Below are 49,166 nucleotides of genomic sequence, written 5' to 3' on the forward strand. Positions count from 1 at the left end.
TTCAAAGCCGTGAATCATGCTGTTCCCGCGAAATCAATGCATCCTGAGCCTAGGGTCCAATTTTTAGACCCCCTACAATGGCGCGACATAGAGGCGAAGCCTATCTGCAAGTCGTGTTACTGGTATGTTACGAAATTCGCTAAGCCACTGATAAACAGCGTGTTATGGCGGAGGCTCAGGGATTCGAACCCTGGGGACGCTCTCACGCCCAACGGTTTTCAAGACCGCCGCATTCGACCACTCTGCCAAACCTCCGGTCCGACCGACCTAGCGTGCCTTGCGCGATTCTAGAACAGGCTTTCCGGGAAAATCCGCCGATCACGGCTTTGAAGGCTTTTCTTGATCACAGCCACCCGTTACGATCCGGCGAAAACCGGGATGGCCCGGTTCGCCTCCGCTGCGCCCGAGCCGCCCTTTCCGGGCACGAAGGCAGACGCCCTCCGGGCCCTTGCGGCGGTGATCGAACGGCCTCCGGCATATCGAAGGGACATCCGGCGACGGGACACCGGCAAGGCGCGACAGACGCCACCGGCCAGGCGGACGACACAGGCGGGACGACAGGGGGCACCTATGAGCAAGGCCAATGCAGCGCGGCCGATGGCCGCGGGTTGGAAAACCGGCAGCATAAATCGTGGCAGCACGAATAATGACAGCATGAAACCGGCGAAAGCGGGCGAGACATCGCGTGCAAGCCGGGGCATGGGCTGGGCAAGCCTTGCGGCCCTGCTCGGCACGGTTGCCCTGAGCGCCTGCAGCGACGCGCAGATGCCCGGTTTCCTCAAGTCCGAGGGCAGCGCCGGCACCGAAGCCTCTGGCACATCCGCCACCATCGAGCGTGACATCGAGGCACCCGAGGTCTTTCAGACCACCGAGGCGGGCCTTTGGGACGGTCGCCCCTCGCTGGGCGGTGTCTGGGTCGCGCATCCCGATGTCACCGAGCCCGAGCGAGTGATCATCCGCAACGAAAAGAACGGCCAGTTCGTCATCGGGGCGCTGTTCCGCCGTGAACGCATGAGCCCCGGCCCGCGCCTGCAGGTGTCGTCCGACGCCGCCGCCGCCATCGGCATGCTGGCGGGCGAGCCGGTGAACCTCAACGTCGTGGCGCTGCGCCGCGAAGAAGGCCCCGCCCAGCCCGAGGAAGGCACCGGCCCCGCCGGCGTCGAAGCGAGCACGCTGTCGGAAACGCCCGAGGTCGAGGAAGCCACGCTTGATCCGGTGACCGCCGGCGCAGCCGCAGCCATCGAGGCTGCACCCGCCTCCGCGCCTGCCGCCGCCCCTGCCGCCGCTGCCGCTCCGACCGAGGCCGCGAGCCCGGCGCCCGCGCCCGCACCCGCGCCCAAGCCCGCCTCCTCGCTGTCGCGCCCCTATGTGCAGATCGGCATCTTCAGCGTCGAGCAGAACGCCGAGAACACCGCGACCGCGATGCGTCAGGCGGGCATGGTGCCGACGGTCAAGAAGCAGAGCAGCTCGGGCAAGACCTTCTGGCGCGTGCTGGTTGGCCCGGCGCAGGACAAGGCCGAGCTTGATGCGCTGCTGACCAAGATCAAGGGCACCGGTTTCTCGGATGCCTACGCCGTGAAGAACTGACCAGACGATCCGACGACCAGACCGGAGCCAAAGCACAGGAGCCGCCCATGCGCCGCCCGACGAGCCCCCTTTCGAGCCTTTCCCTGCGTCGCCTGCTGGCCGGGGCCGCCACGGCGGCGCTGCTCGCCACCAGCGCGCAGGCGTTTGACACCAGCGCCCGCACCGCCTTTGTGCTGGATTACACCACCGGCACCGTGCTGATGGCCAAGGATGCGGACAAATCGGTGCCTCCGGCTTCGATGTCCAAACTGATGACGCTCTATATGGCCTTCGAGGCGATCCGTGACGGGCGGCTCAAACTCGACGAGACCCTGCCGGTGTCGTCGCACGCCATGTCCTATGGCGGCTCGACCATGTTCCTCGACACCACCGACCGGGTGAAGGTCGAGGATCTGCTGCGCGGCATCATAGTGCTGTCGGGCAATGACGCCTGCGCGGTGATCGCCGAGGCGCTCTCGCCCAATGGCACCGAGGCCGGTTTCGCCGATCTGATGACCCGCCGCGCGCAACAACTGGGCATGACCAGCTCGCATTTCGCCAACGCCTCTGGCTGGCCCGCCGACGGTCACGTCATGTCGATGCGCGATCTGGTGCTGCTGGCGCGGCACATCATCGAGGACTTCCCCGAATTCTATCCGATCTTCGCAGAGCGGCGTTTTGAATTCGATGGCCGCGCGCCGCAGAACGTGCACAACCGCAACCCGCTGCTGCGCCTCGACATCGGCGCCGATGGCCTCAAGACCGGCCACACGCAAGAAGCGGGCTATGGCCTTGTCGGCTCGGCCAAACAGGGCGACCGCCGGGTGATCTTCGCCATTGCCGGGCTCGACAGCGAGCGCGCCCGCGCCGAAGAGAGCGAGTCGATCGTCAACTGGGCCTTTCGCCAGTTCGCCGAGCGCAAACTGATCGAGAAGGGCAAGGAAGTGGCCCGCGCCGACGTGTTCCTTGGCGCGCAGGAAAGCGTCGGGCTGGTGGCGCGTGACGACATCGAAATGCTGATCCCCGTAACCCCGGGCACCGAGCTTGGGGCCGAGGTGGTCTATACCGGCCCGCTGCAGGCGCCGATCACCGCTGGCCAGCAGCTGGCCGAGCTGATCATCACGCCCGAAGGTCTGCCCGAGCACCGGGTGCCGCTGTTTGCTGCCGAAGACGTGCCCTCGGGCGGCTTCGTCAAACGCATGATGGTGGTCGGCACCAATCTGATCGGGCGCCTGCAGGCCCCCGCCACCACCTCGGAGGCGATGTGACCGGCAGCAATGGTGCCGAGGCCGCAAGGTCCGGCCTCTTCATCAGCTTCGAGGGCATCGACGGCTCGGGCAAATCCACGCAGGCGCGGCTTTTACATGCCGCGCTTCTTGGTGCTGGCCGCGAGGCGGTTCTCACCCGCGAGCCCGGCGGCTCGCCCGGCGCCGAAGAGATCCGCGCGCTGGTGCTGCAGGGTGATCCCGACCGTTGGTCCGCAGAGACCGAGCTGCTGCTCTTCACCGCCGCGCGCCGCGATCATCTGGAGCGTCTGATCCGCCCTGCCCTAGCGGCGGGCAAGCTGGTGATCTGCGACCGTTTCGCCGACAGCAGCCGCATGTATCAGGGCCTGTCGCGCGGCGACCTGCGCAGCAAGGTGGACGCGCTGCACGAGCTGATGATCGGCACCGAGCCCGATCTCACCTTCCTGATCGATATGGATCCCGCCGCCGGGCTCGCCCGCGCCAAGGCCCGCGCCACCGAAGAAGAACGCTTCGAGGATTTCGGCGTCGAACTGCAGGAGCGTATGCGCGCAGGCTATCTGGCATTGGCCAAAGAGTTTCCCGAGCGCTTCATCGTCATCGACGGCAACCGGGCGCAGGAGGATGTTGCCGCCGACATCCGCGCGCGGCTTGAGCCTTATCTCTCCGCATGAGCGCCGAGGAGGATATCCCCGAGGCGGATCGCGTCGAGGGCGCGCCGCACCCGCGCGAGACCTTCCGCCTGTTCGGGCAGGATCGCGCTCAGGCGGATTTTCTGACCGCGTTCACCTCGGGCCGGCTGCACCATGGCTGGCTGATCACCGGGCCGCGCGGGCTTGGCAAGGCGACGCTGGCATGGACCATCGCGCGCTTTCTGCTGGCGACTCCCGAGCAGGAGGAGGACGGGCTCTTCGGCGCGCCGCCACCGCCGCGTGATCTGCTGATCGACCCAGAGCATCCTGTGGCGCACCGCGTCCACGCGCTGTCGGAGCCGCGTCTGCACCTGCTGCGCCGCAGCTGGGACAGCAAGACCAAGAAGCTGCGCAGCATCATCACCGTCGAAGAGGTGCGCGCGCTGAAGCGCTTCTTCTCACTTTCCTCCGCCGATGGCGGGCGCCGGGTGGTGATCATCGACAGCGCCGACGAGATGAACCCCAACGCCGCCAACGCAATCCTCAAGCTGCTGGAAGAGCCGCCGGCCAATACGGTGCTGCTGATGATCAGCCACCAGCCTTCGCGCCTGCTGCCGACGATCCGCTCGCGCTGCCGCGAGCTGCGGCTGGCGCCGCTGGGGCCCGAGGATATGGCCCGCGCGCTCGAACAGGCCGGGGCGCAGGTGGCGCCGCAGGAAGCCGAGGCGCTGGCCGAACTGTCAGCGGGCTCGGTGGGCGAGGCGCTGCGGCTGCTGAACCTCGACGGGCTGAAGCTCTATTCCGATCTGGTGTCGCTGGCGGGCACCCTGCCCCGGCTCGACCGCCCGCGCGCCATCGCGCTTGGCGAAAGCACCGCGGGCAAGGGCCGCGAAGCGCGGCTCGATCTGATGCTGACGCTGACCGACCGGCTGATGGCGCGGCTCGCCCGTGTCGGTGTCACCGGGATGCCGCCGCGCGCCGAGGCGGCGCCGAATGAGGCCGAGGTGCTCCGGCGCCTCGCCCCGCACCCGGGCGCCGGGCGGGCCTGGGCGCAGCTGGCGCAGGACGCCGGAGAGCGCGCCCGCCACGCCCGCGCGGTGAACGTCGACCCGGCGGCGCTGGTGCTCGATCTGCTGCTGCAGATGCGCAAGGCAGGCTGAAAGGCCAAGATAGAATGGCGGTTATAGAGGGGGCGCTGCCCCCGCCGCGGCTGCGCCGCGCCTCCCCTGGCGTATTTTCAAAGAGAAGAAGGGGCGGTTTGGCGCCGCCCCGCGCTTAGGACCGCGGCGGGACCGCAGCGGGACCGGGGGTCAGACTTGGCCCGCGTCGATCAGATCCTGCGCCAGTTTGGCGTAGGCCTGCGCCATCACGCCCTCGCCCAGTGCCACCGGCGCGCCGCTGTCGCCCGCCAGGCGGGTGTCGAGGTCGATGGGCAGCTGCGCCAGCACCGGCAGATTGAACCGCGCCGCTTCCGCGGCGACGCCACCCTGCCCGAAGATATGGCTCTCGCGCCCGCAGTCGGGGCAGACGAAGACCGACATATTCTCGATCATCCCCAGCACCGGCACATTGAGCGTGGCAAACGCATCGAGCGCCTTCTTCGCGTCGATCAGCGCCACATCCTGCGGGGTGGAGACGACGATGGCGCCATCCACTTCGGACTTCTGCCCCAGCGAGAGCTGCACATCCCCGGTGCCCGGCGGCAGGTCGATGAGCAGCACATCGAGCGCCCCCCACTCCACCTGCATCAGCATCTGCTGCAGCGCGCCCATCAGCATCGGGCCGCGCCAGACCACCGCCTTGTCCTCGGGCAGCATCACGCCGATCGACATGAGCGTGACGCCATGCGCCTCGAGCGGGATGATCGTCTTGCCATCGGGCGAGGCCGGGCGTTTGCTGACGCCGAACATGCGCGGCTGCGACGGGCCGTGGATGTCCGCATCCAGCAGGCCGACCTTCTTGCCCGCGCGCGCCAGCGCCACGGCGAGGTTCGACGAGACGGTGGATTTGCCCACGCCGCCCTTGCCCGAGCCGATGGCGATCAGCTTCTTCACCCCCGGTGGCGCCATGCGCCCCTCTTGCGGTTTGGCGTGGCCACCCATCTTCAGCGAGGGCGCTTTCGGTGCCTGCGTCGGGGCCGAGAGCACCACCGCCGCCGAGACCGCGCCCGGCAATTGCGCCACCTGCGCCTCGACCACCGCGCGGAAGCCTTCCATCTGGCGGGCGATCTCGGCGTTTGGCGCTTCGATGACAAAGCGCACATGGCCGCCTTCGACGCTGAGCGCTCGAATCATGTCGCGCGATACGAGGTTGCCGCCACCGGGCAGATCGAAGCTTTTGAGCAACGCCATGGTAGCGTCGGACAATTGGGTCATAGTTACTTCCTTTCCCTCAGCGCATGGCGACCTTTCGTCATCTTGCGCTCCGCGCAAGGCGCGTCCATTTCTCGCCTAATTTCTATGCACTCACCCGCGAAGATGCGCATTACAAAGTGATTTTCACCATGCATTTTGCGCATAGCGGCATTGAACCGGGGCGGGATTGTGCAGCCGCAGCAATTGGCACATCTATTGGGGCAAGAAACGACAGACGCAACCATTCAGCCAGACGGGCACAGACGCACATGGCATTCGCAACCGACACCACCCGCATTGAAGGCCGCACCGGCGGTCTCCTCGACACGCTCCGCACCGCCCTCGCTCGCCGCCGCCTGTACAAGCAGACCTTCAGCGAGCTGGCGTCGCTGAGCAACCGTGAACTGAGCGATCTCGGGCTGCACCGCTCGATGATCCGCCGGATCGCGTATCAGGCCGCCTACGAGGCGTAAGAATTCGAACACGTCCCGGCTCTCTCCTCCTCCCTGAGCCGGTTCGTTACGGCGGTGACCTCTCTCCTCCTCCCTGAGGTCACCGCCACAAAGATACGGGATACCGGGCCATAGCCCGGCCCCAGACATCGACAGCCCCTCTCCTCCTCCCTGGGGCATCGATACAGCGGCGATCTCTCTCCTCCTCCCTGAGATCGCCGCACCAGTTTCCGGGCCTCAGTGCCCAACCTATTCGGAGCCCCTCTCCTCCTCCCTGGGGCAACGATGCAGCGGCGGTCTCTCTCCTCCTCCCTGAGATCGCCGCACCAGTTTCCGGGCCTCAGCGCCCAACCTATTCGGAGCCCCTCTCCTCCTCCCTGGGGCAACGATGCAGCGGCGGTCTCTCTCCTCCTCCCTGAGACCGCCGCACCTCATAAAGGGCCGCATGCGGTCCAGAAGCTTCGGAGTCCCTCTCCTCCTCCCTGGGACTTTGATGCAGCGGCGATCTCTCTCCTCCTCCCTGAGATCGTCGCACCCCATAGGACCCTTGCGGGTCCGCTCAGATCGGAAGCCCTTCTTCTCCTCCTCCTCGGGCTTTCGTGACACGGAAACGGCGGTCTCTCTCCTCCTCCCTGAGACCGCCGTTTTTCTTTTTTTCAGCTGTAAATTTTGCGCTGCATCCGGAACAGCTTGCACGCCCTCCCAGCAGATTTCGCAGCCGGTTTAACAAAGCTGTAACCCCCCGCTTCAATCTCGATCCAAAGACGGGGTCAAAGACCCGAGGCCATTGAGCCAGGCAGATACCGCAGCACACGGGGGCGCAGCATGGACAGGCATATCGTGATCGCAGGACAGGGACGCTCGGGCAGCACCCTGTTCTACAACATGCTGCGCAATACGCTGCAGGGCTACGGGATGTTCGACCGCGAGGTGCCGGCCGCCAGCGTGATCCACCTGCCCGGCAATCAATGCACCAAGCGCCCCTTCGACATCTTCGATCTGCCAAAGCTGTTTCAGGCCAATCAGGGCCGCAAGCGGATCGACCTGATCTGCATGCTGCGCGATCCGCGCGACATCCTGACCAGCCGCCACCGCTCGGTCCCGGATGATTACTTCGTCGCTGCGGACAACTGCTGGTTCGTTCCCGAAGGACGCGTGCCCGCCTTCACCGCGCCCGGCTTTCTGCCGGTGCATGAGGCCTCTATGCGCGTCAGCGGATCGGGCCTTTTCCCGCAGGGCATCTTCTTTTTGAAATACGAAGATCTCGTGCGCGATCCCGAGGCCGTGCAGCAGATGCTGGCCGAGGGTTTGGGGCTGAGCTTCGAGGGGCGTTTCAGCGATTTTCACAAGGCCGAGATTCCCCAGCGCCTTCAGCGCGCGCTCAACGGCGTGCGCGAGGTCGATACCGAACGCCAGCGCAAATGGGCCAAGCCCGAGCATCGCGCCCGTATCATCGACCAGTTCACCCGCTTTCCGGTGCTGCACGATGTGCTGAAGCAGCTTGGGTATGAAGAGGATCAGGGCTGGTTCGAGGACCTGCAGCGCGAGGGGCAGCAGGAGGGCGTGGCCGTTAAGGCCGCCGTGCCCGCAGCCAAGCCCGCTCCCGCCGCAGCCGCGACAGAGACAACGCAAAGCGCGCTGCCGGTGACTGGCTCGATCCTCGATCATCCGGCGATCCCCGTGCTTTACGAGGACGCGACGCTGAAGCTCAGTGGCATCGAGGGCAGCGGGCCGCAGTGCCTTGTGACCTTCGTGGGCGTTGGCCATGGGCTTGGCGGCATCGACCAGCAGAGCGAGGAGTTCCGCAAGCTCTCCTCCGGTGGTTGGGGTTCGCAGCTTTTCGTCTTCGACAAGACCCGCAGCTGGGGAAACGCGCTCGACCCCGAGCTTCTGGCCCGGCTCACCGCGCCGCATCGCGCAGGACGCAAGGTGTCGACGCTGGGGCTGAGCATGGGCGGCTTTCTGGCCGCGCAGATGTCGCGCCCCCTGGGGGCCGCGCGCTGTATCGCGCTGGCGCCGCAATATTCGGTCCACCCCGAGATTGCGCCGTTCGACACCCGCTGGACCCGCTATTCCGAGCAGATCAGCACGTGGCGCCAACCGTCCTTGATGGGAAGCTTCGACGGCGCTTGCCGCTACGAGCTGATCTTCCCCGATCTTCCGGTCGAATTGGCCCATGCCGAGCGTTTCCCGAAAGCGCCGAACATACGCCGCTTCACCGTGCCGTCGGACAACCACAACGTCGCCGCGACCCTCAAGGCCCGCGGACAGCTCTACCCGCTCCTCGAGGCGCTGCTGCGCGAGGACGAGGCCGGCGCGCTGCCTGACTTCTGCACCCCCGGTGCGGCGGCGTGGCATGTGGCCCCCGAGGTCGCCGCCGCCGCCGGCTGAGGGCGCACCCGCACACCCTGCGCTTCCCCCGCGAAGGCACGGCCAAGGCCACTCGGGGCCACTCAAGGCCACGGGGCGCTTTCCCTTTCCCAAGGCTTTGGGTAGGAGGGTCGGGACAACAGCACAAGCAGGCATGGGAACGCAGCCATGGCGATGGAAAAGACCTTCAACGCGGCCGAGGCCGAGGCGCGCATCTACGACGCATGGGAAAGCAGCGGAGCCTTCAAGGCCGGGGCCAACGCCTCGCGCGACGAAAGCTTCAGCATCATGATCCCGCCGCCCAATGTGACCGGCTCGCTGCACATGGGCCACGCGTTCAACAACACGCTGCAGGACATCCTCGTGCGCTGGCACCGGATGCGCGGCTTCGACACGCTCTGGCAGCCGGGGCAGGACCACGCGGGCATCGCCACGCAGATGGTCGTCGAGCGCGAACTGGCCAAGGACAAGAACAACGCCACCCGCCGCGAGATGGGCCGCGAGGCCTTCCTCGAGAAGGTCTGGGAGTGGAAGCAGCAGTCCGGCGGCACGATCATCAATCAGCTCAAGCGCCTCGGCGCCTCCTGCGACTGGTCGCGCAACGCCTTCACCATGTCCGGTGCCGAGGGCGCTCCGGCGGGTGAAGACGGCAACTTCCATGATGCGGTGATCAAGGTCTTCGTCGACATGTACGAAAAGGGCCTGATCTACCGCGGCAAGCGACTGGTGAACTGGGACCCGCATTTCGAGACCGCGATTTCCGACCTCGAGGTCGAGAACATCGAAGTGCCCGGCCACATGTGGCACTTCAAATACCCGCTGGCGGGCGGCGAGACCTACACCTACGTCGAGAAGGACGAGGACGGGAACGTGCTCTTCACCGAAGAGCGCGACTATATCTCCATCGCCACCACCCGCCCCGAGACCATGCTCGGCGACGGCGCGGTCGCGGTGCACCCCTCGGACGCGCGCTACGCGCCCATCGTCGGCAAGCTCTGCGAGATCCCCGTGGGCCCGAAAGAGCACCGCCGCCTGATCCCGATCATCGTGGATGAATATCCCGATCCGACCTTCGGCTCGGGCGCGGTGAAGATCACCGGCGCGCATGACTTCAACGACTACGGCGTGGCCAAGCGCGGCGGCATCCCCTGCTATCGCCTGATGGACACCCGCGCGACCATGCGCGAGGACGGCCACCCCTACGCCGAAGCCGCCGAGATCGCCCAGCAGGTCGCCCGCGGCGAGCTGACGCTCGACGAGCATGAGGTCGACAAGCTCAACCTCGTGCCCGACCACCTGCGCGGCCTCGACCGTTTCGCCGCCCGCGAGGCGGTGATTGCCGAGATCACCGAAGAAGGTCTCGCAGTGATGACCGAGGCCACCGACCCGCGCCTCGGCGCGGCTGCGGCCAAGGCACCGCCTGCCCCCGAAGAAGGCGGCGAGGCGCTGGACGAGCCCGAGCAATGGGTGCCGCTGGTCGAGGCCAAGCCGATCATGCAGCCCTTCGGCGACCGCTCGAAGGTGGTGATCGAGCCGATGCTCACCGACCAGTGGTTCGTCGACACCGCGCAAATCGTCGGCCCGGCGCTCGACGCCGTGCGCGAGGGCCGCGTGCGGATCATGCCCGAGAGCGGCGAGAAGACCTATTACCACTGGCTGGAAAACATCGAGCCCTGGTGCATCTCGCGCCAGCTGTGGTGGGGCCACCAGATCCCGGTCTGGCACACGCCGGGCATGGGCGACGAATGGCGCTCGTTCTGCGCCGCCTCGGAAGATGAGGCGATCGAGCAGATGAAGGCGGTCTTCGGCGATGATGCCGAGTTCCTGATCGTCGAGGATGCCGCCGCCGCCGAGGATCACCTCGCCGCGCTGCTGCAGCAGGGCACCGATTTCACCGGTGTCGACCAGCGCCGCCGCCCGCAGGCGATCCCGGTGTTCCGCGATCCCGACGTTCTGGACACTTGGTTCTCGTCGGGCCTGTGGCCGATCGGCACGCTCGGCTGGCCCGAGCAGACGCCCGAGCTGCAGAAATACTTCCCGACCTCGGTGCTGGTCACCGGTCAGGACATCCTGTTCTTCTGGGTCGCCCGGATGATGATGATGCAGCTCGCCGTGGTCAATGAGATCCCCTTCCACGACGTCTACCTGCACGGGCTCGTGCGCGACGCCAAGGGCAAGAAGATGTCCAAGTCGCTCGGCAATGTGGTCGACCCGCTGGAGATCATCGACGAGTTCGGCGCCGACGCGCTGCGCTTCACCAATGCTGCCATGGCCTCGCTGGGCGGCGTGCTGAAGCTCGACAAGCAGCGCATCGCCGGCTACCGCAACTTCGGCACCAAACTGTGGAACGCCGCCTCCTACGCGCAGATGAACGGCGTGTTCGAGCTGGCCCACAGCGATGCCGTGCCCGAGACCACCCTGCCGCTCAACCGCTGGATCAAGGGCGAGATCGCCAAGACCCGCGAAACGGTGGACGCCGCCTTGGCCGAATACCGGTTCAACGACGCGGCGCAGGCGCTCTATGCCTTCGTCTGGGGCACCTTCTGCGACTGGTATCTCGAGTTCACCAAGCCGGTCTTCCAGGGCGAAGACGAGGCCGCCAAGGCCGAAACCCGCGCCACCTACGCCTGGGCCTTCGACCAGTGCCTGATCCTGCTGCACCCGATCATGCCCTTCATCACCGAAGAGCTCTGGGCGCAGCGCGACCGGCCGAAGATGCTGATCCACGCCGACTGGCCCGCGTATAGCGCCGCCGAGATGGTCGACGCGCAGGCCGACGCCGAGCTCAACTGGGTGATCCGGATGATCGAGGCGATCCGCTCGGCGCGCGCGCAGATGCATGTGCCCGCCGGTCTTTACGTGCCCTGCGTGGTCAAGGGCATGACACCCGACGCCAAGGCCGCCTATGAGACCAATGAGGCCTTCGTGAAGCGCTACGCGCGCATCGAAGGGCTGACCGAAGTGGAGGAGATGCCCAAGGGCACCGCGGCGCTGGCGCTCAGCGGCGGCACCTTCGGTCTTCCTCTGGCCGGGATCATCGACGTGGCCGAAGAAAAGGCCCGCCTCGAGAAGGCGCTGCAGAAGCTCGGCAAGGAACTGGGGGGTCTGCGCGGCCGTCTGAAGAACCCCAAGTTCGCCGAAAGCGCGCCGGAAGAGGTGGTGCAGGAAACCCGCGACAACCTCGCCGCCCGCGAAGAGGAAGAGGCCAAGCTGAAAGAAGCCATGGCGCGCCTCGCCGAACTGGGCTGAACTCAGGCGACACGACGACAAGCAGGCCCGTCCGGTATCCCCGGGCGGGCCTTTCCTTTGGCGCGACGCCCTGCCCCGGCGCATCGCGCGTGGCCACGGTCCGCCGTGCGTATTTGGAAAGAGAAGAAGGACCTAGCTGCGCACGAGAAGACGGGCAAAGGCGCCGGGCCCCTGCTTCTTCTCTTTAAAAATACGCAAAATCCGGCGGCGCCAAACGCGCCTCAGCCGATCAGCAGCGTCCGCGCAGCCGCCCGCGCCTCTGGGGTGACCGTGTCGCCAGAAAGCATCCGGGCGATCTCATCCTCGCGCTCATCCGCCGCCAGAGCGGTGACCGACGACAGGGTGATGTCATTCTCCACCCGCTTGGCCACGCGCCAGTGATGCGCGCCAAGCGCGGCGACTTGCGGCGAATGGGTGACGACAAGCACCTGCCCCTCGGCGGCGAGCGCCGCGAGACGCCGCCCCACCGCATCGGCGGTGGCGCCGCCAACCCCGCGGTCGATCTCGTCAAAGATCATCGTCACGTCGCCGCCCTGCTCTTGCGACAGGCAGACTTTTAGCGCCAGCAGGAACCGCGACAGCTCGCCGCCAGAGGCGATCTTGTTGAGCGGGCCGGAGGGCGCGCCGGGGTTGGTGGCGACGGTGAAGGCCACAGCGTCGCGGCCCTCGGGGCCTTCGGGGGCGCGGGTGACCTCGGTCCGGAACACCGCGCGTTCCATCTTCAGCGGTGCCAGTTCCGTGGCCACGGCCTTGTCGAGCCGCGCGGCGGCGGCGCTGCGCGCCTCGCTCAGCGCGGTGGCGGCGGCGTCATAGGCGTTTTCCGTCCGGCGAACTTCGGCGTTCAGCGCGTCCAGTTCCTCGGCGGAATGGTCGAGCGCCGAGAGCCGCGCCGAGAGCGTCTCGCGCAGGCCGGCAAGCTCGTCCGGCAGCACCTGATGCTTGCGCGCGAGCCCGCGGATGGCAAAGAGCCGCTCTTCGGTATCCTCCAGCGTGCGCGGGTCGAATTCCAGCGCGTCGAGCGTGCTGGCCACCTCGCCCGAGGCCTCGTCAAGCTCGGCCATGGCGCGGGTCAGCGCGGCGATCGCGCCGTCGAGCCGCCCCTCGGCACCTTCCGAGGCACCCTCCAGCCAGCGCAGCGCATCGGACATGGCGCCCTCGGCACCCTCATAGCCAAGCGCCTGACTGGCGCGGGAAATATCGGCCCGCACCCGCTCGGCGCCCTGCATCATGCGGCGGCGGCTGTCGAGCTCGGCCTCTTCGCCGACCTCCGGGGCCAGCTTGTCCAACTCTTCGGTGGCGTGGCGCAGGAAATCCTCCTCGGCGCGCACCGCCTTGAGCGCGGTCTCGGCATCGCTCAGCGCCTTGCGCGCGGTCCGCTGCGCGATCCATGCGGCGCGGGCGGCCCCAAGTTCAGCGCCGATACCGGCATAGCTGTCGAGAATATCGCGGTGGCCCGACGGATTGAGCAGCCCGCGGTCATCATGCTGGCCGTGCAGTTCGACCAGCGTCTCGGACAGGCGCCGCAGCACCTCGCCGCTGGCACGGCGGTCGTTGACCCAGCCGGTCTTGCGTCCGTCGGCGGTGTTGACCCGGCGCAGGATCAGCTCGCCCGAGACCGGCAGACCGGCCTCTTCCAGAACGGCGCGCGCGGCATGGCCCTCGGCCAGTTCGAAAACCGCCGTCACCTCGCCCTGCTGTGCCCCTGCCCGCACCAGTTCGGCCCGCCCGCGCCAGCCCAGCACAAAGCCAAGGCTGTCGAGCAGGATCGACTTGCCCGCGCCGGTTTCGCCGGTCAGCACGTTGAGCCCCGGCTGGAAGCTCAGGTCCAGCCGGTCGATGATGAGCAGATCGCGGATTTCAAGCGCTCGGAGCATCCATTCAGACGGGCGCGCCGTCCTCCCTAGGGGCTAGCAGCCCCAAAGCCAAAGCCTCAGAGCCACTGCCCTTTGACCATCTGACGATAGACCTGTGCCAGCCAGCTGTCGCCCGCCGCTTCCAGTTCCAGCCCGCGCCCGGTGAGCAGCTTGTAGCTGTCCTCGTACCACGGCGTGCCGCGGTAGTTATAGCCGAGGATCGCGCCGGCGCTCTGGGCTTCTTGCGTCAGCCCCAGCGACAGATAGGCCTCGACCAGCCGGTGCAGCGCCTCGGCGGTATGGGTGGTGGTCTGGAAATCCTCGACCACGACGCGGAAACGGCTGATCGCGGCGCCATAGTTCTCACGCTTGAGATAGTAGCGCCCGATCTCCATTTCCTTCGCCGCGAGGTGGTCGAAGGCAAGGTCGAACTTGAGGATCGAGGAGCGCGCGTATTCCGTATCGGGATAGCGTTCGATCACCGTGCGCAGCGACTGCAGCGCCTGGAACGTCAGCCCCTGGTCGCGGCCCACTTCCTCGATCTGGTCGTAATAGGAGAGCGCCAGCAGATACTGCGCATAGGCGGCATCTTCGTCGCTGGGATAGAAGTCGATGTAGCGCTGCGCCGAAGAGCGCGAGTTCTCATAGTCCTTCGCCCGGTGATAGGCATAGGCCTGCATGATCAGGGCGCGCTTGGCCCAGTCCGAATAAGGATAGAGACGCTCGATTTCACCGAAATAATAGGCCGCGCGCTCTGCGTCGCTGCGGTCCATTTCGTATTCGCCACGCTCGAAGATCTGTTCGGCGGTGAAGTTCTCCATCGGGACGCCGCCCGGACCCATTCCGGGCTGTTCCTGGGCCGAACATCCGGCCAGGAGAATCGCGGAAAAAGCCGCTCCGATCACCGCATTTCGCGATCTGCCGCCTGCCATGCCCGACTTACCTCACATTCATTGCAGAGCCCGCTTCGGGGCCATGGCACGGTCCTAGCACAGAAAAATCCGGGGCAAAACGCCTTAACGCCGATTTGAGCACGGCGCCGCCGTCAGGCAACCGCGGGGATTTCGTCGCGCTCGACACCGGCACCGGGCAGGCGCGCAGCCATGCGCGAGTCGCAGACCGTCATGCGGAATGCGTCGGGCGTGGCGAAGAGCGCGTGCAGCAGTTTGTTGGTGATTGCGTGCCCCGCCTTGAAGCCGGTGTAATGGCCAAGGATCGGCGCGCCCGCGGTGTAAAGATCACCAAGCGCGTCCAGCATTTTGTGGCGCACGGCCTCGTCGGCGTGGCGCAGGCCACCCGGCGACAGGATCTTGTCGCCATCGACGACAACCGCGTTCTCATAGGTGCCGCCGAGTGCCTTGCCATTGGCCTGCATCGCCTCGACGTCGGACTGACGGCAGAAGGTACGGCTGTCGCAGAGCTCGCGCACGAAAGAGCCGTTGGCGAGGTTGATCACCTTGTCCTGCGTGCCGATCGCCGCATCGGCGAAATCGATGTGAAACTCCATCGTGGTGCCCTGCGCCGGGGACAGGCGGGCCCAGCCGGCAGCGGTCTGCACTTCGACGGGGGTCAGGATTTCGATGGCACGGACAGGGGCACGCAGTTCGCGCACGCCGCGGGCGAGAATCTCGCGGACGAAGGGCGCGGCGGACCCGTCGAGGATCGGCACTTCGGGGCCGTCGATCTCTATCAGCGCGTTGTGGATGCCGCAGCCAGCCAGCGCCGCCATCACATGCTCGATGGTCGAGACGGAGACACCGGCGCGGTTCTTGATCAGGGTGCAGAGCGGCGAGATCTCGACCGCGTCATAGCGGGCCGGAACGAGCGCGTCGCCCAGAAGGATGTCGGTGCGTTTGAACCAGATGCCGTGCTCGGCAGAAGCCGGGCGAATGGTCATCCGGACAGGCGCGCCGGAATGAAGGCCCACGCCCTGGAAGCTCACTGCACTGCGGATCGTCGTTTGCACTTTGGTCACCTTTGGTTGGAGCGCCCCTCCCCACTGGCGCGCGCCTTTGTTGCCAAGGGAGATACTCACCGGCGCTCACGTTCTCAAATCAAGTATTGCAACGAAGTGAAACATGCGGGTTTCCTAATGCGCGGATGCACGCCCAGCTGTGGATATGTTTCGGCAACCCACTGATTTAAAATCAAAAAGCCCTCTCTTGCGAGAGGGCTTTTCGACGTGCCTTGCCTTAAAATGTCAGCCCGCGCGAGGGGGCGCGGGCTGAATTTATCAGTTTGCCTGGCGCCGCAGGAAGGCCGGGATTTCAATCCGGTCCTGCTCGGGGGCTTCTTCGGGCGCCGGAGCGGGGGCCGGACGCTGCGCCTGCATCGGCGGCTGGCGGCGGGCCTGCGGTTGCGGCTGGGGCGCAGCCGGTGCGGCGGCTTTGGGTGCGCCCTGCTGCGGCTGCTGCTCGTGACCGTGGCCGGTCATCCGGTTGATCAGCGAGTTGATCCCAAAGCGGGGACGCTCGGGCTCGGCGGCGCGCTGCGGAGCCTGCTGAGGCTGCTGCGGACGCGCCGGAGCGGCGGGCTGGCCCGGACGGTTGTTGCGGGCGGCTGCGGCGTGCAGGCGCTTCATCGTGTCTGCCGAAGGCTGGCCGGGCTGCGGTGCGCGCGGCGCGACGAAGCTCTCGGGTGCGGCTTCCAGCGTGCTGGGCTGCGGCTGAGGTTGCGCGGCCTGCGGACGGTAAGCGGGCGGCGGCAGACCGTCATCGGTCTCGACCACATCCTCTTCCTGATAGGTCTGCTGCGCGGCGGGCATCTCACCGAAGAGCGAGGGCTCGTCTTCTTCGTACTGCTGCGCCTGCGGAGCGGTCGGAGCGGCCTGTGCCACCATTGCGGCGGGCTGCTGCGCTGCGGGCTGAACCGGAGCCGGTGCGGCCTCTGCTGCCGGGGCCTGCTCTTCGGAGTTGGCCAGCGGCTGCGCGAGGGTGCGGCGCGGCACGGGGATATCGTGCTGCACAGCCGAGGCGTCGATGCCGGTGGCGACGACGGAGACGCGCATGCGGCCTTCCATCGTGTCATCCAGCGTCGATCCGACGATGATGTTGGCGTCTGCGTCCACTTCCTCGCGGATGCGGTTGGCCGCTTCGTCGAGTTCGAACAGGGTGAGGTCGTGGCCACCGGTGATGTTGATGAGCACGCCCTTGGCGCCCTTGAGGCTGATCTCGTCGAGCAGCGGGTTGGCGATTGCCTTCTCGGCGGCCTGGATCGAGCGATCTTCGCCGTCGGCCTCGCCGGTGCCCATCATCGCCTTGCCCATCTCGTCCATCACGGCGCGAACGTCGGCGAAGTCGAGGTTGATCAGGCCCGGACGGACCATCAGGTCGGTCACACCCTTCACGCCCTGATAGAGCACATCATCCGCAAGGCTGAAGGCCTCGGTGAAGGTGGTCTTCTCGTTGGCGAGACGGAACAGGTTCTGGTTGGGGATGATGATCAGCGTGTCGACCATCTTCTGCAGCGTCTCGACGCCCTCTTCCGCCTGACGCATGCGCTTGGCGCCTTCGAACTGGAAGGGCTTGGTCACGACGCCGACGGTCAGCACACCCAGCTCACGCGCGGCCTGCGCGATGATCGGCGCTGCGCCGGTGCCGGTGCCGCCGCCCATGCCGGCGGTGATGAAGCACATATGCGCGCCTGCGAGGTGATCGACGATCTGCTCGATGCTCTCTTCGGCTGCGGCCGAGCCGACCGAGGGGCGTGCGCCCGCGCCGAGGCCTTCGGTCACTTTCACACCGAGTTGGACCTTGGCGGTCGCCATGCTCTGCTGCAGCGCCTGAGCGTCGGTGTTGGCAACCACGAAGTCCACGCCTTCGAGTTGCTTGGTGATCATGTTGTTGACTGCGTTGCCACCGGCTCCGCCGACGCCGAATACGGTGATCCGGGGCTTCAGCTCTTCCTGACCGGGCATCGAGAGATTGAGTGCCATGTGATGTTCCGCCTGTCGTTTATGACTTGGTTCGCGCCTGTCCTGCGCCTTGGGGATAATTCTTACCCAGATCCTAGGGCTGGGTCACGTAAAAAACACAGATCTACCACGAAATATGGCTATAGGATTGACTATGCGCGCGAGATTTCGCCCAACGCACTAAATTTTGCAGAAAACACCAGCGACAACACAAAACGTGGAAAGGCGCCGCAGGCACCGGGGCCAGCAACGGCGAATCTTTTATATCGATTGCGGGAAGCCTGCTCGACGTCCCCTGCCCGCATCTTCCGTGCGGATCATGTCTTCAAATTAGCATCGGCCCGAATTGGCGTCACCGGGAATATTGCGTGAACACCGCAAGAAAACCGCAATCTCGCGAGGGTTTGAGCGGCCCGCGAGCCGCCCTGCCCCCACTCTCTTACCAGTTCTCGCGGAACCACTTCACCGCACGCATCAGCGAACGGGCCGGGTAACGCTCGACCGGGATCTCGAAGTCCCACCATTCGTCCTGCGGATGCGCAGCAAAGAGGCACATCCCCACCGCCGAGGCAAAGCCCGGCCCGGTGGCGGCCTGCGGCAGCCCGTGCACACGCATCGGGCGGCCCAGCCGGACCTGACTGCCGAGGATGCGGCTCGCCAGCCCATCAAGGCCGGGAATCTGGCTCGCAGCGCCGGTCAGCACAATCTGCTGGCTGGGCAGATGCTCGAAGCCCGCCGCATCGAGGCAGGCACGCACTTCTTCGAGGATCTCCTCGACGCGCGGGCGCATGATGCCGATCAGTTCGGCGCGGCTCACCTGCCGCCGGTCATGGTGCCAATCGCCGGTATCGCCCGAGATCTCGATCATCTCGCGATCATCCATCCCGGTGGCATGTACGCCGCCGTAGAAGGTCTTGATCCGCTCGGCCATGGCCATGGGGATCTGCAGCCCCATGGAGATGTCGCCGGTGACGTGATCGCCGCCCATGGGCACCGCATCGCCGTAGATCATGTGCTTCTTCATGAAGATCGACACGCCGGTGGCGCCGCCCCCCATGTCGATACAGGCCGCACCCAGTTCCTGTTCGTCCTCCACCAGTGCCGCCACGCCCGACACATAGGCCGAGCTGGCGATGCCCGCGAGTTCCAGATCGCAGCGTTTGACGCAATGGGCGAGGTTCTGGATCGCCTGCGCGTTGACCGTCAGCATGTGCATGTCGCAGGTCAGTTCGCGGCCGATCTGCCCGCGCGGATCGCTCAGCCCCGAGCGATGGTCCAGCGCGAAGTTCACCGGCTGCGCGTGCATCACCTCGCGGCCATGCCCAACCTCGGGCACGTCGCAGGCCGAGAGCACCCGCGCCACGTCCTGCTCGGTCACCGTGCTGCCATCAACGCTCACATGGCCGTCGAGCCCGTAGCTGCGCGGCTCGGCACCCGAGAAACAGGCGATCACGTGGTCGACCCGGATGCCCGCCATCTTCTGCGCCGCCTGCACCGCGGTGCGGATCGCCCGCTCGGTCTCGTTCATCGCCGCGATCTCGCCGAAGCGCACCCCGCGCGAGCGGGTGGTGGCTGCGCCGATCACCCGGAACCCGGCCTGCCCCGCCAGCGAGCCGACGCCGCTGTCTTCGCCCTGATCGCTGCCGTCGAACCGCAGCACAAGGCAGGCGATCTTCGAGCTGCCCACGTCCAGAACCGCCACCACGCCGCGCTGCATCGCTGCCTTGCGCATGTTGCGCATCGCGCGCTGGGACTCGTATAGCTCGAACATTATCGTTTTTCCCCAGTCTCGATGGACTTGATCCGCCAGTATTCTTCCGCCGCGCTATGGTTCAGCCGCAGCGTCGGACGCTGCGCGAGGCGCAGATCGACCGCCGCGATATCGCGCGACAGCATGTCCACGGCGCCGTCCATCGCCATGGCCCTTTCGAGCGCCTGAACGGCGCCTTCTTCGGGCAGCAGAACGCGCTGCCCTTTATCCAAAACAAGATCCCAGCGCCGCAGCCCGACCCGTTCGAGGCCGCGCAGCCGCCCGGCCAGCGGCGCGGCGGCGGCAAAGAGGTCCAGCGCCTCGGGCACATGCGCTTCGGCGCCCGTGCCCGCAATCACCGGAAGATCGGCATGGCTCGCACGGCGCCCAGCAGGTCCGACCAGCGCGCCGCCCTCGTCGAGCAGTTCCAGCCCGCGCAGCCCGCGCCATAGCACCACCGGCACACGCTCGACCACATTCACCTCGAGCACTCCGCCCTGCGTGATCCGCAGGCTCGCGGATTTCACCGCGTCGAGGCCGGTGATGATCTCGCGCATCTGATCGAGGTCGAGATCGAAGGAGCTGAGCGGGAAGTCGAGCGACAGAATTTCGCGCACATCCGCCGCAACGCCGTCGCTTGCCCCGTCGATCGCCATGAGGTTCACGCGGAACTCGGGCCGCGCCTCGATCTGGTCGCGCACCGACATGATGGCTCCGACGAAGGCTTCGCGGTTGCTGTCGACAGAGAAATACGCCGCCGCCCCGCCAACGCCGATCAGGAACGGCATGCCGATGTGCAGCGTGAAGCGAAAGAGCGGCGTCAGCATCAACCGCTCGAGCCGGTACTTCAGCCGCGACGGCGCCGGATCCGAACGGTGCACCTGCTGCGGGCGAGACTTCTGCGGGCGCGGCATCCGCGCGGGGGCGGCCCCTACCTGTCGCATGAGGCGTCCTCCACCATCCAGCGGCAGAGCGCGCCGAAGGACATGCCTGACGCCTGCGCCTGCTCGGGCGCCAGCGAGGTGGGCGTCATGCCCGGCTGGGTGTTGGTCTCGAGTAGCACCAGCCCATCTAGGCCCCGGCTCTCGTCCCAGCGGAAATCGGTGCGGCTGAGACCACGGCAGCCAAGCGCCTTATGCGCACGCACCGCATAATCAAGGCAGGCATCAAAGATCTCCTGCGGCACGTCGGCGGGCACCTCGTGGCGCGAGCCGCCTGCTTTGTACTTGGCGTCGTAGTCGTACCAGCCGTCGGTGATGATGTCGGTGACGGTCAGCGCCTGATCGCCCAGCACCGTGGTGGTCAGCTCGCGGCCCGGCGCATAGGTCTCGACCATCACCGTCTGCGGCATTTCTTCGGAAAGCTGCGGCGGCGTATTGGCCCCGTCCATCACCAGATAGACGCCGACCGAGCTGCCCTCGTTGTAGGGCTTCACCACATAGGGCGGCGCCATCACGTGGCGGGCGCAGACCTCGGCCTTATCCGCCAGCACGCTTTCGACCACCGGCAGACCGGCGGCGCGATAGACCTGCTTGGAGCGTTCCTTGTCCATCGCCAGCGCGGAAGACAGCACACCAGAGTGCGTATAGGGGATGCGGAGCCACTCCAGCATGCCCTGCACGCATCCATCCTCGCCCCAGCGACCGTGAAGTGCGTTGAAGACGACGTCGGGAGACAGATCCTTCAGCCGCGCGGCCAGATCAGGCCCCGCGTCGATCTCGATCACGTCAAATCCCTCGTCCCGCAAAGCGGCGGCGCATTCCTGACCGGAACTCAGCGACACCTCGCGTTCAGCCGAGGGTCCGCCCATCAATACCGCCACTTTGGGAGCTGCCCTGCTCGACATCCCCAAAACTGCCTCGTTGTGCGGGGCTTTTGCGCCCCGTCATGTGTGTCGCCGGGGTTCGCCCCGGTCGAGCATCTCGCGCACCGCTCAATTCGGCCCGCGAGTCGGATTCACCACGGCGTGCGACCCTGTATTTCCGGGGAAGACTGCCGCCTCGTTCGATGCATCCCGCCTGCCTTATATGGATGGGCTTTGCGCCGATCCGGGAACGGGTGCCGGGGCGTTAGCCGCCCTCGTTTTCCAGCGGATCGCCGACCCGCATGATTTCCCACTGTAGCTGCAAACCACTGTGTTGGAAAACCCTTTTTCGAACTTCCTCACCCAGACCTTCAAGATCCGCGGCGCTTGCCTCGCCGGTGTTCACAAGGAAGTTGGAATGCATGGGGCTCATCTGCGCCCCGCCCCGCGTCGCCCCGCGCATCCCGGCGTCGTCGATCACCTTCCACGCCTTGAGATCATGGGTGTCATCGGCCTTGCCGGTGGAACTGAAGCCTGCCGGATTGCGGAAGGTCGAGCCAGCGGTGCGGTCCTTGGTGGGCTGGGTCTCGTCGCGCTTTTTGAGCTGCGCCTCCATCCGCGCCATCAGCTCATCGGGCACGCCTGCGGCGCCCTCAAACACCGCTTCGACCACAACCGCGCCCTCGGGCAGCTGCGACTGACGGTATTCCAGCCGCAGTTCGGCGGCGGGAATCGTCACCAGCGTGCCGTCGCGCAGCACCGCTTTGATCTCCACCAGATGGTCGGCCACATAGGTGCCGTAGCAGCCCGCGTTCATCCGCACCGCGCCGCCGATCGAGCCGGGGATGGTGCGCAGGAAGGTCAGATCGACGCCCGCCGCTGCCGCGCGCTTGGCCACCTGCGCATCCAGCGCAGCCGCGCCGGAGGTGACGCGCGTGCCCTCGATCTCGGTGCCGTTGAAGCCACGTCCGAGCCGGATCACCACGCCGCGCAGGCCGCCGTCGCGCACGATGAGGTTCGAGCCGACGCCCATCGGGAACACCGGCACATCCGCAGGCAGCGCCGCAAGGAACTGCTGCAGGTCCTCCAGATCGGCAGGCTGGAACAGAACCTCGGCAGGCCCGCCGACGCGCAGCCAAGTGAGTTCGGACAGCGGGCGGCCTGTCGTCAGGCGACCGCGAACGGGGGGAAGCTGATCAATCATGCGCAGCGTTCTGACCTGTTCCGCCGCAAGGGTAAAGAGCCCGTGCTGTTCAGGCGATACGCCCGCGCAACCAGCGCCAGAGATAGAGCACCGGCCAGCGCAGCACGCTGGCCCCGGCAAGCAGCACCAGAAGCGCCACCCACACCCCGTTCTGCCACCACACCCAGCCCAGCAGCGGCAGCCCAAGCGCGATCAGCGCATAGGCGCGGGTCCAGTGGTTGTCGCGCGAGGGGATCATCGCCAGCACATTGGCCAGCACCAGCCAGAGGCAGGCAAGAAAGAGCGATGGGGTCATGCGGCACCTCCGGCAGCTCGGGCCAGAGTGGCGCAGGTTCCGGTGGGTCGCAAGCCACCCGCGAGGTTGAGCGACCGCCCGGACTCAAGGCGAAGCCACCGGGCGAGCGCTGGCCCGTCCCGGCGGCCTTCGGCCTTTGCTCCGGGCAGCGAAGTGCTCACCTCAGACCAGTATCCCCATCAGGAACCGCCGCACCGGCCATGCCACCAGCAGCCCTCCGCCAGTGCTGGCGATAAGCGCCGCGCTGCCCGAAGGGTCATGGTGGATCTGCAGCACCAGCAGCCCGAAGAACGCCAGCGCAAAGAAAAAGACGAGGCGGCGCAGGATCCCCAGCACCGCCACCGCCGCCAGCAGGACGATCACGCCCGCGATGGCCCAGAGCAACGTCACGGGCGCGCCCTGCTCATTTTTCCAGCCGTGCCGGAAGGTTGTTGGCCCATGCCGAGATCGTGCCCGCGCCGAGGCAGACCACCATGTCGCCCGGACGCGCCTGCTCGCGCACCAGCCGCTCGAGGTCGTCCTCGCTAATGATTGCGCGCGCATGCCGGTGGCCGTGGCGGATCAGTCCGGCGACCAGATCATCGCGGGTCGCGCCCTCGATCGGGTCCTCGCCCGCGCCATAGACCTCGGCGATGGCCACCACGTCAGCCTCATTGAAGCAGGTGCAGAAATCGTCGAACAACGAGTGCAAGCGCGAGTAGCGGTGCGGCTGGTGTACGGCGATGACCCGGCCCTCCGAGGCCTGCCGCGCGGCTTTCAGCACCGCGGCGATCTCCACCGGGTGGTGGCCGTAATCGTCGATGATCGTCACACCGTTCACTTCGCCGACGCGGGTGAAGCGGCGGTTCACACCGCCGAAGCCCGCCAGCGCGGCCCGGATCTCATCGGCGGTCATGCCCAGATGGCGGGCGATGGCCACAGCCGACAGCGCGTTCGAGACGTTGTGATCGCCCGGCATCGGCAGGGTGCAGCCCTCGATCACCATGTCCTCGACCTGGAAGGCGACATCGAAATGCGCCACGCCCTTTTCATAGCGCAGGTTGATCGCCCGCACGTCGGCCTGCGCGTTGAAGCCATAGGTGGTCACGCGGCGGTCGCTCACCCGGCCCACCAGCGCCTGCACCTCGGGGTGGTCGGTGCAGCACACGGCGAGGCCATAGAAGGGAATGTTCGACACGAATTGGTAAAAACCGTCGCGCAGCTTCTCGATCGAGCCCCAGTGCTCCATATGCTCGGGGTCGATGTTGGTGACGATGGCGATGGTCGCGGGCAGACGGTTGAAGGTGCCGTCGCTCTCGTCGGCCTCGACCACCATCCATTCGCCCAGCCCCACGCGCGCGTTTGAGCCATAGGCGTGGATGATGCCGCCGTTGATCACCGTCGGGTCGAGCCCGCCCGCGTCGAGCAGCGTGGCGACCATGGTCGTGGTCGTGGTCTTGCCGTGGGTGCCGGCAACCGCGATGTTGGATTTGAGGCGCATCAGCTCGGCCAGCATCTCGGCCCGGCGCACCACCGGCAGGCCGCGCCGCCGCGCCTCGTCAAGCTCGGGGTTGCCCGGCTTGATCGCCGAAGAGATCACCACCACCTCGGCGTTTTCAAGGTTCTCGGCGCGCTGACCTTCGAAGATCACGGCGCCCAGATTGACCAGCCGCTCGGTGATCTTGCTGCACTTGAGGTCGGAGCCCTGCACCGCGTAGCCGTGGTTGAGCAGCACCTCGGCGATGCCGGACATGCCGATGCCGCCAATGCCGACGAAATGGATCGGGCCAACGTCGCCCGGAAGTTTGGTTGCAGGGCTCATGGCCACGCCTCCTTCGGGAAGTCTTTCATCTTTCATCTTGGCCCGGCCTCCTGCTGTCCCGCCTGTTCTTGGTATTGTTCTTCTTCATAATGCTCGGACTCGTCGGTTGTTCCGAAACCGGCAAGTTCTTCAACCATCTGCGCAAGACCAAGCGCCGCATCCGGATGCGAGACCGACAGCGCCGCTCGGGCCATCTGCGCCGCGCCCTCGCCATTGGCCAGCACCGCCGCCATCGCCTCGGTCATTGCCTCGACCGAGAGCTTGCTTTCCGGGATCCGGATCGCCGCACCGGCGTCCACCAGCCCCTGCGCGTTGACCGTCTGGTGATCGCCCGCCGCCACCGCGTAGGGGATCAGGATCGAGGGCCGCCCGATCACCGAGATATCCGCCACCGACGAGGCGCCCGAGCGCGAGATCACCAGCTGCGCCTCGGACATGCGCGTCGGAACATCGGTGAAGAAGGGCTGCACATCGGCGTCGATGCCGTGTTCGTAATAGAATTTGGCGACGCGTTCGCCGTCTTCGTCGCGCGCCTGATGGCTGACACGGAGGTGCCGCAGGATCTCCATCGGCAGCCGCTCGATTGCCGGGGGCACCACATCCGACAGGATGCGCGCGCCCTGCGAGCCGCCAATCACCAGCAGCGACATCGGGTAATCGCCCGGCGGGATGTAGCCCGCCGCCGCCCGCTCGCGCACGGCGCTGCGCACCGGGTTGCCGACGGGAATCCCCTCGACCCCTTCGGGCAGCTTGGTCGGCCATGTGCCGCAGGCCACCGCGTTGACCTTCTTGGCGAAGATCTCGTTCACCCGGCCGAGCACGCCGTTCTGTTCATGGATCATCGAGGGCAGCTTCAGCAGCCGCGCCGCGCCGAGCGCCGGGATCGACGGGTAACCGCCAAAGCCCACCACCACATTGGGGCGGTCACGGCGGAACCGGCGCGCCATCGACAGGATGCCCCGGCCGACCTTCAGCGGCACGGTGATCTTCGACATCATCCCGCCGCGCGCGAAAGTGGCCGAACTGACCTCTTCGATTTCCGTGGAATGGGGGAAGCCGCCGGTGTAGCGCGCGCCGCGCGCGTCGGTCGAGAGCTTCACCCGCCAGCCACGCCGCAGCATGATCTCGGCCAGCGCCTGCGCGGGGAACATATGCCCGCCCGTGCCGCCGGCCGCGATGACCAGAAGGGGGCGCCTGCTTTGTTCCGCCATATGCTCGACCTCTCTGCGGGGTCTGACGCCCCGCTGCCTCTGCTTCACCACCGCACTTGACCGATACTCTGACTCGGGCGCGGCACCACGATTTCGCGCCCGTTTATCGCAGCGGGCCGCGGCGGGAAAGCACCGCAGCCCGCGCTATGGCTCAGCGCATGCGCGCACGCAGGATCTCGCCGATCTCGCCCTGCGGACGCGAGCGGGTGAAGGCCAGCAGCATGCCCACGGCGATGCCGCCCGCGATCAGCGACGAGCCGCCGTAGCTGACGAAGGGCAGCGTCATGCCCTTGGCGGGCAGCAAGCGCACCGCAACGCCCATGTTGATCATCGCCTGCACGCCGAAGATGGCGGCAAGCCCGGTCCCGGCGAGCCGGATGAAGGGGTCGCGCTCACGCATCAGCCGGGTCATCGAGCGCACCACCACGGTGGCGTAAAGCGCGATGATCACCATCACCAGCACCAGCCCGTATTCCTCGGCTGCAACCGCGATGATGAAGTCGGTATGCGCATCGGGCAGCGACCATTTCACCTGCCCCTCGCCCACGCCGACGCCGAAAAACCCGCCCTCGCGAATGGCGTTGGTGGCATAGCCAAGCTGGGTGTTGGGATCGACATCCGGCGTCAGGAAGCCGTCGATACGGCGCGCGAAGTGCTCGGAGTTGTTATAGGCGAAGGTGCCGCCCAGCACCACCAGCCCGGCAAGGCAGACCAGCAGGAACATCGGCGCGCCGCCGACGAACCACATCACGCCCCAGGAAAAGAGGATGAGGCAGGCCTGACCGAAATCGGGCTGCAATGCCAAGGTGATGACGATGGCGCACATCAGGCCGAAGGACCACAGCTTGCCCGGAGGCCCGCCGATCTCTTGGCTTGCGGCCATCAGCCATGCGGCGACGATCACGAAGGCGGGTTTGAGGAATTCCGACGGCTGCACGCTGGCAAAGCCCAGCGAGTACCAGCGCACCGCGCCCTTGCCGAAGTCGGTACCGAGGAACGGCAGCGCCAGCAGCGAGGCGAAGGCGAAGAGAAAGCCGATCACCGCCGCGCGGCGCACCATCACCGGCGTCATCATCGAGGTGAGGAACATCGCCGTCAGCGCCAGCCCGCCAAAGAGCGCCTGCCGCTGCACGTAATGGAAGGGCGCAAAGCCGTTGCGCTCGGCCAGCGGCGGCGAGGCCGCAAGGCCCAGCAGGATGCCGACCCCGAAAAGCATAAGAATGCAGGACAGCGACCATCTGTCCACCGTCCGCCACCATTTGGGCAGGACAGGTTCGCCATCGCGCACGGAGACCGCGCCGTAGACCATTTCCGTCATGGGAATACCGCTCAATTTGCCTGATCGTCCGGGTTTTCCCGGATCTTGAGCGCGAGGCTAGCACCTGCCGTGCCGTTTGGGAAGTACGCGGCGGCCCTCCTGTGCTCTGCATCGGCCCCCTGCCCGCTCTTGCAGCGCGGCGCGATCCGGTGTTTCAGGGCGGCATGGAGATCAACACGCTCATTCTCGGCGCCGGCGCGGCTGGCATGATGTGTGCCGCCCACGCCGGGCCGGGCACGCTGGTCATTGATCACGCGCGCGCACCGGGCGAGAAGATCCGCATCTCGGGCGGCGGGCGCTGCAATTTCACCAACCTCGGCACCGAGCCCTCGCGTTTCCTGTCGCAGAACCCGCATTTCTGCAAATCCGCACTGGCACGCTACAGCCAGTGGGATTTCATCGAACTGGTTTCGCGCCACGGCATCGCATGGCATGAAAAGACCCTTGGGCAGCTTTTCTGTGACGGCAAGGCGACGCAGATCGTCGCCATGCTGCTGCGCGAGATGGAGGCCGCGGGCGCAGAGCTGTGGCTGCAGACCTCCCTGCGGGACCTGACCTTTGGCGATGGCCTCTACACCGCCCGCGTCGAGCGCGAGGGGCGTGAGACGGTGATCCGGGCAAGGAACCTCGTGGTGGCCACCGGTGGGCGGTCGATCCCCAAGATGGGCGCCACGGGGCTCGCCTATGACATTGCCCGCCAATTCGGGCACGCGCTGATCGCGCCCCGCCCCGGCCTCGTGCCGCTGACCTTCCCCGAAGGACGCTTCGCCGATCTCGCCGGGGTCGCGCTGCCTGCGCGGGTCACGGCGGGCGGCACCAGCTTTGACGAGGCGCTGCTTTTTACCCACCGCGGTCTGTCGGGGCCGTCGATCCTGCAGGCGTCGAGCTATTGGCACGAGGGCGAGGAGATCACCGTCAATCTCTCCCCTGCCCTCGATCCCGCCGCGCATCTGCGAGCCGCGCGCAAGGGCGCGGGCAAACGCGCGCTGACCACCGAATTGCGGCAGATCCTGCCCGAGCGGCTGGTTGGCCATCTTGCGGATCACCTCGATCTTTCGGGCAATCTCGCCGATCTTTCCGACAAGCGCGCCGCGGCGCTGGCCGAGGCGCTACAGGCATGGGTTCTGCGCCCCTCAGGTTCGGAAGGCTGGCGCACCGCCGAGGTCACGCTGGGTGGGGTCGATACCGATGGGCTGAACAGCAAGACCATGGCATCCAAGACCGTTCCGGGCCTGCATTTCATCGGCGAGGCGGTGGACGTCACCGGCTGGCTCGGAGGTTACAACTTCCAATGGGCCTGGGCTTCGGGCGCCGCTGCCGGGCAATCCATCGCCGCTGGCTGACGCCGGGTCTTGAATTCGTCATCGCGCCGTTACATTTTGTCATCCGATCTTCACATTGGACGACACCATGGCTTTCGCGGACCATCCCACGCTCTATCCCACAAACTGGCTGCGTGATCTGCACGCGCAGGTGCCGCGCAAGTTTGTCCGCGACCTGATGAACCGCTGGCGCTATGGCGCCGAGGCACCGATGTCGGACGAGCTGATCCACGTCGATCCGATGACCGTCAACCACCTCTACACCGGCTCGCCGAAGATGCGCCGCCGCCAGAGCGGCATGGTCGTGCCCGGCGACTGGGATCTCAAGCGCCGCCCGGTCGAGGATCACATCAAGCTGATCAGCTGCCGCATGCATTTCGAGGGCGGCACGCCGTGGCGCGACACGCCGCTGTTCCAGAAGCTGCTCGACGAGATCAATCAGGGCGGCGTGCCGGATGAATGCGCCACCGAAGAGGACCTCGTGGCGCGCTACGAGCGGCTCGATCAGGTGTTCGAGGAAACCCGCCGCCGGGGCCGCCTGCTGGCGCGCACCGAACTGCCGGAATACTTCCGGCGCGAACATGGCGGCATCCTGGTGCACGTGGGGCGCGACGGCACGCTGCTGCGCGCCAGCGGCGGCGCGCACCGTTTTGCCATCTCGCGCATCCTGCGCCTGCCGAAGATCCCCGCGCAGCTTGGCGTGGTGCACCCGCAGGCGCTGGCCGACGGGCTGCTGCGCCAGATGCGCCAGCCCTAAGCGGCCCGCGCCAGGCGGGACGTCAGGGCCCAGGCTCAGGCAAAGCCTCAGAGCGCGGCGCGTACCCGTGCGGCGAAATCCTCGCCGCGCTTTTCGAAACTGTCGTATTGGTCGAAGCTGGCTGCCGCAGGTGCCAGCAGCACCACATCGCCGGGCTGCGCCTCGGCACGGGCGCGGGCCACGGCGGTCGCCATATCGGTGCAGATCTCGGCGTCGATCCCCGGCAGACCCAGCGCGAAATTTGCCGCCTCGCGACCGATGACATAGGCTTTGGTCACATGGGCCAGCCCCGGCGCCAGCCCCGAAAGACCGCCCTCTTTCATCAGCCCGCCGCAGATCCAGCGGATGTTCTGGAACGCCAGCAGCGCCTTGACCGCTGCGTCGACGTTGGTCGCCTTGCTGTCGTTGACATAGGTGACCCCGCCCGCCTCGGCGACGATCTGGCTGCGATGCGGCAGCCCCTCGAAACTGTGGAAGGCCGCCTCGACCTGCCGCGGCGCCACGCCGAGCGCGCGGACGGCGGCATAGGCCGCGCAAGCGTTCTGGTGGTTGTGCGCCCCCGGCAGCCCCTTCACCGTGCGCAAATCGATCGAGGCCACCTGACGGCCCTTGCGCCACTCGGTGAGGAACCCTTTGCGGGCATAGACCACCCAGCCCGGCCCCGAGAGCTTGGACCCAGACGAGACCCGGATCACCCGGTCGTCGGTCGGTCCCTCGGAAAGCTGGTTGGCCAGATACTGGCCCTCGGCCTCGTCGACACCGATCACGCAGCGATCCGGGCCACCTTCGGCGAAGAGTCGGCGCTTGGCGGCGAAATAGCCGCCCATGCCGCCGTGGCGGTCAAGATGGTCGGGCGAGAGATTGGTGAACACCGCCACATCCGGCGTCAGCGCGCGGGCAAGGTCGGTCTGATAGCTCGACAGTTCCAGCACCACCACGCCGCCATCGCCCGGCGGGTCGATGTCCAGAACGCCGCGCCCGATGTTGCCCGCCAGTTGGCTCTCGCGCCCGGCGCTTTGCAGGATGTGGTGGATCAGCGCCGAGGTGGTGGACTTGCCGTTCGAGCCGGTGACCGCGATCACCCGCGGCGGGCTGTCGTACATGTCCCAGTCCGAGCCCGCGGCCGAGAGCGAGCGGAAGAACAGCCCGATGTCATTGTCGACCGGCACGCCTGCCGCCCATGCGGCGGCGATCACCGGATTGGGCTCGGGGTAAAGATGCGGAATGCCGGGCGAGACCACCAGCCAGTCGACACCGTCGAACCCGCCCTGGCGTGCCAGATCGCGGCTCTCGAAACCTTCCGCCTCGGCGGTTTCGCGCGCGGTGGCATTGTCGTCCCAGACCAGCACCGAAGCGCCGCCTTCGCGCAGCGCGCGCGCCGCCGACAGGCCCGAACGCCCCAGACCCAGCACCACAACGCAGCGCTCCTCGAAGCCAGATACCGGAATCATGCCATTGTCCCCATGCCTGCAAATGCTCGTGCCTCACGGCTAGCGCATCGGCGCGGCGCGCACCAGAGCAGGCGGTGCGGGACACATCTCTTGCCAGAGATTTGCAACGTCCTTCAAAGGACGTTGCCCCTGCCCCGCCTCAGCGCAGCTTCAGCGTCGCCAGCCCGATCAGCGCGAGGATCAGCGAGATGATCCAGAAGCGGATGACGATCTGCGGCTCGGCCCAGCCCTTCTTCTCGTAGTGGTGGTGGATCGGCGCCATCAGGAACACCCGCTTGCCGGTGCGCTTGAAGTAAAGCACCTGAATGATCACCGAGAGCGCCTCGACCACGAAAAGACCGCCGACGATGGCCAGCACGATCTCGTGCTTGGTGGCCACGGCGATGGCGCCAAGCCCGCCGCCCAGAGCCAGCGAGCCGGTGTCGCCCATGAAGACCGCTGCGGGCGGCGCGTTGTACCACAGAAAGCCAAGCCCGCCGCCGATCAGCGCGGCGGTGAAGATCAGGATCTCGCCGGTGCCGGGCACATAGTGCACGTCGAGATATTCGGTGAAGTCGGTCCGGCCCACCGCATAGGCGATGATGCCCAGCGTGCCGCCCGCGATCATCACCGGCATGATGGCAAGCCCGTCGAGACCGTCGGTCAGGTTCACCGCATTGGCGGCCCCGACGATGACGATCATCGCGAAGGGCACGAACAGCCAGCCAAGATCGAGCAGCGCGTTTTTGAACACCGGGAAGGCCAACTGGCCGGTCAGATCCGCCGGATGCAGCCATGCCGCCCAGGCCGCCGCCACCGCCGCGATGCCAAAGCCGATGGCCAGCCGCACCTTGCCCGACACACCATCGGTGTTCTGCTTTTTCACCTTGGCATAATCGTCGGCAAAGCCGATCGCGGCGTAGCCCATGGTGACGAAAAGCACCATCCAGACAAAGCCGTTGTCGAGCCGCGCCCAAAGCAGCGTCGCGGTCAGCAGCGCGCCGACGATCAGCAGCCCGCCCATGGTCGGCGTGCCCGCTTTGACGAAATGCCCCTCGGGCCCGTCGGTGCGGATCGGCTGGCCCTTGCCCTGCCGCTTGCGCAGCACGTCGATCAGCGGCCGACCAAAGAGGAACCCGAAGATCAGCGCGGTCAGAAACGCCCCGCCCGCCCGGAAAGTGATGTAGCGGAAGAGGTTGAAGACATCGCCGCCGTCACTCAATCCAGTCAGCCAATAGAGCATGAGCCCCGGTCCTTCTTGTCAGCTAGTGGCGGGCGCATGACCCATTTTGCGGATCGCGTCAACCACGCGCGCCAGCGCCATCGAGAGCGAGCCCTTCACCAGCACGACATCGCCGGCGTCGAGATCATGGCGCACCCGCTCGGCCATGGCGGTGCTGGTCTCGGCCCAATGGCCGCGCTTGTGCTCGGGCAGCGCCAGCCAAAGATCGCGCATCAGCGGCCCGACGCAATGCACGAGGTCGATACAGCCCATCGACGGATGTTCCGCCAAAGCGCGGTGCAACTCATGCTCCTGCGTGCCCAGTTCTTTCATGTCGCCGAGATAGGCGATGCGCCGCCCATGTGCGACGCGCCCCACGCCATCCTTGGGCTTTGCGCCCGCCAGCACCTCCAGCGAGGCGCCCAGCGAGGCGGGGTTGGCGTTATAGGCGTCGTCGATCAGTTCCAGCGTCAGCTGCGTCTCCACCGGGTCGAGGGTGATCACCTCGCGCAGGCCCCGTCCCGCGCCAGCCTCCCACTGCCCCAGCGCGGTGACCGCCAGCGCCCGGTCGAGCCCCATGGCATGCACCACCGCCAGAACGCCCATGCCGTTGACCGCGAAATGCCGCCCCGGCACGCCGACCTTGTAAAGCACATGGGTGCGCCACGCGCGGCCCTGCGCCACGGTGGTGGCATCGCCCACGGTGACCTCTTCGACGCGGTGATGATTGCCCGCCGCCTCGCCGAAGGTGATCACATGCGCGGCTCTTGCCTCGGCCAGCTCCACCAGCAACGGCGAGACCTCGAGATCGCCGTTGACCACGGCGCTGCCGCCGGGCTCCAGCCCCTCGAAGATCGCCGCCTTCTCGCGCGCGATGCCCTCGAGGTTCTCAAAGGCAGCCAGATGGGCGGGCGCAACGATGGTGATCATCGCCACATGCGGCCGTGCCATGCGGCTCAGCGGCGCGATCTCGCCGGGGTGGTTCATGCCGATCTCGATCACGGCAAAATCCACGTCCTTCGGCATCCGCGCCAGCGTCAGCGGCACACCCCAATGGTTGTTGTAGCTCTTCTCGGCGGCATGGACCGTGCCCTGCGCGCCCAGCACGGTGCGCAGCATCTCCTTGGTCGAGGTCTTGCCCACCGAGCCGGTCACCGCCACCACCTGCGCCCGGGTCCGAGCCCGCGCGGCGCACCCCAGAGCCTCCAGCCCCGGCAGCACGTCGTCGACGATCAGCAGCGGCGCATCCGCAGGCACACCCTCGGGGATGCGGCTGACGAGCGCGGCCCCCGCGCCTTTCTCCAGCGCCTGCGCCACGAAGTCATGGGCGTCGCGCGCCGCGGTCAGGGCGACAAAGAGATCGCCCTTCTCCAGCGTGCGGGTGTCGATCGAAACGCCGTTGACGCTCCAGTTGCCAATGGCCCGCCCGCCGGTTGCGGCGGCGGCCTCTTCAGCCGTCCAAAGCGTCACAGCCCTCTCCCGTCCAGCGCGTTCACCGCCACGCTTGCCTGTTCCACATCGTCGAAAGGATAGATCGTGTCGCCGACGATCTGCCCGGTCTCATGGCCCTTGCCGAGGATCATCAGCGCGTCCCCCGGCCCCAGCGCATCGACGCCGCGCAGGATCGCCTCGGCGCGGTCGCCGACCTCCAGCGCGCCCGGCGCACCGTCCAGCACCTCGGCGCGGATCGCCGCCGGGTCCTCGCTGCGCGGGTTGTCGTCCGAGACGATCACCATGTCGGCGAACTCATGCGCCGCCGCGCCCATCAGCGGGCGTTTGCCCGGATCGCGGTCGCCGCCCGCGCCGACGATGGCAACAAGCCGCCCCATCACATGCGGACGCAGCGCCTGCAGCGCGGTCGAGACCGCGTCGGGCGTATGGGCGAAATCCACATAGACCGCCGCGCCATTGTCGCGCGTCGCGGCAAGCTGCATGCGCCCGCGCACGGTCTCCAGCCGTTCCAGCGCCGGAAACACCCGCTCGGCCTCGGCACCGCAGGCCAGCGCCAGACCGGCGGCCAGCGCCGCGTTCTGCCCCTGAAAGCCGCCGATGAGCCCCAGCCGCAGCTGCTGCACCGCGCCGCGCCAGTCGAGCCGCAGGTCCTGCCCGGTGGCATGGAACCGCTGGCCGAGGATGCGCAGATCGCAGCCCTCCGCCGCGCCCACGGAAATGACCTCCTGCCCGCGCGCGCGGGCGATGGCCATCATGTCGACGCCGCGCGGGTCGTCGATATTGATCACCGCAATGCCGTCATCCGGCAGAACCCGCGCGAAAAGCCCCGCTTTCGCGGCAAAATACTCTTCGAAATCCGCGTGGTAATCGAGATGGTCCTGGGTGAAATTGGTGAACCCCGCCGCCGCCAGTTGCACCCCGTCGAGGCGGCGCTGATCGAGCCCGTGGCTCGAGGCCTCCATGGCGCAATGGTCGACCCCCGCCGCCGCCGCTTCGGACAAGGCGCGATGCAGGGTGATCGGCTCGGGCGTGGTGTGCTTGAGCGGCGCCTGCCAGTCGCCCTCGACGCCGGTGGTGCCAAGATTGATGGCGCGATAGCCGAGGTCCTGCCAGATGTGGCGCAGGAAGGTCGCGACCGAGGTCTTGCCATTGGTGCCGGTTACGGCGGCCATCACCTGCGGCTGCGCGCCGAACCACAGCGCCGCAGCGTAGGAGAGCGCCTGCCGCGGATCGGCGGCGATCACCAGCGCGGCATCGCTTTCGGCCAGCGCCGTGGCGGCCAGCGCCGCGCCTTCGGCATCGGTGAGAATGGCGGCGGCGCCCTGCGCCAGAGCGGTGGGAATGAACGTCGCGCCGTGCACCTTGGTGCCCGGCAATGCGGCAAACAGATGCCCCGGCTGCACGTCCCGGCTGTCGACCGAGACCCCCGTCACCTCTGCATCGCGACCGCCGCGTGCGGTCAGCCCCAGCTCGCCGAGGCTCTTGCCTCCCTCAGAGACGGTGCTCATGACGGCCCTTTCATCGTTCTTAAAATACGCATGGCCAGAACCCGGCCAGAGGCGCGCGGCCCGGTCAGTTCCGAACCAGCGTCACCTCCTCCTCTTCTGGCACATCGTATTCCGGACGCAAGCCCAGAAGCGGCGCGATCCTGCCGATCATCTCGGCGGCCACCGGCACAGCGGTCCAGCCTGCCGAGCGGCGCGGACGGCTGCCCGAGGTCTCGACCGGCTCGTCGAGCGTCACCACCAGCGCGTATTTGGGATCGTCGGCGGGGAAGATCGAGCTGAAGGTGGCAATCACCTTGTCCTTGTAATACCCGCCGCCGCGCTCCTTGGGTTTGTCGGCGGTGCCGGTCTTGCCCGCGACCTTGTAGCCCGGCACATCGGCAAAGCTGGCGGTGCCCTCGGTCACCACGAGGCGCAGCATATGCGCGGCCTCATTGGCGACCTTCTCGGACATCACCTGCGGGCCATAGTGCGGCCCATCCTGCTTGAGCAGCGTCGGGCTGATCTTATGACCACCGTTGGCGATGGCGGCATAACCCGCCGCGAGGTGCAGCGGCGAGGCCGAGAGACCGTGACCATAAGAGATCGTCACCGTGCTCAGTTCGGTCCAGCGCGCCGGCAGCAGCGGTTTGCCGCCCGACGCTTCGGTCAGCTCAACGCCGGTGGGCTCGAAGAACCCCATACGCTTCAGGAAGTCCTGCTGCCGCTCGGGGCCGATCGCCAGCGCGATCTTGCCGGTGCCGCGGTTGGAACTGTGCTGAATGATGCCTTCGACGGTCTGCTTGCCGTAGTTGTGGCCCTCGAACTCACCGATGCGGAAACCGCTGACCTTCATCGGCGGCGAGGTGTCGATCACCGTGTCGGGCTTCACCAGCCCCAGATCGAGCGCCTGCGCGGCGGCAAAAATTTTGAACGTCGAGCCTAGCTCGTAGACGCCCTGCACCGCGTGGTTGAACAGCGGACTGTCGGCGGGGCTGCCCGACACCGGCGGGCGCGGACGGTCGTTGGGGTCGAAATCGGGCAGCGAAGCCATGGCGATGATCTCGCCGGTGTGTACGTCGAGCAGTACCGAGGCCGCGCCCTTGGCGTTCATCAGCTTCATGCCCGAGGACAGCACCCGCTCGGTCGCCGCCTGCACCGTCAGATCAATCGACAGCTCCAGCGGCGCGCCGCCGCGGGCCGGATCGCGCAGCTCGTCATCAAAAAAGCGCTCGATCCCCGCGGTGCCGATCACCTCGGCCGAAGCCACGCCCTCACGGCCAAAGCTGGCACCGCCAAGGATGTGCGAGGCCAGCTTGCCATTGGGATAAAGCCGCATCTCGCGCGGGCCGAACAAAAGGCCCGGCTCGCCGATGTCATGCACCGCCTGCATCTGCTCGGGGCTGATTTTCTTCTTCACCCACATGAACTTGCGCTTGCCATTGGTGAAATCCTTCACCAGCCGCTCGTGGTTCAGATCGGGGAAGATCTTCATCAGCTCATCGGCGGCGCGCAGCGGCTCGATCATCTGATGCGGGTGGGCGTAGAGCGAGTGGGTTTCCATATTGGTCGCCAGCACCCGGCCCTGCCGGTCGACGATATCGGCGCGCGAGGCAATGATCGACGAGCCCGGAAGCTGCGCCCGCGGCTCTTCGGCCTCGGATTGCGCCAGCATCCCCATGCGCAGGCCGATCACCACGAAGGCGCAGAAGAACACCAGCCCGAGCACCAGAAGACGGCCCTCGGCACGCACGCGCGCCTTGTCGCGCATCTGCTCGTGGCGGATCCGCAGGTTCTCGCGCTCGATCGCATCCGGGTTCTCGCCGCGACGCCGCGCATCCAGAACGCGGGCCAGAGGCCGAAGCGGGATGCGCCCGTTCATCGCGAGGCCCCCGAGGCGGCGCCTGCGCTGGTCACGTCCACAAGGTCGTTGAACACCAGCGCGCGGTTGTCGGGGTAGTTCACCTGATCAATGCGCCCGAACTGCTCGGGGCGCATCGGAAGCAGGCCCAGCCGCTCAAAGTTCAGCTCGGCAAGGTCGCGCAGCCGGTCGGGACGGTTGAGATAGGCCCATTCGGCACGCAGGATCGACAGCCGCGCACGGGCGTCACCGATGTCGCGCTGCAGCTGGCGCACGTTGTCCAGCGAGGCCTGCGTCTTGTAGTTCTCGTGATAGGCCCAGAAGGCCAGACCGATCACCGCCATGAAGGTGGTCACATAGAGAAGCGTGCGCATCAGCTCTTTCCTCTCAACTGGGGCATGGAGAGCACCCCAGACTCGATATCTCCGGCAGCGGCCTCGGTCCGCCGCCCCACCCGCAGCCGCGCCGAACGCGAGCGCGGGTTGGCCGCAAGCTCTTCGTCGTCCGGCCCCACGGCCTTGCGAGTCACCAGTTCGAAGCGCGGCGCCTCGGTCTCGACCTGCGGCTCGTAGCGGCTGACCGAATTGAGACGGCCCGCGCGGGCCTGCAGGAAGCGTTTGACCATGCGGTCTTCGACGGAATGGAAGGTGACGACGGCCAGAAAGCCACCGGGCTTCAGCGCGCGTTCGGCGGCCATCAGCCCGCGCCACAGCGCGCCATACTCATCGTTGACCGCGATGCGCAGCGCCTGAAACGACCGGGTCGCCGGATGCGACTGGCCGGGCTTGGGGCGCGGCAGGCAGGCCTCGACGATAGACGACAGGCGCGCGGTGGTCTCGATCGGCTCGACCGCGCGCTCGCGCACGATGGCCTTGGCGATACGGCGCGAGGCGCGCTCTTCGCCGAATGTGTAAAGGACGTCCGCCAGCGTGGTCTCGTCGAGCCGCTTCACCAGATCGGCTGCGGTCTCGCCCGCCTGCTCCATGCGCATGTCGAGCGGCCCGTCCTTCTGGAAGGAAAAGCCGCGCTCGGCACGGTCCAGCTGCATGGACGACACGCCCAGGTCCAGCACCACGCCATCGACGTTCTGCGCATGGGCATCCATATTGGCGAAATTGTCTTCGACCAGCTCCAGCCGGCCCTCGTACTGGCCGATCCATTCGGCGGCCATCTGATGCGCCAGCGGATCGCGGTCGATGCCGATCACCTTGTCGGCGCCCGCTTCGAGCAGGCCCCGCGCATAGCCCCCTGCCCCGAAGGTGCCGTCAACCCAAGTGCCCCGCACCGGCGCGACCGCCTCGATCAGGGGCCGCAGCAGGACGGGTACATGCGGAGCGGCGTTGGGGTCTTTGGGCGCCGCCATGGGTCAGGCCTCCTCGGTTTCGTCGTCTTCGTCGAGCAGCTGAAGCGGATCGAAGTCCGCAGGCATCTCGTCGAGGAATTCCTCGGTTCCGGCCAGTTCGTCCTCTTCGAAGGTCTCGGGCTTCCAAATCTGGAAGGTGTCGACGTTGGAGGCGAAATAGGCCCAGTCTTCGAGACCGATCTTAGCACGCAGTTTGGCCGGAAGCACGATGCGCCCGGTTTCATCAACGCTGGTGGTGACGGATTGGGTCGAGAAGAGACGCTCCAGAAGGCGGCGCTTCTGCGAGCCGCGCTTCATGTCCGAGATGCGGTCCTCGACGGCCTCCATCTCCTCGATCGTGTAGCATTCAAGGTATTTGCGGCGGTGATCGCCGTAGACGATCACGAAGTTCGGGTTGAGCCCTTCGGTCCAGTCCGGATCACCGGCTTCGAGCACACGGCGGAAAGAGGCCGGAATCGACACGCGACCCTTGCCATCCACCTTGTTGCGGCTCTCGCCTCTGAACCTAAGCCTGCGGCCCACTGTCCCTACTCTCAAATCCCCGAAACGAAATACGGCGGGCTGATCTGCTGCCACTGATCAACCCGCCGCCTTGACCCGTTTTCCGGGCTAGTCCAGCTGCGCGTGCCACCTGGGGGGGGGATGTCTGCTCGCTCACGCGCTGGATTCTTCATGTGGACGAAGGGCGGGTGCCTGTATGAACCTGCTCGTTTTATTATTCTGGGATGTTCTGCTGGGGTCGTTTGGCGCCCCTTAATCCCGTCCCTTCGTCGTGGTTAAAGGTATGTCATGGGAAAGCATGGGAAGCAATAGGAATTTACGGCCTACACCCCCTCCATGTTGCCCACACAGCCTGTGGAAAACTACATCTTGGGCGACGTTAGGTCAGTTTTCACGAACATGTGGTAAGCGGGAACCAGCTCAACGCTAAATATAGTCACGCGGCTGTGAGTAAAAATTCCCCACAAAATCCCAAAAAAATTTTCCAACCATGGCTGGAATCGCGATCTCGTGAGCATTTCCCATGTCCACGTGAGCGCATCAAGCCCTGAATCGGCGCCGGTTTCCCCATGAATCGGCAATTGAGCCCCCAGGACCACAGGTCACCTGACTCGCGATCCCAGCTGGGACCACACCCCGTCCCATGGTTTCCCATGCCGCCCATCCCATCCCGTCCCATGCCATCCCGCGCGGCACCTGCCTCTGGCGCAGCACGTGACGCAAACGTGTGCCGCCAACCCGTGCCCCGTTCTGGAATTTCGCCCCGGAACGTGGTCTTGGGATCTCATGGACCGCACATCTCTCGCCACCGCGGCGCTCTTCGCGCTGCTCGCCCTCACCGTCACCGTTCTGACCGTCGGCCCGCAGCTGGTGCCGGGGGATGCGCTGCTTGGCGACAAGATGCAGCACGCGCTCGGCTTTGGCGCCATCGTCGCCCCGGTCGCGTTGCTGCGCCCGCGCTGGCTGTGGTGGCTCGCCCCAGCCACAATCGCCTTTGGCGGCCTGATCGAGGTGGTGCAGGCCTATGTCGGGCGCGACGCAGAGCTTGGCGACTGGGCCGCCGACGCCATTGGGGTGCTGACCGCCTCGGCATTGGCGATGGCGCTGCGCAGCCTGCTGACGCGCCGGGGCCTGCTGCGCAGCCGATAAGCGCCCCGTCAGGCCACCTCACGAACTGCCGCGTTCTGCAGCGCAAATGCCCGCTCCCACGCCGCGTGCCGCATGCGCGGGCGCAAGGCCACCGCCCCGCCTTGACCCGGCCCGGCGCATGGCTGATACCTGCGCGCAAAGGACGTGACGTATGACAACCCCCCGTATTACCGACAGCCACTGCCATCTCGACTTCCCCGACTTCGACGAGGAACGCCCCGAGATCATCGCCCGCGCGCTTGAGGCAGGCGTGCATCGTATGGTCACCATCTGCACCCGCCTGCGCAACGAGCCGCAGGTGCGCGCGATCGCAGAGGCCAATGATCCGGTGTTCTACGCCGCGGGCACCCACCCGATGAGCGCCGCCGAAGAGCCTATGGCCACCGTCGACGAGCTGGTGGCGCTGGCGCAGCATCCGAAGTTCGTGGGCATCGGCGAGACCGGGCTCGACTATCACTACACCGCCGACAGCGCCGAAGTGCAGAAGAGCTCGCTCAAGGTGCATATCGCAGCGGCGCAGGAAACCGGCCTGCCGCTGATCATCCACGCCCGCGCCGCCGATGACGACATGGCCCGCATCCTCACCGAAGCCTACCGCGCCAAGCCTTATGCCTGCGTCATGCATTGCTTCAGCTCCTCGGCGGATCTGGCGCGCGCGGCGCTGGACTGCGGCTTTTACCTGTCGATGTCCGGCATCGCCGCTTTCCCCAAGTCCAAGGACCTGCGCGAGATTTTCGCCAGCGCCCCGCTCGAGCGTATCCTTGTCGAGACCGACAGCCCCTATCTCGCGCCGCCGCCCTACCGCGGCAAGCGCAACGAGCCGGGCTACAGCGTGCACACCGCCAAGGTCGGCGCCGAGATCTTCGGGCTCAGCTACGAGGAATTTGCCGCCGCGACCGAGGCCAACTTCGAGCGCCTCTTCGCCAAGGCCGCAAACTGGAGCGCTGCATGAGCGGCGAGCTGCGTTTCACCATTCTCGGCTGCGGCTCGTCGGGCGGCGTGCCGCGGCTTGGCGGCAATTGGGGCGACTGCGACCCCACAAACCCCAAGAACACCCGCCGCCGCTGCTCGCTGCTGGTCGAGCGCGACGGACCCGAGGGCACGACCCGCGTGCTGATCGACACCTCGCCCGACATGCGCGCGCAATTGCTCGACGCGGGCATCGGTCATCTCGACGCGGCGGTCTGGACGCATTCCCACGCCGATCACACCAATGGGCTCGACGATCTGCGGCAGATCGTCTTCAACCGCGGCGACCGGCTGCCGGTCTGGGCCGATGGTGCCACGCAGAACGAGCTGATCTCGCGCTTCGGCTATGCCTTCGTGCAGCCCGAAGGCAGCCCCTACCCGCCGATCTTCGATCTGCACACGATCACCGGCCCCTTCGCCATCGACGGCGCGGGCGGGCCGATCGAGCTGACGCCGATCGAAGTGGACCACGGCAGCATCGACGCGCTTGGCTTCCGCATTGCCGATCTGGCCTATGTGCCGGATGTGGTGCGCCTCCCCGAAGAGGCCTGGGCGCATCTTTCCGGTCTTGAATGCTTCATCATCGACGCGCTGCGCCGCAAGCCGCATCCGACCCACGCCCATCTCGATCTGGCGCTGGAATGGATCGCCCGCGCACAGCCGCGCGCGGCGGTGCTGACCAATATGCACATCGATCTCGACTATGCCACGCTCAAGGCCGAGACCCCGGACCACATCAACCCCGCCTATGACGGCATGGTGCTGCGCTATGCGCTCTGAGGAGAAGCGCTGCGCAGACCTGCCGGGCGGCACACCCCCCAAGCCCCTTTCATTGTTCCCCAAATACGCCCGCCGGAGGCCATGCGCCGCCCGGCGCATCCCCTGAAAGCTCCTCTCCCATGCAGGCCCTTCTCGACGTCATCCTCCCCGTCTTCATCGTCATCGGCGCGGGCTATCTCGCCAGTTGGCGCAAGCTGCTGACCGACAACGCCATCGACGGCCTCATGGGCTTCACCCAGACCATCGCCGTGCCCTGCCTGCTGTTCCGCGCCATGTGGCAGCTCGACCTTGGCGAATATTTCCGCTTCGATCTGCTGTTTTCCTTCTACGCCGGGGCGGTCACCTGCTTCTTCGTGGCGATGCTGGGCGCGCGTTTCATCTTCGGGCGCGATTGGGAGGACAGCGTGGTCATCGGCTTCTGCGGGCTCTTCTCGAACTCGCTGCTGATCGGCCTGCCGATCACCGAGCAGGCCTATGGCGAGGACGCGCTGAACGGCAACTATGCGATCATCGCCATGCACTCGCCGCTCTGCTACGCCATCGGCATCACCGCGATGGAGATCGCCCGCGCCCGCGGCACCGAGCTGCGGCGGCTGCCGATCACCATCACCCGTTCGCTGTTTCGCACGCCGATGGTCATCGGCATCACCATCGGCATTCTCTTCAACCTGCTGAACGTCGAGCTGCCGCATCCGGTGACCGAGGCGCTGGGGCTGCTCACCCGCACCGCCCTGCCCTGCGCGCTCTTCGCGCTTGGCGGCGTGCTTTTCCGCTACCGCCCCGAAGGTGATCTGCGCACCATTCTCTTTGTCTGCGCGCTCTCGCTCGGGCTGCACCCGCTGATCACCTACAGCCTCGGCACTGCCTTCGCGCTGCCCACCGACGCCTTCCGTTCGGCTGTGGTCACCGCGTCTGTGGCACCGGGGGTGAACGCCTATGTCTTCGCCAACCTCTACGGACGGGCAAAACGCGTCGCCGCCTCCTCGGTGCTGCTGGCCACCGGCATGTGCATCATCACCACCTGGGCCTGGCTGCACCTGCTGCCCTGAGAGCTGCCCTGAATGCTGCCCTGAACGGCGCCGCACGCTTGTCGCAAATCGCCCACGACATGACGCGGCAGGCGTGACGCGCCGCCCAAGGATGCGCAACACTCGGATCCAGGAGGCCTATGCGCCCCGGGTCCGGAGCAGACTACATGATCAACGTCTTGGCCAGCGTCTGGGCACTTCTGCTCGGGATCGTGCTCATCATGCTGGGCAATGGCATGCATTTCACCCTCATCGGCCTGCGCGGCGGGATCGAGGGGTTTTCACCCACCGAGCTTGCGGTCGTCACATCCGGCTATTTCATCGGCTTCCTGTCCGGCGCGCGGGTGACGCCGGATCTCATTCGGCGGGTCGGCCATGTGCGGGTCTTTGCCGCGCTTGGCAGCTTCATGTCGGCGGGGCTGATCGCCTTCCCGCTGATCGCCGAGCCTTGGGCCTGGACGCTGCTGCGGGTGCTCATCGGCTTTTGCATGTCCGGCGTCTATGTCACCGCCGAAAGCTGGCTCAACCACGCCGCAAGCAATGAGACCCGTGGCAAGGTGCTCTCGGCCTATATGATCGCGCAGACCCTTGGCATTATTGGCGCGCAGGGGCTGCTGTCGCTGGGCGATGCGGGCACCTCGGCACTGTTCATCGGCGCGTCGATCCTCGTGTCGGTCTCTTTTGCGCCGATTCTGCTGTCGGTCACCCCGGTGCCCGCGGTCGAGGTCGCCCGGCCCATGCCGCTGCGCGCGCTCTTCAAAGGCTCACCGCTCGGCACGGTGGGGATATTCCTGCTCGGCAGCGTCTATGCGACGCAATCGGGCATGGGCGCGGTCTTCGGCACGCAGATCGGGCTCGGCGCCGGGCAGATCGCGCTCTTTGTGGCGATGCTCTTTGCCGGCGCATTGGTGCTGCAATATCCGATCGGCTGGCTGTCGGACCTGATGGACCGGCGCAAGCTGATCTTTGCCACTTCCGTCCTCGGGGCTGCGGCCTGCGCGCTGGGATGGATCACCGGAGGCAACCTTCACGCCCTGCTTGCCGCGGCCTTCCTCGCGGGCGGCGTCACCACGCCGCTCTATGCGCTGCTGCTCGCCTTCACCAATGACGCGCTCTCCGCTGAAGACATGCCCGCCGCCTCGGGCGGGCTGGTCTTCACCTTCGGGCTCGGCGCCATCGCCGGCCCTCTGGTCACCGGCTGGGCGATGCAGACCGCGGGCCCCGCCGCCTTCTGGCTGGTGCTCAGCGCTACCTTCGTGGCGATGGCCCTCTACGCGCTCTATCGCATGACCCAGCGCGCGCCTTTGCCGAAAGAAGAGGCCGAGAGCTATCTCAACGTGCTGCCGACCAGTTCGCCCGTGGCGGTCGAGGCTGCCGGCGCTTGGGCCGCCGAGAACGCCGAGGCAGACCGCGAAGAGCCGCCCCCCTCCTAACCCCCAAAAACCGCCCCCGCTTCTTCTCTTCTAAAATACGCCGGGGGTGAATTGGCCGCAGGCCAAGAGGGGGCAGCGCCCCCCTCATGCCCCCCATAATCAAAGATCGCCGCGGATTCTTTCCGCCACCCGCCGCAACCGCCAATTTGATGGTTCCCCCCGCGGCCCCGTGGATCTATACGGAGCCCGTTTGAACCGCCGGCAAAAGGACAGGTGAGCAATGGCTAACGTGGTCGTCGTGGGCGCCCAGTGGGGCGACGAAGGCAAGGGCAAGATCGTGGACTGGCTCTCGGAGCGGGCCGACGTGGTCGCGCGCTTCCAAGGGGGCCACAATGCAGGCCATACGCTCGTCATCGACGGCAAGGTGTTCAAGCTGAACGCCCTGCCCTCCGGCGTGGTGCGCGGCGGCAAGCTGTCGGTGATCGGCAATGGCGTGGTGCTCGACCCTTGGCACCTGGTGAAGGAGATCGCGACGATCCGCGAGCAGGGCGTCGAGATCAGCCCCGAGACGCTGATGATCGCTGAGAACACGCCGCTGATCCTGCCGATCCACGGCGAGCTCGACCGCGCCCGCGAGGAAGCGGCCACCAAGGGCACCAAGATCGGCACCACCGGTCGCGGCATCGGCCCGGCCTATGAAGACAAGGTGGGCCGCCGCTCGGTGCGCGTCGCCGATCTCGCCGATCCCGCGACGCTGGAACACCGCGTCGACCGCGCGCTGCAGCACCATGATGCGCTGCGCCGGGGCCTCGGCCTCGAGCCGGTGGACCGCGACGGTCTGATCGCTCAGCTGAAAGAGATCGCGCCGCAGATCCTCGAATATGCGGGCCCCGTGTGGAAAGTGCTCAACGAGCAGCGCCGCTCGGGCAAGCGCATCCTCTTCGAAGGCGCACAGGGCGCGCTGCTGGACATCGACTTCGGCACCTACCCCTTCGTGACCTCCTCGAATGTGATCGCCGGGCAGGCCGCCACCGGCACCGGCATCGGGCCGGGCTCGATCGACTTCGTGCTGGGCATCGTGAAGGCCTACACCACCCGCGTCGGCGAAGGCCCCTTCCCGACCGAACTTGATGACGAGGACGGCAACCGCCTCGGCACCCGTGGCCGCGAGTTCGGCACGGTAACCGGCCGCAAGCGCCGCTGCGGCTGGTTCGACGCGGTGCTGGTGCGCCAGACCTGCGTGACCTCGGGCGTCAACGGCATCTCGCTGACCAAGCTCGACGTGCTCGATGGTTTCGAGACCATCAAGATCTGCACCGGCTACGAACTTGACGGCAAGGTGCTCGACCATCTGCCCATCGCCACCGAAGAGCAGCAGCGCTGCGTGCCGATCTACGAAGAGATGGAAGGCTGGTCCGAGTCGACCGAAGGCGCGCGCAGCTGGAACGATCTGCCCGGCGCGGCGGTGAAATACGTGCGCCGCATCGAAGAGCTGATCGGCTGCCCGGTGGCGCTGCTGTCGACCTCGCCCGAGCGCGACGACACCATCCTCGTCACCGATCCTTTCGCGGACTGAGCGCGGCATGGCCCTCAGCTACAAATCCCGCCGCCGCTGGTCGCTGGTGATCCTGCTGGTGGGCCTGCCGCTCTACATCGTCGCGGCGGTGAGCGTGGTCAACGCGCTTGGCCGCCCGCCGATCTGGGTGGAGTTTCTGGTCTACGTCTTCCTCGGGTTCCTGTGGATGCTGCCCTTCAAGTTCGTCTTCAAGGGCGTCGGCAAGGAAGACCCGGAGGCGGAGCCGCCGCGCGAGGACTGAGGCTGCGCCAGAAGGGGCGTATTTGAAGAACAATGAAGGGGCGCGGCCGAGCGGGTCGCGCCCCTTTTTAGTTCCACGGCACGCGACTGGAACCGGGCGGGTGCAGCCGCAACGAAAAAGGGCGCCGGAAGACCGGCGCCCTTTTCCCAATCCGTAAGGCGATCTGCCTCAGACCTTGCCCTTGCCGCTGGCGAAGATGCACAGCAGGGTGATCGCGGCGGCGAAGAGCACGTAGTAGCCCACATAGGCGAGGCCATAGTTGCTCTGCAGCCAAGTCGCGATATAGGGCGCGAGCGAGGCACCGAAGATACCCGCAAAGTTGAAGGTGATCGACGAGCCGGTGTAGCGCACGCGGGTCGGGAAAGGCGCCGCCAGCGCGGTGCCGATCAGGCCGTAGGTCATCCCCATCAGCGCCATGCCCAGCGTCACGAAGCCCATGATGCGCATCTCGTTCTCGACCATCAGCACCGGCACGAGGAAGCTGAACACGCCGATCAGCACGGTGGTCAGCGTCAGGATCTGACGGCGGCCATAGCGCTCGGCCAGCTTGCCGGCCAGCGGGATGAAGGCACCGAAGACAACCGAGCCCCAGATCTGGATCGCCAGCGCGTCGGTGAAGGGGATCTTCACGACCTTGACGTTGTAGCTCAGCAGATACGCCGTGCAGATGTAGAACAGCACGAAGGTCGCCAGTGCCACGAAGGTGCCGAGCACGATCGAGACCTTGTGGTTCTTGAACAGCTCGACCGCGGGCACGGCAACGCGCTCTTCATTGTCGATGGCCTTCTGGAAGTCCGGCGTCTCGGTGATCGACAGGCGCACCCACAGGCCAACGGCGATCAGCAGCAGCGACGAGATGAAGGGAATCCGCCAGCCCCAGCTCAGCAGCGCCTCTTCGCTCATGAAGTGCAGCAGGATCCAGAACAGGCCCGACGACAGGAACAGGCCCAGCGGCGCGCCAAGCTGCGGGAACATGCCGTACCAGTTCTTCTTGCCCTCGGGCGCGTTCTCGGTGGCCATGAGCACCGCCCCGCCCCATTCGCCGCCAAGGCCGAAGCCCTGACCGAAGCGGCAGAGCGCCAGCAGCAGGGGCGCGATCACGCCGATGCTCTCGTAGCTCGGCAGGAAGCCGATCACCACGGTCGAGATGCCCATGGTCAGCAGCGCCGCAACCAGCGTCGCCTTGCGGCCGATGCGGTCGCCGAAGTGGCCGAAGACCAGCGCGCCAAACGGACGTGCGAAGAAGGCGATGGAGAAGGTGGCGAAGCTCGCCAGCAGCGCGGTCATCGGATCGCTGTTGGGGAAGAACAGCGTCGGGAAGACCAGCACGGCGGCGGTCGCATAGACGTAGAAGTCAAAGAATTCGATGGTGGTGCCGACGAGGCTCGCCGTCAGGACCTTGGCCGGGGAGTTCAGCGCCGGCGTGGCCCCGGCGCGCGGCGCGTCATAGGCTGCGTCTGAGAGGGACATTTTATTTCGTCTTTCATTGCGTCTGGAACAGCTTTGTTCCGGGATGGGATCGGTTAACGCAATCAGACCGCGGGTGTAACCCGAGTTCCCGAGTGATTTTGTCAGCCCCGCTATGCGCTTAGCGCATAGCGGGCGAGGCGCGCGAGCGCAAAACCCCTATTTTCAAGGGGGTCCGCCCTGAATTATGCCCTAAGGTCAGCCAGTTGCCGCGGGCACATTTCGCCGCGCAATAAAAATACCCGGAACCAGCGGCTCCGGGCACCCTATCCGTTGCGCAGCATACGAAGCGCTCTCAGTCCTTGTCTGCCTCCAGCGCGTAACGCTTGAACAGCCCGCCTTGGGTCATGAAAAAGGCAAAGACCGCCGCCGTGAGCCCGAACGTCTTGAAGTAGACCCAGTTCTCGGTGCTCATCGTGCGCCAGACGATCTCGTTGAGCAGCGCGAGGCCGAAGAAGAAGCCGCAGATGCGTTTGGTGAGGATCATCCAGCCCTCTTCCTGCAGCGGCATCAGCCCCTCCATCACCTTGCGCAGATAGCTCTCGCCGCGCAGGATGCCGATCAGCAGCGCAAAACCGAAGAGCAGATAGATCAGCGTCGGCTTCATCTTGAAGAAGCGTTCATCGTTAAGCCATACCGACAGGCCGCCAAAGACCACGATCAGCACCGCCGTAACCACCTGCATCGCCGACAGATGCCCGGTGAGCTTCCACAGCAGCCCGGTGCAGATCAGCATCAGCGGAATGAACCCTGCGGTGACCACCACAAAGCCCTGATACTCGCGCCCGCCGATGAGGTAGCTGTTGTCCTTGAGCAGCAGGTAGGCCACGAAAAAGGCCAGCACCGGCCCGAACTCGAGCACCGTCTTGAGGAAGGGATTGATCTGTTTGGTGGCCATGCGGGTCTCCTTGTGCGTCAGCAGAGATAGCGCCCCTGTGCCGCCTTCTCAATGGCGGAACCGCCCCGATGCACAGGACGTTGATCCCCGACCTGCGGAGGAGGCGTCATGATCGAAGAAATCCTGAATGAATTCCGGCACAGCTCTCGGCGGTCCCTGCCCCGGCCGCCTTTGCGCGGCTGATGGCCGCGGTGGTTCTGGCGGGCTGCATCGGGCGCGCACGCGAGCGGCGCGAGAAACCGGCAGGGCTGGGGCGAGGAGTGATCCCCGCCCGCGCCTGACGCTTAGTCCCTTGCGAGCCCGGTGAGCGCCGCGGCGAACTCCTCGGGATCGAAGGGCTGCAGATCGTCGATCTGCTCGCCGACCCCGATGGCGTGGATCGGCAGGCCGAATTTATCGGCCAGCGCCACCAGCACACCGCCGCGCGCGGTGCCGTCGAGCTTGGTCATCACCAGACCCGACACATCCGCAACCTGCTGGAAGATTTCGACCTGCCGCAGCGCGTTCTGCCCGGTGGTGGCGTCCAGCACCAAGAGCGTGTTGTGCGGCGCATCGGGGTCTTTCTTGCGGATCACCCGGACGATCTTGGCCAGTTCCTCCATCAGGTCCGCGCGGTTCTGCAGGCGGCCCGCGGTGTCGATCATCAGCAGATCGGCGCCCTCGGCCTGCGCCTTGGTCATCGCGTCGAAGGCAAGGCTGGCCGGGTCCGAACCCTCGGGCGCGGTCAACACCGGCACCCCGGCGCGATCGCCCCAGACCTGCAGCTGCTCGACGGCAGCAGCACGGAAGGTATCGCCCGCAGCGATCACCACCGATTTGCCGGCGGCGCGGAACTGGCTGGCGAGCTTGCCGATGGTCGTGGTCTTGCCCGAGCCGTTGACCCCCACCACCAGCACCACCTGCGGCGTCTTGGCGTAAAGCGGCAGCGGCTTGGCCACCGGCTCCATGATCCGCGCGACCTCGGCAGAGAGAAGCTCCTTGATCTCCTGCGTCGAGACGCGTTTGCCATAGCGCCCTTCGGCGATATTCGCGGTCACCCGCAGCGCGGTGTCCACGCCCATGTCCGAGGCGATGAGCAGTTCCTCGAGTCTTTCGAGCATCTCATCATCAAGCGCCCGGCGCACCACCGGCTGCGCCGGTGTGCCCTTGCCGAAGAGCCGCCCGATCAGGCCACCGCCGCGCGCCGGCGGCACCTCGGGGTCCTGCAGCGGCGCGGGCACCTCCAGCGGCACCGGCCCGGGAGCGGGGTCGGCGGGCGGCACAACGGGGGCCTCTTG

At 66.6% G+C, this 49,166-nt stretch carries 42 protein-coding genes and 1 tRNA gene; 17 read left to right on the top strand and 26 right to left on the bottom strand.

Annotation, left to right across the window (positions count from 1 at the left end; genetic code table 11):
• Nucleotides 1-165: 165 nt before the first annotated feature.
• Nucleotides 166-255, bottom strand: a tRNA-Ser gene (locus G0A00_RS22665).
• A gap of 399 nt (nt 256-654) precedes the next feature.
• Between G0A00_RS22665 and G0A00_RS22670 the strand changes: the two genes are divergently transcribed.
• The 4 genes from G0A00_RS22670 to G0A00_RS22685 are packed head-to-tail and all read left to right on the top strand — an operon-like array spanning nt 655 to nt 4,602.
• The gene (locus G0A00_RS22670) at nt 655-1,587 is read left to right on the top strand and encodes an SPOR domain-containing protein (protein WP_164214281.1); all 933 of its coding nucleotides are present in this window, start codon (nt 655-657) and stop codon (nt 1,585-1,587) included.
• A gap of 47 nt (nt 1,588-1,634) precedes the next feature.
• Nucleotides 1,635-2,834: a D-alanyl-D-alanine carboxypeptidase family protein gene (locus G0A00_RS22675; protein WP_164185584.1), complete on the top strand. Its 1,200-nt coding sequence runs from the start codon at nt 1,635-1,637 to the stop codon at nt 2,832-2,834.
• On the top strand, nt 2,831-3,484 hold the full coding sequence (tmk, locus tag G0A00_RS22680; RefSeq protein ID WP_164185585.1) for a dTMP kinase: 654 nt from the start codon (nt 2,831-2,833) through the stop codon (nt 3,482-3,484). The genes G0A00_RS22675 and tmk overlap by 4 nt, the downstream gene beginning before the upstream one ends.
• Nucleotides 3,481-4,602, top strand: a complete 1,122-nt coding sequence (locus G0A00_RS22685; RefSeq protein ID WP_066105285.1) for a DNA polymerase III subunit delta' — start codon at nt 3,481-3,483, stop codon at nt 4,600-4,602. Before tmk ends, G0A00_RS22685 begins: the two co-directional genes overlap by 4 nt.
• A 150-nt stretch (nt 4,603-4,752) precedes the next feature.
• Here the strand turns inward: G0A00_RS22685 and G0A00_RS22690 are convergent, their stop codons facing one another.
• The gene (locus tag G0A00_RS22690; RefSeq protein WP_164184726.1) at nt 4,753-5,817 is read right to left on the bottom strand and encodes an Mrp/NBP35 family ATP-binding protein; all 1,065 of its coding nucleotides are present in this window, start codon (nt 5,815-5,817) and stop codon (nt 4,753-4,755) included.
• A 248-nt stretch (nt 5,818-6,065) separates the two neighbouring features.
• On the opposite strand from G0A00_RS22690, the gene G0A00_RS22695 reads away from it, so the two are divergent.
• From G0A00_RS22695 to G0A00_RS22705, 3 genes are all read left to right on the top strand, one after another.
• Nucleotides 6,066-6,269, top strand: a complete 204-nt coding sequence (locus G0A00_RS22695) for a DUF1127 domain-containing protein (protein WP_066105278.1) — start codon at nt 6,066-6,068, stop codon at nt 6,267-6,269.
• Nucleotides 6,270-7,073: 804 nt separating this feature from the next.
• Entirely contained in the window at nt 7,074-8,639 is a 1,566-nt protein-coding gene (locus G0A00_RS22700) for a sulfotransferase domain-containing protein (RefSeq protein WP_164184725.1), read from the top strand.
• A 147-nt stretch (nt 8,640-8,786) separates the two neighbouring features.
• Nucleotides 8,787-11,867, top strand: coding sequence for a valine--tRNA ligase (locus G0A00_RS22705; protein WP_164184724.1), 3,081 nt, complete (start codon nt 8,787-8,789; stop codon nt 11,865-11,867).
• 221 nt (nt 11,868-12,088) lie between these two features.
• On the opposite strand, the gene recN is transcribed toward G0A00_RS22705, so the two are convergent.
• From recN to ftsZ, 4 genes are all read right to left on the bottom strand, one after another.
• Nucleotides 12,089-13,741: a DNA repair protein RecN gene (gene recN / locus G0A00_RS22710; RefSeq protein ID WP_164184723.1), complete on the bottom strand. Its 1,653-nt coding sequence runs from the start codon at nt 13,739-13,741 to the stop codon at nt 12,089-12,091.
• Nucleotides 13,742-13,797: 56 nt separating this feature from the next.
• The gene (locus G0A00_RS22715) at nt 13,798-14,652 is read right to left on the bottom strand and encodes an outer membrane protein assembly factor BamD (protein ID WP_164184722.1); all 855 of its coding nucleotides are present in this window, start codon (nt 14,650-14,652) and stop codon (nt 13,798-13,800) included.
• Nucleotides 14,653-14,765: 113 nt separating this feature from the next.
• On the bottom strand, nt 14,766-15,686 hold the full coding sequence (gene lpxC, locus G0A00_RS22720; RefSeq protein WP_164184721.1) for a UDP-3-O-acyl-N-acetylglucosamine deacetylase: 921 nt from the start codon (nt 15,684-15,686) through the stop codon (nt 14,766-14,768).
• Between the two features lie 267 nt (nt 15,687-15,953).
• On the bottom strand, nt 15,954-17,654 hold the full coding sequence (gene ftsZ, locus G0A00_RS22725; protein WP_164184720.1) for a cell division protein FtsZ: 1,701 nt from the start codon (nt 17,652-17,654) through the stop codon (nt 15,954-15,956).
• A gap of 3 nt (nt 17,655-17,657) precedes the next feature.
• Between ftsZ and G0A00_RS22730 the strand changes: the two genes are divergently transcribed.
• On the top strand, nt 17,658-18,005 hold the full coding sequence (locus G0A00_RS22730; RefSeq protein WP_164184719.1) for a hypothetical protein: 348 nt from the start codon (nt 17,658-17,660) through the stop codon (nt 18,003-18,005).
• Nucleotides 18,006-18,072: 67 nt separating this feature from the next.
• On the opposite strand, the gene ftsA is transcribed toward G0A00_RS22730, so the two are convergent.
• The 9 genes from ftsA to ftsW form a co-directional block, all read right to left on the bottom strand.
• Nucleotides 18,073-19,404 (bottom strand): cell division protein FtsA, encoded by a 1,332-nt coding sequence (ftsA, locus tag G0A00_RS22735; protein ID WP_164184718.1) that lies wholly within the window; start codon nt 19,402-19,404, stop codon nt 18,073-18,075.
• Nucleotides 19,404-20,327 carry a cell division protein FtsQ/DivIB gene (locus G0A00_RS22740; protein ID WP_224899188.1) on the bottom strand — a complete coding sequence of 308 codons (924 nt, stop codon included), beginning with the start codon at nt 20,325-20,327 and terminating at the stop codon, nt 19,404-19,406. Before G0A00_RS22740 ends, ftsA begins: the two co-directional genes overlap by 1 nt.
• Complete coding sequence (locus G0A00_RS22745) at nt 20,315-21,235, bottom strand: D-alanine--D-alanine ligase (protein ID WP_203595485.1); 921 nt, start codon at nt 21,233-21,235, stop codon at nt 20,315-20,317. Before G0A00_RS22745 ends, G0A00_RS22740 begins: the two co-directional genes overlap by 13 nt.
• A 217-nt stretch (nt 21,236-21,452) precedes the next feature.
• The gene (gene murB / locus G0A00_RS22750; RefSeq protein WP_164184717.1) at nt 21,453-22,391 is read right to left on the bottom strand and encodes a UDP-N-acetylmuramate dehydrogenase; all 939 of its coding nucleotides are present in this window, start codon (nt 22,389-22,391) and stop codon (nt 21,453-21,455) included.
• 49 nt (nt 22,392-22,440) lie between these two features.
• On the bottom strand, nt 22,441-22,686 hold the full coding sequence (locus G0A00_RS22755) for a DUF2484 family protein (protein WP_066105251.1): 246 nt from the start codon (nt 22,684-22,686) through the stop codon (nt 22,441-22,443).
• Nucleotides 22,687-22,848: 162 nt separating this feature from the next.
• Entirely contained in the window at nt 22,849-23,076 is a 228-nt protein-coding gene (locus G0A00_RS22760) for a hypothetical protein (protein WP_164184716.1), read from the bottom strand.
• A 13-nt stretch (nt 23,077-23,089) separates the two neighbouring features.
• Nucleotides 23,090-24,487 carry a UDP-N-acetylmuramate--L-alanine ligase gene (murC, locus tag G0A00_RS22765; protein ID WP_164184715.1) on the bottom strand — a complete coding sequence of 466 codons (1,398 nt, stop codon included), beginning with the start codon at nt 24,485-24,487 and terminating at the stop codon, nt 23,090-23,092.
• A gap of 32 nt (nt 24,488-24,519) precedes the next feature.
• Nucleotides 24,520-25,698, bottom strand: coding sequence for a UDP-N-acetylglucosamine--N-acetylmuramyl-(pentapeptide) pyrophosphoryl-undecaprenol N-acetylglucosamine transferase (locus G0A00_RS22770; RefSeq protein ID WP_083191226.1), 1,179 nt, complete (start codon nt 25,696-25,698; stop codon nt 24,520-24,522).
• Between the two features lie 151 nt (nt 25,699-25,849).
• Nucleotides 25,850-27,016, bottom strand: a complete 1,167-nt coding sequence (gene ftsW / locus G0A00_RS22775; protein ID WP_066105244.1) for a putative lipid II flippase FtsW — start codon at nt 27,014-27,016, stop codon at nt 25,850-25,852.
• Nucleotides 27,017-27,180: 164 nt separating this feature from the next.
• Here ftsW and G0A00_RS22780 point away from each other — a divergent pair, with 164 nt between their 5' ends.
• Nucleotides 27,181-28,359, top strand: a complete 1,179-nt coding sequence (locus G0A00_RS22780; RefSeq protein ID WP_164184727.1) for an aminoacetone oxidase family FAD-binding enzyme — start codon at nt 27,181-27,183, stop codon at nt 28,357-28,359.
• Nucleotides 28,360-28,426: 67 nt separating this feature from the next.
• Nucleotides 28,427-29,095 (top strand): hypothetical protein, encoded by a 669-nt coding sequence (locus tag G0A00_RS22785; protein WP_164184714.1) that lies wholly within the window; start codon nt 28,427-28,429, stop codon nt 29,093-29,095.
• 47 nt (nt 29,096-29,142) lie between these two features.
• Here the strand turns inward: G0A00_RS22785 and murD are convergent, their stop codons facing one another.
• The 8 genes from murD to mraZ all read right to left on the bottom strand — a co-directional run bounded on the left by murD (nt 29,143) and on the right by mraZ (nt 38,429).
• Nucleotides 29,143-30,546 (bottom strand): UDP-N-acetylmuramoyl-L-alanine--D-glutamate ligase, encoded by a 1,404-nt coding sequence (gene murD, locus G0A00_RS22790; RefSeq protein WP_164184713.1) that lies wholly within the window; start codon nt 30,544-30,546, stop codon nt 29,143-29,145.
• A 139-nt stretch (nt 30,547-30,685) separates the two neighbouring features.
• On the bottom strand, nt 30,686-31,768 hold the full coding sequence (mraY, locus tag G0A00_RS22795) for a phospho-N-acetylmuramoyl-pentapeptide-transferase (RefSeq protein ID WP_164184712.1): 1,083 nt from the start codon (nt 31,766-31,768) through the stop codon (nt 30,686-30,688).
• Between the two features lie 18 nt (nt 31,769-31,786).
• On the bottom strand, nt 31,787-33,217 hold the full coding sequence (gene murF / locus G0A00_RS22800; protein WP_164184711.1) for a UDP-N-acetylmuramoyl-tripeptide--D-alanyl-D-alanine ligase: 1,431 nt from the start codon (nt 33,215-33,217) through the stop codon (nt 31,787-31,789).
• Nucleotides 33,214-34,707, bottom strand: coding sequence for a UDP-N-acetylmuramoyl-L-alanyl-D-glutamate--2,6-diaminopimelate ligase (locus G0A00_RS22805; protein WP_164184710.1), 1,494 nt, complete (start codon nt 34,705-34,707; stop codon nt 33,214-33,216). The genes murF and G0A00_RS22805 overlap by 4 nt, the downstream gene beginning before the upstream one ends.
• Before the next feature lie 64 nt (nt 34,708-34,771).
• On the bottom strand, nt 34,772-36,565 hold the full coding sequence (locus G0A00_RS22810) for a penicillin-binding protein 2 (protein ID WP_164184709.1): 1,794 nt from the start codon (nt 36,563-36,565) through the stop codon (nt 34,772-34,774).
• Nucleotides 36,562-36,918: a cell division protein FtsL gene (locus tag G0A00_RS22815; protein WP_164184708.1), complete on the bottom strand. Its 357-nt coding sequence runs from the start codon at nt 36,916-36,918 to the stop codon at nt 36,562-36,564. The genes G0A00_RS22810 and G0A00_RS22815 overlap by 4 nt, the downstream gene beginning before the upstream one ends.
• The gene (rsmH, locus tag G0A00_RS22820) at nt 36,918-37,907 is read right to left on the bottom strand and encodes a 16S rRNA (cytosine(1402)-N(4))-methyltransferase RsmH (protein ID WP_164184707.1); all 990 of its coding nucleotides are present in this window, start codon (nt 37,905-37,907) and stop codon (nt 36,918-36,920) included. Before rsmH ends, G0A00_RS22815 begins: the two co-directional genes overlap by 1 nt.
• Nucleotides 37,908-37,910: 3 nt before the next feature.
• Entirely contained in the window at nt 37,911-38,429 is a 519-nt protein-coding gene (gene mraZ, locus G0A00_RS22825) for a division/cell wall cluster transcriptional repressor MraZ (RefSeq protein ID WP_164184706.1), read from the bottom strand.
• Between the two features lie 765 nt (nt 38,430-39,194).
• On the opposite strand from mraZ, the gene G0A00_RS22830 reads away from it, so the two are divergent.
• The 7 genes from G0A00_RS22830 to G0A00_RS22860 all read left to right on the top strand — a co-directional run bounded on the left by G0A00_RS22830 (nt 39,195) and on the right by G0A00_RS22860 (nt 45,524).
• Nucleotides 39,195-39,557, top strand: a complete 363-nt coding sequence (locus tag G0A00_RS22830; protein ID WP_164184705.1) for a teicoplanin resistance protein VanZ — start codon at nt 39,195-39,197, stop codon at nt 39,555-39,557.
• A gap of 151 nt (nt 39,558-39,708) precedes the next feature.
• A complete protein-coding gene (locus tag G0A00_RS22835; protein ID WP_164184704.1) occupies nt 39,709-40,509 on the top strand; it encodes a TatD family hydrolase in 801 nt (266 codons plus the stop codon).
• A complete protein-coding gene (locus G0A00_RS22840; RefSeq protein ID WP_164184703.1) occupies nt 40,506-41,306 on the top strand; it encodes an MBL fold metallo-hydrolase in 801 nt (266 codons plus the stop codon). The genes G0A00_RS22835 and G0A00_RS22840 overlap by 4 nt, the downstream gene beginning before the upstream one ends.
• 119 nt (nt 41,307-41,425) lie before the next feature.
• A complete protein-coding gene (locus tag G0A00_RS22845; protein ID WP_164184702.1) occupies nt 41,426-42,355 on the top strand; it encodes an AEC family transporter in 930 nt (309 codons plus the stop codon).
• Between the two features lie 146 nt (nt 42,356-42,501).
• Nucleotides 42,502-43,767: an MFS transporter gene (locus G0A00_RS22850; protein ID WP_164184701.1), complete on the top strand. Its 1,266-nt coding sequence runs from the start codon at nt 42,502-42,504 to the stop codon at nt 43,765-43,767.
• A gap of 220 nt (nt 43,768-43,987) precedes the next feature.
• Complete coding sequence (locus G0A00_RS22855; protein WP_164184700.1) at nt 43,988-45,283, top strand: adenylosuccinate synthase; 1,296 nt, start codon at nt 43,988-43,990, stop codon at nt 45,281-45,283.
• A 7-nt stretch (nt 45,284-45,290) separates the two neighbouring features.
• Nucleotides 45,291-45,524 carry a DUF2842 domain-containing protein gene (locus G0A00_RS22860; protein WP_066105194.1) on the top strand — a complete coding sequence of 78 codons (234 nt, stop codon included), beginning with the start codon at nt 45,291-45,293 and terminating at the stop codon, nt 45,522-45,524.
• Nucleotides 45,525-45,692: 168 nt separating this feature from the next.
• Here the strand turns inward: G0A00_RS22860 and G0A00_RS22865 are convergent, their stop codons facing one another.
• From G0A00_RS22865 to ftsY, 3 genes are all read right to left on the bottom strand, one after another.
• Nucleotides 45,693-46,994 (bottom strand): MFS transporter, encoded by a 1,302-nt coding sequence (locus G0A00_RS22865; protein WP_164184699.1) that lies wholly within the window; start codon nt 46,992-46,994, stop codon nt 45,693-45,695.
• Nucleotides 46,995-47,286: 292 nt separating this feature from the next.
• Complete coding sequence (locus G0A00_RS22870; protein ID WP_164184698.1) at nt 47,287-47,889, bottom strand: inner membrane-spanning protein YciB; 603 nt, start codon at nt 47,887-47,889, stop codon at nt 47,287-47,289.
• A gap of 284 nt (nt 47,890-48,173) precedes the next feature.
• The coding region (gene ftsY, locus G0A00_RS22875) for a signal recognition particle-docking protein FtsY (RefSeq protein ID WP_203595487.1) at nt 48,174-49,166 on the bottom strand (993 nt) is incomplete at its 5' end.

The sequence above is a fragment of the Salipiger sp. PrR002 genome (assembly GCF_010500775.1).
Classification (GTDB): Bacteria; Pseudomonadota; Alphaproteobacteria; order Rhodobacterales; family Rhodobacteraceae; genus Salipiger.

Coding starts and splice junctions, on each gene's coding strand:
- G0A00_RS22670 (WP_164214281.1), top strand. CDS start 655: ATGAAACCGGCGAAAGCGGGCGAGACATCGCGTGCAAGCCGGGGCATG.
- G0A00_RS22675 (WP_164185584.1), top strand. CDS start 1,635: ATGCGCCGCCCGACGAGCCCCCTTTCGAGCCTTTCCCTGCGTCGCCTG.
- G0A00_RS22685 (WP_066105285.1), top strand. CDS start 3,481: ATGAGCGCCGAGGAGGATATCCCCGAGGCGGATCGCGTCGAGGGCGCG.
- G0A00_RS22690 (WP_164184726.1), bottom strand. CDS start 5,817: ATGACCCAATTGTCCGACGCTACCATGGCGTTGCTCAAAAGCTTCGAT.
- G0A00_RS22695 (WP_066105278.1), top strand. CDS start 6,066: ATGGCATTCGCAACCGACACCACCCGCATTGAAGGCCGCACCGGCGGT.
- G0A00_RS22700 (WP_164184725.1), top strand. CDS start 7,074: ATGGACAGGCATATCGTGATCGCAGGACAGGGACGCTCGGGCAGCACC.
- G0A00_RS22705 (WP_164184724.1), top strand. CDS start 8,787: ATGGCGATGGAAAAGACCTTCAACGCGGCCGAGGCCGAGGCGCGCATC.
- recN (WP_164184723.1), bottom strand. CDS start 13,741: ATGCTCCGAGCGCTTGAAATCCGCGATCTGCTCATCATCGACCGGCTG.
- G0A00_RS22715 (WP_164184722.1), bottom strand. CDS start 14,652: ATGGCAGGCGGCAGATCGCGAAATGCGGTGATCGGAGCGGCTTTTTCC.
- ftsZ (WP_164184720.1), bottom strand. CDS start 17,654: ATGGCACTCAATCTCTCGATGCCCGGTCAGGAAGAGCTGAAGCCCCGG.
- G0A00_RS22730 (WP_164184719.1), top strand. CDS start 17,658: ATGTTCCGCCTGTCGTTTATGACTTGGTTCGCGCCTGTCCTGCGCCTT.
- ftsA (WP_164184718.1), bottom strand. CDS start 19,404: ATGTTCGAGCTATACGAGTCCCAGCGCGCGATGCGCAACATGCGCAAG.
- G0A00_RS22740 (WP_224899188.1), bottom strand. CDS start 20,327: ATGCGACAGGTAGGGGCCGCCCCCGCGCGGATGCCGCGCCCGCAGAAG.
- murB (WP_164184717.1), bottom strand. CDS start 22,391: ATGATTGATCAGCTTCCCCCCGTTCGCGGTCGCCTGACGACAGGCCGC.
- G0A00_RS22755 (WP_066105251.1), bottom strand. CDS start 22,686: ATGACCCCATCGCTCTTTCTTGCCTGCCTCTGGCTGGTGCTGGCCAAT.
- murC (WP_164184715.1), bottom strand. CDS start 24,487: ATGAGCCCTGCAACCAAACTTCCGGGCGACGTTGGCCCGATCCATTTC.
- G0A00_RS22770 (WP_083191226.1), bottom strand. CDS start 25,698: ATGGCGGAACAAAGCAGGCGCCCCCTTCTGGTCATCGCGGCCGGCGGC.
- ftsW (WP_066105244.1), bottom strand. CDS start 27,016: ATGACGGAAATGGTCTACGGCGCGGTCTCCGTGCGCGATGGCGAACCT.
- G0A00_RS22780 (WP_164184727.1), top strand. CDS start 27,181: ATGGAGATCAACACGCTCATTCTCGGCGCCGGCGCGGCTGGCATGATG.
- G0A00_RS22785 (WP_164184714.1), top strand. CDS start 28,427: ATGGCTTTCGCGGACCATCCCACGCTCTATCCCACAAACTGGCTGCGT.
- murD (WP_164184713.1), bottom strand. CDS start 30,546: ATGATTCCGGTATCTGGCTTCGAGGAGCGCTGCGTTGTGGTGCTGGGT.
- mraY (WP_164184712.1), bottom strand. CDS start 31,768: ATGCTCTATTGGCTGACTGGATTGAGTGACGGCGGCGATGTCTTCAAC.
- G0A00_RS22805 (WP_164184710.1), bottom strand. CDS start 34,707: ATGAGCACCGTCTCTGAGGGAGGCAAGAGCCTCGGCGAGCTGGGGCTG.
- G0A00_RS22810 (WP_164184709.1), bottom strand. CDS start 36,565: ATGAACGGGCGCATCCCGCTTCGGCCTCTGGCCCGCGTTCTGGATGCG.
- G0A00_RS22815 (WP_164184708.1), bottom strand. CDS start 36,918: ATGCGCACGCTTCTCTATGTGACCACCTTCATGGCGGTGATCGGTCTG.
- rsmH (WP_164184707.1), bottom strand. CDS start 37,907: ATGGCGGCGCCCAAAGACCCCAACGCCGCTCCGCATGTACCCGTCCTG.
- G0A00_RS22830 (WP_164184705.1), top strand. CDS start 39,195: ATGGACCGCACATCTCTCGCCACCGCGGCGCTCTTCGCGCTGCTCGCC.
- G0A00_RS22835 (WP_164184704.1), top strand. CDS start 39,709: ATGACAACCCCCCGTATTACCGACAGCCACTGCCATCTCGACTTCCCC.
- G0A00_RS22840 (WP_164184703.1), top strand. CDS start 40,506: ATGAGCGGCGAGCTGCGTTTCACCATTCTCGGCTGCGGCTCGTCGGGC.
- G0A00_RS22845 (WP_164184702.1), top strand. CDS start 41,426: ATGCAGGCCCTTCTCGACGTCATCCTCCCCGTCTTCATCGTCATCGGC.
- G0A00_RS22850 (WP_164184701.1), top strand. CDS start 42,502: ATGATCAACGTCTTGGCCAGCGTCTGGGCACTTCTGCTCGGGATCGTG.
- G0A00_RS22855 (WP_164184700.1), top strand. CDS start 43,988: ATGGCTAACGTGGTCGTCGTGGGCGCCCAGTGGGGCGACGAAGGCAAG.
- G0A00_RS22860 (WP_066105194.1), top strand. CDS start 45,291: ATGGCCCTCAGCTACAAATCCCGCCGCCGCTGGTCGCTGGTGATCCTG.
- G0A00_RS22865 (WP_164184699.1), bottom strand. CDS start 46,994: ATGTCCCTCTCAGACGCAGCCTATGACGCGCCGCGCGCCGGGGCCACG.
- G0A00_RS22870 (WP_164184698.1), bottom strand. CDS start 47,889: ATGGCCACCAAACAGATCAATCCCTTCCTCAAGACGGTGCTCGAGTTC.